This window comes from Enterococcus silesiacus, from assembly GCF_001886225.1.
Classification (GTDB): Bacteria; Bacillota; Bacilli; order Lactobacillales; family Enterococcaceae; genus Enterococcus_L; species Enterococcus_L silesiacus.
The window spans coordinates 1-57,671 of record NZ_JXLC01000006.1; the positions used below are offsets into that span (position 1 = coordinate 1).

General features: G+C 36.7%; 54 protein-coding genes and 1 other annotated feature (1 of these 55 running past the window's edge). Of the genes, 38 read left to right on the forward strand and 16 right to left on the reverse strand.

Annotated features, from left to right (window positions below):
• Positions 1-674: 674 nt before the first annotated feature.
• On the reverse strand, positions 675-3,311 hold the full coding sequence (locus RV15_RS05490; RefSeq protein WP_071877054.1) for a YfhO family protein: 2,637 nt from the start codon (positions 3,309-3,311) through the stop codon (positions 675-677).
• 220 nt (positions 3,312-3,531) lie between these two features.
• Between RV15_RS05490 and RV15_RS05495 the strand changes: the two genes are divergently transcribed.
• Positions 3,532-4,542, forward strand: a complete 1,011-nt coding sequence (locus tag RV15_RS05495; RefSeq protein WP_071877055.1) for a linear amide C-N hydrolase — start codon at positions 3,532-3,534, stop codon at positions 4,540-4,542.
• Positions 4,543-4,601: 59 nt separating this feature from the next.
• Here RV15_RS05495 and hisJ read toward each other — a convergent pair whose 3' ends face one another.
• The gene (hisJ, locus tag RV15_RS05500) at positions 4,602-5,429 is read right to left on the reverse strand and encodes a histidinol-phosphatase HisJ (protein ID WP_071877056.1); all 828 of its coding nucleotides are present in this window, start codon (positions 5,427-5,429) and stop codon (positions 4,602-4,604) included.
• A 289-nt stretch (positions 5,430-5,718) separates the two neighbouring features.
• On the opposite strand from hisJ, the gene RV15_RS05505 reads away from it, so the two are divergent.
• Entirely contained in the window at positions 5,719-6,399 is a 681-nt protein-coding gene (locus RV15_RS05505) for a helix-turn-helix transcriptional regulator (protein WP_071877057.1), read from the forward strand.
• A gap of 68 nt (positions 6,400-6,467) precedes the next feature.
• Here the strand turns inward: RV15_RS05505 and RV15_RS05510 are convergent, their stop codons facing one another.
• The 6 genes from RV15_RS05510 to RV15_RS05535 form a co-directional block, all read right to left on the reverse strand.
• Positions 6,468-7,715, reverse strand: a complete 1,248-nt coding sequence (locus tag RV15_RS05510; protein WP_071877058.1) for a glutamate-5-semialdehyde dehydrogenase — start codon at positions 7,713-7,715, stop codon at positions 6,468-6,470.
• Positions 7,708-8,532, reverse strand: coding sequence for a glutamate 5-kinase (gene proB / locus RV15_RS05515; protein WP_071877059.1), 825 nt, complete (start codon positions 8,530-8,532; stop codon positions 7,708-7,710). The genes RV15_RS05510 and proB overlap by 8 nt, the downstream gene beginning before the upstream one ends.
• A gap of 142 nt (positions 8,533-8,674) precedes the next feature.
• Positions 8,675-9,919 (reverse strand): DUF1015 domain-containing protein, encoded by a 1,245-nt coding sequence (locus tag RV15_RS05520; RefSeq protein ID WP_071877060.1) that lies wholly within the window; start codon positions 9,917-9,919, stop codon positions 8,675-8,677.
• Positions 9,919-11,106: a phosphoglycerate dehydrogenase gene (locus RV15_RS05525; protein WP_071877061.1), complete on the reverse strand. Its 1,188-nt coding sequence runs from the start codon at positions 11,104-11,106 to the stop codon at positions 9,919-9,921. The genes RV15_RS05520 and RV15_RS05525 overlap by 1 nt, the downstream gene beginning before the upstream one ends.
• Entirely contained in the window at positions 11,107-12,198 is a 1,092-nt protein-coding gene (gene serC, locus RV15_RS05530) for a 3-phosphoserine/phosphohydroxythreonine transaminase (RefSeq protein WP_071877062.1), read from the reverse strand. It lies immediately after the preceding gene.
• Positions 12,199-12,458: 260 nt separating this feature from the next.
• Positions 12,459-13,154: a MurR/RpiR family transcriptional regulator gene (locus tag RV15_RS05535; protein WP_071877063.1), complete on the reverse strand. Its 696-nt coding sequence runs from the start codon at positions 13,152-13,154 to the stop codon at positions 12,459-12,461.
• 42 nt (positions 13,155-13,196) lie between these two features.
• On the opposite strand from RV15_RS05535, the gene RV15_RS05540 reads away from it, so the two are divergent.
• The 16 genes from RV15_RS05540 (at position 13,197) to RV15_RS05615 (ending at position 27,809) form a co-directional block, all read left to right on the forward strand.
• A complete protein-coding gene (locus RV15_RS05540; protein ID WP_071877064.1) occupies positions 13,197-13,814 on the forward strand; it encodes an AAA family ATPase in 618 nt (205 codons plus the stop codon).
• Between the two features lie 13 nt (positions 13,815-13,827).
• Complete coding sequence (locus tag RV15_RS05545) at positions 13,828-15,144, forward strand: PTS sugar transporter subunit IIC (protein WP_071877065.1); 1,317 nt, start codon at positions 13,828-13,830, stop codon at positions 15,142-15,144.
• A gap of 139 nt (positions 15,145-15,283) precedes the next feature.
• The gene (locus RV15_RS05550; RefSeq protein WP_071877066.1) at positions 15,284-16,651 is read left to right on the forward strand and encodes a hypothetical protein; all 1,368 of its coding nucleotides are present in this window, start codon (positions 15,284-15,286) and stop codon (positions 16,649-16,651) included.
• Positions 16,652-16,762: 111 nt separating this feature from the next.
• Positions 16,763-17,242, forward strand: coding sequence for a dCTP deaminase/dUTPase family protein (locus RV15_RS05555; protein WP_071877067.1), 480 nt, complete (start codon positions 16,763-16,765; stop codon positions 17,240-17,242).
• A 103-nt stretch (positions 17,243-17,345) separates the two neighbouring features.
• Positions 17,346-18,716: a DNA repair protein RadA gene (gene radA / locus RV15_RS05560; RefSeq protein WP_071877068.1), complete on the forward strand. Its 1,371-nt coding sequence runs from the start codon at positions 17,346-17,348 to the stop codon at positions 18,714-18,716.
• 86 nt (positions 18,717-18,802) lie between these two features.
• Positions 18,803-19,945 (forward strand): PIN/TRAM domain-containing protein, encoded by a 1,143-nt coding sequence (locus tag RV15_RS05565; RefSeq protein WP_071877069.1) that lies wholly within the window; start codon positions 18,803-18,805, stop codon positions 19,943-19,945.
• Positions 19,932-20,657: a 2-C-methyl-D-erythritol 4-phosphate cytidylyltransferase gene (ispD, locus tag RV15_RS05570; RefSeq protein ID WP_071877070.1), complete on the forward strand. Its 726-nt coding sequence runs from the start codon at positions 19,932-19,934 to the stop codon at positions 20,655-20,657. Before RV15_RS05565 ends, ispD begins: the two co-directional genes overlap by 14 nt.
• A gap of 8 nt (positions 20,658-20,665) precedes the next feature.
• Positions 20,666-21,157 (forward strand): 2-C-methyl-D-erythritol 2,4-cyclodiphosphate synthase, encoded by a 492-nt coding sequence (gene ispF, locus RV15_RS05575; RefSeq protein WP_071877071.1) that lies wholly within the window; start codon positions 20,666-20,668, stop codon positions 21,155-21,157.
• Positions 21,154-22,611 (forward strand): glutamate--tRNA ligase, encoded by a 1,458-nt coding sequence (gltX, locus tag RV15_RS05580; RefSeq protein ID WP_071877072.1) that lies wholly within the window; start codon positions 21,154-21,156, stop codon positions 22,609-22,611. Before ispF ends, gltX begins: the two co-directional genes overlap by 4 nt.
• Before the next feature lies 1 nt (position 22,612).
• Positions 22,613-22,813 (forward strand) — a binding site (T-box leader).
• Between the two features lie 118 nt (positions 22,814-22,931).
• Positions 22,932-23,480 carry a serine O-acetyltransferase EpsC gene (epsC, locus tag RV15_RS05585; RefSeq protein ID WP_071877073.1) on the forward strand — a complete coding sequence of 183 codons (549 nt, stop codon included), beginning with the start codon at positions 22,932-22,934 and terminating at the stop codon, positions 23,478-23,480.
• The gene (gene cysS / locus RV15_RS05590) at positions 23,464-24,876 is read left to right on the forward strand and encodes a cysteine--tRNA ligase (RefSeq protein WP_071877074.1); all 1,413 of its coding nucleotides are present in this window, start codon (positions 23,464-23,466) and stop codon (positions 24,874-24,876) included. Before epsC ends, cysS begins: the two co-directional genes overlap by 17 nt.
• Positions 24,873-25,271 carry a Mini-ribonuclease 3 gene (locus tag RV15_RS05595; RefSeq protein ID WP_071877075.1) on the forward strand — a complete coding sequence of 133 codons (399 nt, stop codon included), beginning with the start codon at positions 24,873-24,875 and terminating at the stop codon, positions 25,269-25,271. Before cysS ends, RV15_RS05595 begins: the two co-directional genes overlap by 4 nt.
• On the forward strand, positions 25,261-26,100 hold the full coding sequence (gene rlmB / locus RV15_RS05600) for a 23S rRNA (guanosine(2251)-2'-O)-methyltransferase RlmB (RefSeq protein WP_071877076.1): 840 nt from the start codon (positions 25,261-25,263) through the stop codon (positions 26,098-26,100). Before RV15_RS05595 ends, rlmB begins: the two co-directional genes overlap by 11 nt.
• Positions 26,101-26,251: 151 nt before the next feature.
• Positions 26,252-26,782 (forward strand): NYN domain-containing protein, encoded by a 531-nt coding sequence (locus RV15_RS05605; RefSeq protein ID WP_071877077.1) that lies wholly within the window; start codon positions 26,252-26,254, stop codon positions 26,780-26,782.
• An 87-nt stretch (positions 26,783-26,869) separates the two neighbouring features.
• Complete coding sequence (locus RV15_RS05610) at positions 26,870-27,430, forward strand: sigma-70 family RNA polymerase sigma factor (protein WP_071877078.1); 561 nt, start codon at positions 26,870-26,872, stop codon at positions 27,428-27,430.
• A gap of 133 nt (positions 27,431-27,563) precedes the next feature.
• Entirely contained in the window at positions 27,564-27,809 is a 246-nt protein-coding gene (locus tag RV15_RS05615; protein ID WP_010761984.1) for a Veg family protein, read from the forward strand.
• A gap of 65 nt (positions 27,810-27,874) precedes the next feature.
• Here the strand turns inward: RV15_RS05615 and RV15_RS05620 are convergent, their stop codons facing one another.
• The gene (locus RV15_RS05620) at positions 27,875-28,567 is read right to left on the reverse strand and encodes an ArsR/SmtB family transcription factor (protein WP_071877079.1); all 693 of its coding nucleotides are present in this window, start codon (positions 28,565-28,567) and stop codon (positions 27,875-27,877) included.
• Positions 28,568-28,664: 97 nt separating this feature from the next.
• Between RV15_RS05620 and RV15_RS05625 the strand changes: the two genes are divergently transcribed.
• The gene (locus RV15_RS05625; RefSeq protein WP_071877080.1) at positions 28,665-29,264 is read left to right on the forward strand and encodes a flavin reductase; all 600 of its coding nucleotides are present in this window, start codon (positions 28,665-28,667) and stop codon (positions 29,262-29,264) included.
• A 122-nt stretch (positions 29,265-29,386) separates the two neighbouring features.
• Here the strand turns inward: RV15_RS05625 and rarD are convergent, their stop codons facing one another.
• Positions 29,387-30,256: an EamA family transporter RarD gene (gene rarD, locus RV15_RS05630; protein WP_071877081.1), complete on the reverse strand. Its 870-nt coding sequence runs from the start codon at positions 30,254-30,256 to the stop codon at positions 29,387-29,389.
• 178 nt (positions 30,257-30,434) lie between these two features.
• Between rarD and RV15_RS05635 the strand changes: the two genes are divergently transcribed.
• The 8 genes from RV15_RS05635 to RV15_RS05670 all read left to right on the forward strand — a co-directional run bounded on the left by RV15_RS05635 (position 30,435) and on the right by RV15_RS05670 (position 39,670).
• Positions 30,435-31,016, forward strand: a complete 582-nt coding sequence (locus tag RV15_RS05635; protein WP_071877082.1) for an ATP-dependent Clp protease proteolytic subunit — start codon at positions 30,435-30,437, stop codon at positions 31,014-31,016.
• A 194-nt stretch (positions 31,017-31,210) separates the two neighbouring features.
• Positions 31,211-32,062: a 4-(cytidine 5'-diphospho)-2-C-methyl-D-erythritol kinase gene (gene ispE / locus RV15_RS05640; protein WP_071877083.1), complete on the forward strand. Its 852-nt coding sequence runs from the start codon at positions 31,211-31,213 to the stop codon at positions 32,060-32,062.
• A 319-nt stretch (positions 32,063-32,381) separates the two neighbouring features.
• On the forward strand, positions 32,382-33,344 hold the full coding sequence (locus RV15_RS05645) for a metal ABC transporter substrate-binding protein (RefSeq protein ID WP_071877084.1): 963 nt from the start codon (positions 32,382-32,384) through the stop codon (positions 33,342-33,344).
• Positions 33,345-33,420: 76 nt separating this feature from the next.
• Positions 33,421-34,110, forward strand: coding sequence for a metal ABC transporter ATP-binding protein (locus RV15_RS05650; RefSeq protein WP_071877085.1), 690 nt, complete (start codon positions 33,421-33,423; stop codon positions 34,108-34,110).
• A 248-nt stretch (positions 34,111-34,358) separates the two neighbouring features.
• A complete protein-coding gene (locus RV15_RS05655) occupies positions 34,359-35,981 on the forward strand; it encodes a PTS transporter subunit EIIC (RefSeq protein ID WP_071877086.1) in 1,623 nt (540 codons plus the stop codon).
• Positions 35,981-37,312, forward strand: coding sequence for a 6-phospho-alpha-glucosidase (locus RV15_RS05660; protein WP_071877087.1), 1,332 nt, complete (start codon positions 35,981-35,983; stop codon positions 37,310-37,312). The genes RV15_RS05655 and RV15_RS05660 overlap by 1 nt, the downstream gene beginning before the upstream one ends.
• Before the next feature lie 64 nt (positions 37,313-37,376).
• Positions 37,377-38,282: a phosphogluconate dehydrogenase (NAD(+)-dependent, decarboxylating) gene (gene gnd / locus RV15_RS05665; RefSeq protein WP_071877088.1), complete on the forward strand. Its 906-nt coding sequence runs from the start codon at positions 37,377-37,379 to the stop codon at positions 38,280-38,282.
• The gene (locus tag RV15_RS05670; protein WP_071877089.1) at positions 38,282-39,670 is read left to right on the forward strand and encodes a gluconokinase; all 1,389 of its coding nucleotides are present in this window, start codon (positions 38,282-38,284) and stop codon (positions 39,668-39,670) included. The genes gnd and RV15_RS05670 overlap by 1 nt, the downstream gene beginning before the upstream one ends.
• Positions 39,671-39,762: 92 nt before the next feature.
• Here RV15_RS05670 and RV15_RS05675 read toward each other — a convergent pair whose 3' ends face one another.
• Positions 39,763-40,485 carry a MurR/RpiR family transcriptional regulator gene (locus RV15_RS05675; protein ID WP_071877090.1) on the reverse strand — a complete coding sequence of 241 codons (723 nt, stop codon included), beginning with the start codon at positions 40,483-40,485 and terminating at the stop codon, positions 39,763-39,765.
• Between the two features lie 525 nt (positions 40,486-41,010).
• Between RV15_RS05675 and RV15_RS05680 the strand changes: the two genes are divergently transcribed.
• The 6 genes from RV15_RS05680 to RV15_RS05705 all read left to right on the forward strand — a co-directional run bounded on the left by RV15_RS05680 (position 41,011) and on the right by RV15_RS05705 (position 48,708).
• Complete coding sequence (locus tag RV15_RS05680) at positions 41,011-42,288, forward strand: peptidoglycan bridge formation glycyltransferase FemA/FemB family protein (RefSeq protein ID WP_071877091.1); 1,278 nt, start codon at positions 41,011-41,013, stop codon at positions 42,286-42,288.
• Positions 42,289-42,653: 365 nt separating this feature from the next.
• Positions 42,654-43,496 carry a metal ABC transporter permease gene (locus tag RV15_RS05685; RefSeq protein ID WP_071877196.1) on the forward strand — a complete coding sequence of 281 codons (843 nt, stop codon included), beginning with the start codon at positions 42,654-42,656 and terminating at the stop codon, positions 43,494-43,496.
• Positions 43,497-43,756: 260 nt separating this feature from the next.
• Positions 43,757-44,584, forward strand: a complete 828-nt coding sequence (gene purR, locus RV15_RS05690; RefSeq protein WP_071877092.1) for a pur operon repressor — start codon at positions 43,757-43,759, stop codon at positions 44,582-44,584.
• A 163-nt stretch (positions 44,585-44,747) separates the two neighbouring features.
• The gene (locus RV15_RS05695) at positions 44,748-44,996 is read left to right on the forward strand and encodes a prevent-host-death protein (RefSeq protein ID WP_071877093.1); all 249 of its coding nucleotides are present in this window, start codon (positions 44,748-44,750) and stop codon (positions 44,994-44,996) included.
• 178 nt (positions 44,997-45,174) lie between these two features.
• Positions 45,175-47,355, forward strand: coding sequence for a tetratricopeptide repeat protein (locus RV15_RS05700; RefSeq protein ID WP_071877094.1), 2,181 nt, complete (start codon positions 45,175-45,177; stop codon positions 47,353-47,355).
• A 207-nt stretch (positions 47,356-47,562) separates the two neighbouring features.
• A complete protein-coding gene (locus tag RV15_RS05705) occupies positions 47,563-48,708 on the forward strand; it encodes an ArgE/DapE family deacylase (RefSeq protein WP_071877095.1) in 1,146 nt (381 codons plus the stop codon).
• A gap of 135 nt (positions 48,709-48,843) precedes the next feature.
• On the opposite strand, the gene RV15_RS05710 is transcribed toward RV15_RS05705, so the two are convergent.
• Positions 48,844-49,032, reverse strand: coding sequence for a hypothetical protein (locus tag RV15_RS05710; RefSeq protein ID WP_425429263.1), 189 nt, complete (start codon positions 49,030-49,032; stop codon positions 48,844-48,846).
• A 230-nt stretch (positions 49,033-49,262) separates the two neighbouring features.
• Here RV15_RS05710 and RV15_RS05715 point away from each other — a divergent pair, with 230 nt between their 5' ends.
• Positions 49,263-49,436 carry a helix-turn-helix transcriptional regulator gene (locus tag RV15_RS05715; protein WP_071877096.1) on the forward strand — a complete coding sequence of 58 codons (174 nt, stop codon included), beginning with the start codon at positions 49,263-49,265 and terminating at the stop codon, positions 49,434-49,436.
• A gap of 1,218 nt (positions 49,437-50,654) precedes the next feature.
• Entirely contained in the window at positions 50,655-50,786 is a 132-nt protein-coding gene (locus RV15_RS05720; RefSeq protein ID WP_071877097.1) for a putative holin-like toxin, read from the forward strand.
• A 259-nt stretch (positions 50,787-51,045) separates the two neighbouring features.
• On the opposite strand, the gene RV15_RS05725 is transcribed toward RV15_RS05720, so the two are convergent.
• Entirely contained in the window at positions 51,046-51,693 is a 648-nt protein-coding gene (locus RV15_RS05725; protein ID WP_071877098.1) for a FusB/FusC family EF-G-binding protein, read from the reverse strand.
• A gap of 380 nt (positions 51,694-52,073) precedes the next feature.
• On the opposite strand from RV15_RS05725, the gene glmU reads away from it, so the two are divergent.
• Complete coding sequence (gene glmU, locus RV15_RS05730; protein ID WP_071877099.1) at positions 52,074-53,456, forward strand: bifunctional UDP-N-acetylglucosamine diphosphorylase/glucosamine-1-phosphate N-acetyltransferase GlmU; 1,383 nt, start codon at positions 52,074-52,076, stop codon at positions 53,454-53,456.
• A 69-nt stretch (positions 53,457-53,525) separates the two neighbouring features.
• Here glmU and RV15_RS05735 read toward each other — a convergent pair whose 3' ends face one another.
• Complete coding sequence (locus RV15_RS05735; RefSeq protein WP_083429116.1) at positions 53,526-53,957, reverse strand: DUF1433 domain-containing protein; 432 nt, start codon at positions 53,955-53,957, stop codon at positions 53,526-53,528.
• A 174-nt stretch (positions 53,958-54,131) separates the two neighbouring features.
• Positions 54,132-54,515, reverse strand: a complete 384-nt coding sequence (locus RV15_RS05740; protein WP_167364080.1) for a DUF1433 domain-containing protein — start codon at positions 54,513-54,515, stop codon at positions 54,132-54,134.
• A 124-nt stretch (positions 54,516-54,639) separates the two neighbouring features.
• Here RV15_RS05740 and RV15_RS05745 point away from each other — a divergent pair, with 124 nt between their 5' ends.
• Positions 54,640-55,776 (forward strand): Tle-like phospholipase domain-containing protein, encoded by a 1,137-nt coding sequence (locus RV15_RS05745; protein WP_071877101.1) that lies wholly within the window; start codon positions 54,640-54,642, stop codon positions 55,774-55,776.
• Between the two features lie 16 nt (positions 55,777-55,792).
• On the forward strand, positions 55,793-56,206 hold the full coding sequence (locus RV15_RS05750; RefSeq protein ID WP_071877102.1) for a hypothetical protein: 414 nt from the start codon (positions 55,793-55,795) through the stop codon (positions 56,204-56,206).
• Between the two features lie 87 nt (positions 56,207-56,293).
• Here RV15_RS05750 and RV15_RS05755 read toward each other — a convergent pair whose 3' ends face one another.
• Positions 56,294-57,671: the end of a 5'-nucleotidase C-terminal domain-containing protein gene (locus tag RV15_RS05755; protein WP_071877103.1), read on the reverse strand. It continues 2,321 nt past the right edge of the window; only the last 1,378 of its 3,699 coding nucleotides appear in the window; its start codon lies beyond the right edge, outside the window; its stop codon occupies positions 56,294-56,296.

The window sequence follows — 57,671 nt, forward strand, 5'->3', positions numbered from 1 at the left end:
ATTTCTCACCAACATCAGAAAGTATAGAGCCCAAAAAAGAAGCTGAGTGTCAATCAACTTCTTTTTTTAGTATCCTCACTATATAAATTCAATCATCATAACATAAAAAAGTGTAGCTAGCAGAAATAAGATATATGCACCTGTAACCATGCGGCTTAAATGTACATTCTTCCATTTATTAGTGTAAGATTTTTGAAAAGTAATGAGTAGCATCAATAGCGTAATGATAGTCACACAAATGCTTCTGAAATTGAAAAATATATTCCAATAAGGAGATAGCGTTGTAATGCGCATTCTAGGTAAAAAGTAATAAACGATTATGGCTAAATTCGTTCCAAAAGTAGAAATATGTTTTGTTTCCTTCATATTTATTCACTCCATTCGTACTAATCGCTACTGTTTTTCTTCGTTCTATTTTAATAATACTGGCTATTCTTTTTCTGGTCAACAGTATATTTTGTTGTTGAAAACGTTCAATACCTTGAGAGTTACTATAGACGATTTTAACGGTAAGAAATCATCAAATCATCGGTTTTAGAGGGATTTTTGCAGGCAAGTAGTAGTCAGCTTCTCATAAAAAAATTTATAAGAATACAGGGTATGAAATCAAAAGTAAAAGCACTTTTGTTTCATACCCTAAGTACCAATAAACGGTGGAATCAGAAGCCACTTCTTTAACGTTTTTTACGGTTGCGTTTTTTCGGCTGTACTAACACCAGTCTAGGTTTATTTATCACTTTGACATAGACTACAAATCCACTAATACAAACAATAAACAACATTACACCAAGCACAAATCCTTCTGGCAGATAAACAAATTCAATTGTATGTTCACCTTGTGTTACTGGAATACTAACAAAGGCCTTTTTAAACGATTTAATCGGGACTTTTTTGCCATCGACATAAGCTTTCCAACCTTTGTCATAAGGAATTGTGGTCAGAAGCACTTGGTCTTTATCTGCCTTCACTGTGCCTGTGGCCTTGCGTCCTTTAGCTGTTAAATCAGCCCCTTTATTCTGGATTGCTTGAACGGATTTTTCAAAGGCTGTTGTATTTAACCCGACAACTTTTGGCTCCATAAAGCTGACGGCAGTTGTGCCATAAAAGCTGACGGTAAAGGTAACGCTAGTGGGCTGATCATAATAACCGATATTGTAATATTGCCCTGTGATATTGATTTGTGATTTTTGGCTAGTCCCATTTACTGACATTGTGGCAGTTGAACTTTCCAATTGTCCAAAATCTGTTGGGAACAGGCTAAGATAAGCTTGGGTATTTGCAGGTACATCGACTGTCCAGGTAATATCCTTTGCCACATTGTTTTGAACTTCTCGATAGGTTACAGAACCAGCATTTTGTTCGATTTTGACATTATTTTTGTTGATGATAGTTGGCTGATAAAACTTAAAGTAATTTTGTTTTTGATCAGCTAGCGCATTGAATAACTCGCTTTGGCTACTCAAATTATCATTGGCAGGCTGTTTGACTTTGTAGATGTCGTTATCTGCTAAAAAGCCTAACGGCAGCGCACTGCTGTTTTCATATAGTGAAAATTTCCCCGCTTTGTCAGTCGGGAAAAAGCCGAATTTCAGCGGATCACTTTCAGAAATATTGTATTTGATCCCAACGAGAGAATCCATCAGCAAGGTATTGTTTGGATAACGAATGTTCAAACCAGTTCCTCTAGCACGAAAGCCCAAGTCATTTAAATAAGAAGATGAATGACGATTCCTGATAGAAGAAAACATACTGACACCACTATAGCCATAATTGATACTATCATTGGAAGAAACTGGATTTAAATTTTCTAACCGATAAAAGGTGTCATTGTCTTTTTTAGTCTTATCGACGAGCTTTTTGATCGATGGATAAGGTTCAGAGTAAAGACTGCGAGAAGCGTAGTTCCAATCGTCTAAAATGCCTTTTAACATTGTATTTGTATTGATGAATGCTTCAGTCGAAACTAGTAATACCAATAGTATGATCAAATAATGCATGGGTATTTTTTTCAATTGATAAAAGACAATTCCAGCCAGATACAGCAGTAAGAATAAAACTGTGATAACAAAGGCTGAAATCGGAATATAGTCATAACTTGTCGCGTTCTTTGTTCCTTCAGCCAAAGCAAAGACTGCAATCAGCATGATCGTGGAACCTGCTAGCAAGCCTAAATCATCTGTTTTGAATTTCTCGAACCCATAACCCGCCAACAGAACAACTAGGAAAGAAAATAAAAAGCTGTAGCGGAACAAGAACATATTTGGCGCATGCATTCCATGCCAAAATAAATTCAGTGGTGTGATATAAAAACTAGCAATCAAAATCAGAAATAGACTACCAAATAGGAGTTTATTTTTCTTCGGAACTTCTCTTGTGACAAAGTAAAAGATACAGAAAATCAAGGGTAACAGTCCCACGTAAATAAAAGGGATCGAACCATATTTCGTTGTATCGTAGACACCAATCATATTTTTCATCACGATATCCCAAAAAGCGGTTGCTTCAGTCTTAAATCGAGTGACTTGGGATAAGGTTTCCCCATTTGCTCGTAAATCAAGGACCGCTGGCAATACTAAGATCATCGAAGCACCACCTGCTAAAAGAGAGGTGATCCCGTAAGGTATGATCCGTTTTTTATAAACTTTCCAATTCGTCAACATGCGGGCGATAAAATATAGGAAAGAGAAGACACCGATCATAAAGCCCATGTAAAAATTTGAGATAAATAATAGCAGATAACTGACAAATAACAGTGTCGGTTTTCGTTCATCCATCAGACGATGAATCCCTAGAATAACCAGAGGTAGATAGGTAAACGCATCTAACCACATGATGATTTCTGAATGTGCGGTCGCAAATGACATCAAAGCATAAGGGACACTCAACATCACGTGTCCCCATTTTGGCATCTTGTAGGTGTTTCTAGCAAACACCCAAAAAGCCAAACCAGCTGAACCGATTTTCAATAAAGTAATCAGATACAGCGCATCAGGAATATTCTGGTTTTTAAAAAAGATAACGAGTGGGGTAAATAGACCGCCAAGATAATACGAAATCAATGAAAGATAATTTAACCCAAGGGACGCGTTCCAAGTATAAAAAATACTTTGTTTACCGTGCAGCACGTTATTGAAGCTAGCATGGAAATTGGAAAATTGTGAAAAGGAATCACTTGCCATCACACTACGGCTACTGCCGGGGTAAATACCTAAACTTAAATAAACAATGACCATCACAAAAAATGGAATGAAAAAACTAGCGGTCATATAAGGCCAGTTTTCTTTAATAAATGCCTGTATTTTTTTCTTCATAATCAACCTCACAACGTAATAAATAGAATATATATAGTTTAGCATATCCTTTGAAAAATTGATTGTTAGAAAGAAAAAATTAAAGAAAAGCGAAAGTTTTATTGAGGGATAAATTGGAAAAATAGTGTAACTAAATGTTTTGCTATTTTAGTATATAAATTATTAAAATCCGAGTATAATAAAATAATACTACTATCAATATAGAAAGTCAGGGATATTCATGTGTACAGGCATTCATTTGAACTCAATTGAAGGAAATCATTATCTGGGGAGAACCCAGGAATACAATGTCAATTTTGATTATATTGGCGTGCAGAGTCCTAGAAAGATCGAGATTACGGAAAGTCCTGAAAAATGGCAGACTATTTATTCAGTATTAGGAGTAGGAATCAAAGAAAATCAACAGAGTGCCGCTCAAGGCGTAGTTGATGGTGTCAATGAACATGGACTTGGAGGAATCACGCAATATTTTGCGGAGTTTAATCAATATTCATCAATTGAAGAAATAAAAAAAGCTGGGAAATTACCGCTGTTAGCAGAGCAATTTGTCTTTTGGGTATTAGCCAATTGTACGGATACAAAAGACATTGAAAAGAAAATTCTAGATGTAGCGATTGCAGATCTTTCGACAACCGGTAAGGCACCTGGGTTGCCCCAACATTTTATGTTCACAGATGCTGCTGGCCGCACAATCGTTGTTGAGCCATCAAAAAAACTAGGATTTGCGGTATATGAAAATCCAGTTGGTGTAATGACTAACAGTCCTAAGTTTGATTGGCATCTGACAAATTTAGAAAACTACACAGAATTATCTGATGTCAATGCAAAAGATGCGCTATTCCAAGAAAAAAATGTTCTTTCTGCTGGAAAAGGCTCAGGCTTACATGGTATTCCTGGGGATTATACTGCAACTGCACGCTTTGTTCGAGCAGCTTATTTGTTGAAATTTAGTGATCCAGTTCGCTCGAAAGATATAATTAATAAAGCCTTTCATATTTTATCCACATCAGATATCGTAAAAGGCGTAATCAAATTAGATGCACCTCAAGAGATGGATCGACAATATACGCAGTATATGTCTGTTTACGATTTAGATAAAAAACAATTGTACATTAAGATGTATGAAAATTTCACGATTCAAACAATCAATTTTGATGAAAAGATAGCAAATGCTGATCAAATCAAAATGTATGAGCTGGTAAAAACGCCGCAGTATGAGGCTTTAAATTAAAAGCAATGTAAAAAATACCAAGATTCGTTGAGAACATTACTCACGAATCTTGGTATTTTTTACAGCCATTGTTCGATTTTATTATAACTTTGACCAACATCGTTCAATGAATGAGTATCTGATCCATAAACAAGAGGAATGCCAAATTCAACTGCTTTTTTAGTTATCCACACCTGTGGATAACTCTGTTGATAACCTTGTTTATAAAATCCAGCTGTGTTTAAATCTAAGCTGTATTTTTCTTGTTGCACACTTGTTAAAAGGGTGTGGACAAGTGCATGGTTTTCAGAAGAATATTTTGTTGCATCATCAAAGAATTGCTCAAATTTTTGGCACAAAGATATATGGCCTAAACGTGTGGGTTTCCATGGGCCTAAATCTGCTTCTAAAGAGGCTAAAACCTTTTGGTAGTAACATTTTTGAGCTTTTTCAACGCTACCTAAATAGTCAACGACACCAGTCTTATATTCTTCAAAAGAATAGTCGATTCCACGCAATCCGCCATCTCCCTCAAGAAAGTGTACGGATAAAATCCCATCGTCCGTTTGTGGTCCGTATTCAACTAAAAAATCACGAGTCCAGCTTTCAAATTCCGAAAAATAATCTAATTCAAAGCCAATGTGAATAATAATGTCAGAAGCATACTTTTTTCGTAGCTCATTCATCCTTCTGAAATAGTTATCCACATCGTTCAAAGCCATCGAGGCAGTTGTCCACACTTCAGAATCTCCTGCAGCAAATTTTTCTATACCTGTGGGTAACGGTGCATGCTCTGTGATGCTATATTCTTTAAAGCCGAGACGGATTGCACGCTGGATCAGTAGTTCAGTATCTTCGACTTTTCCATGTGGACAAAATTCTGTGTGGGTGTGACCATCACGTTTCATGAGAAAACCTCCTTTTGTTGTGTATAAGTTTTGTATTTGTTTATAAACAGTGTAGCAAAAGGAATTTTTCTTGTATATTTTTATTTTCGTACACCGACGGACAACTCTTTTTTTAAGGTAAAACATCGATGTTTGAGTTGAACGTTTTTGGTATAATAAATCAATAGGCAAACATTGATTTATAGGTATTCTACAAACTATAGAGCCTTTTATATTCCCCACTCTACAGATCCGAGGTAGCTTAGGAACTGCTCTCATTTTATAGTGAAATTAGAAAGGAGCTTAATGAATGGAGCTAAGAACTCAATTGAAAAAATATCGAATGAAGAACGAATGGACTCAAAAAGAATTAGCAGAAAAAGTCAATGTTTCAGATAAAACAATTTCTAGCTGGGAAACAGGACGCACATATCCTGATGTTGCAATGCTGATTACGCTTAGTGAATTATTTGGCATTACTTTAGATGAATTTATGAGAGGGGATGCTAAAATGATAAAAAGGATTGATACTGACTTAAAATTAAAAAAAGTCTATAGATATGCGTTAATTGTGACTATCACTATTTTTTTGGGAGGAGTCATTTTTTTGAACACATATCAATATAAAAATCAGTGGGTAGATAGATTTAATCCTTTTATGGAAATGAAAATAGGTTATGCTACATTGCCGACCAAAGTTACTTATAATGGCGGAAAAGAGTATGAAAAGAGTAGCAAGGAACTGCAAATTCCAGATCCTTATCAAGATATTTGGGTGACTGACGATCCTTTTGGGGAAGGGACGAGATTGGATTTTAAGGGAGGACAATCTCCAGAGGGAAAAAATTATGCTTTGGTACAACATAAAGGAATATACGTACGGCGCATGTCGTTTGTTTCTTGGGATTCAATTCCAGGAATGTACAGAGACATCATGCAAAGAGAATATGAAGAGGTTCCGAATATGGAGGATGAGCCGATTCACCATTAATAGCATAAAATAAATGACCAATCAAATGACCTAGCTAGTCAGTTGATTGGTCATTTACGTATTATCACTTATTTCCGATACTGTCCATCACCATAAACAATATATTTTGTAGAAGTCAGTTCCGCTAAGCCCATCGGACCTCTTGCATGTAACTTCTGTGTACTGATGCCAATCTCAGCACCAAAGCCAAACGCAAATCCATCCGTAAATCGTGTGGAAGCATTAGCATAAACTGCTGCTGCATCAACTTGCTGTAAAAATTGTTGTGTAGCAAAGTAATTATCACTAATGATACTTTCAGAATGTTTCGTATTGTAGCGATTGATATGCTGAATCGCTTCTTCTAAAGAGTCTACAACTTTAATGGCTAAAATGAAGTCATTGAATTCCGTTTCCCAATCTTCTTCAGTGGCTGGGATCGATTGTTCAAAAATAGCTAGCGCCCGTTCATCAGCTCGTAATTCTACATTGTATTCATTCAACGCTTTTTCGATTACAGGTAGAAAATCCGCCGCCACCTCTTGATGGATCAATAATGTTTCTGCTGAGTTACAAACAGAAGGACGTTGGCATTTTGCATTGACGATGATATTGGTTGCCATCTCTAATTGGGCGTCCTTATCGATATAAACATGACAATTGCCAGTTCCTGTTTCGATGACTGGAACAGTTGCTGTTGTTAAGACTGTTTTGATCAAATTAGCACCACCACGAGGAATCAACACATCTAAATAATCATTTAATTTCATCAATTTTTGTGCCGTTTCCCGAGAAGTATCATCGACAAACTGAATCGCAAAAGGAGAAGCGCCTTTTTGTTTTAACGCTTGTTGTAAAACAGTTACTAAGACTTGATTTGAGTGAAATGCTTCTTTTCCGCCACGTAAAATTACGGCATTTCCGGTTTTAAAACAAAGGCTGGCTGCATCTGTTGTCACATTTGGACGAGATTCATAGATGATGCCGATGACACCTAATGGCACACGTTGTTTACCGATCATCAAGCCATCTTCATTTTTCCACATTTTATCGACTTCACCGATTGGATCAGGCAAGGTTGCAACTTGGCGAATGCCATCAGCCATGTCTTTGATCCGTTCGTCTGTTAAACGTAAGCGATCTAGCATTGTTTCGGTAATACCGTTTTCTTTAGCTGTCGCTAAATCTTTTTGATTTTCTAGTAAGATTTTAGCAGTATTTTTTTCTAGTTCTGCTGCCATATGTACTAATAAGTCGTTTTTAGTTTTTGTATCCATTAAACCTAGTTGATAGGCTGTTTCTTTGGCTTGTTTGCCTAGTTGTGTTAAATCAGTCATGAAGTGTGCCTCCTTTTTTTAATTGAATAAATAGTGTCCCGATCTTTTCGCCAGCTAAAATATCAAAAATGATTTTTGGTTGCTGCCCATTTGCTAAAATCATCGCACCGTTATGCTCTAACACACGTTCTGCGGCTTTTAATTTACTGTACATGCCACCAGTACCAAAACGACTGCCTTTGCCTCCAGCTAATTGTAAAAGCTCTTCGTTGATTTCATTGATTTCAGAGAAAAGCGTGGCATCTTTATTGGTATTCGGATTATCAGAGAAAAAACCGTCGATATCAGATAACATGATCAGTGCATCTGCTTGGATCAGTTGAGCGACGATCGCAGATAATTGATCATTGTCACCGAATTTCGTTAGATGATCTAATTCATCGATTGCTACAGTATCATTTTCATTGATGACAGGAATGATGCCCATTTGCAATAATTGCTCTATGGTATTTGTTACATTTTTGCGGCTTTCAGGATATTCGATCACGTCTCGTGTCAATAACAGTTGGGCGATTTGCTGGCTGTAAGTCAAAAAGCGCTGGTTGTAAATGTTCATCAACTCCGCTTGCCCAACCGCAGCAACTGCTTGTTGTTCTGGAATGGTTGGGGGGCGTTTATCCATGGTTAACTTATTTAAGCCAACACCGATTGCACCAGATGAGACTAAGATGATCTCTTTGTCTTGGTTACGTAAATCGGATAAGGTAAAGGCTAATTGATCGATGGCACTTAAATTGATATTTCCATTGGGGTAAATCAAGGTACTTGTCCCAACTTTGATGACGATTCGTTTGGCTTCTTTTAATTGTTTTCGCATGGTTGACCTCACTTATTTCCTAACTTTTCCAGAGTATTTTAGATAAGACTATTATCTAGTCTTTTCACTTTATTTGCAAGAAAGCTTGGACAAAAATTTTGCTTTTGTCCAAGCTTAGATTTTATTCTTCTATTTTACAGTTTTATGCGTTATTTGTCTCTAGATCGTGCACAAATAATCCACTTAATAATTTAGGTTCAAACCAAGTTGATTTTGGCGGCATGATTTTACCTGCATCCGCAACGTTCAGTAAATCATCCATCGTTGTCGGATAAATCGCAAAAGCCGCTGACCATTGTCCGCTATCTACTAGTTGTTCTAATTCTTTCATTCCACGAATACCGCCGACGAAATCAATCCGTTTATCTGTACGGACATCTTGAATATCGAAAATAGCTGCGAATACATGATTCTGGAGTAAAGAAACATCTAAACCAGCAACAGGATCATCAGATAGAATTGCCTCTTTAGCAGTTAGTGCGTACCACTGACCTGCCAAATACATACCAAATGTTTTTGGTTGAGCCGGTTTTCCTGCCTCAGTTTTTGCCACAGTGAAACTCTTTTCCAACTGTTCGAAGAAATCAGCTTCGATGGGAACATTCACCACACGATTATAATCTAAAATTTCCAATTCTTCTTTAGGAAAAATCACAGATAAAAAGTAGTTGAATTCTGCTGAATCAGTGGCTTCAGGATGAGCATCCTTTTTCTTTTGCCCCACTTTGACCGCTGATTCCGTCCGATGATGGCCATCTGCAATATATAAAGCCGCAACCTCTTGTGCAAAAGTCGTAACGAGTTGTTCGATCACTTCTGGTTTATCTACAAGCCAAACACGGTGAGTAACTTCATGAAAACTTGTGAAATCATAGACGGGATCATGGGATTTTTTCCAGTCGTCCGTTAACGTTTGGATCTGTTCATTTTTACGGTAGGTCAGAAAAATTGGGCTAGTATTCGCGTCACACGCTTCAATATGGCGAATGCGATCGACTTCTTTTTCTGGTCGGGTAAATTCATGTTTTTTGATCTTACCTTCTGTGTAATCAGTGATTGACGTACAAGTTACAAGACCTGTTTGAGCGCGGCCGTTCATTGTTAATTCGTAAAGGTATAAACGCGGTTGGTCATCTTGGATCAGCCATTGTTTTTGTAAAAATGCTTGTAAATTATTTGCCGCTTTTTCGTAAACTTGATCATCATAAGGCGAAAGTGTTTCAGGTAAATCGATCTCAGATTTGTCGATATGCAGGTAAGAATAAGGATTATTTTCACCTAGTTCGCGGGCTTCATCGGAATTTAAAACGTCATAAGGTAATGTAGCGATTTTTTCGCTGAACTCTGCAGCGGGGCGAATGCTTTTAAAGGGATGGATCGTAACCATTAATAACTCACCGCCTCGGTATTTTTGATGGTCCGAACTCGGATGATGTTTTCGGCTGCTTGGATTTTCTCAGCTGCGGCATTGATTTTTGCTTCGTCTGTTTCAGAAATATCGACAATCGTATAGGCGAAATCATCACGGCTGCGGTTGATCATCGTGTCGATGTTGATATCTAGATTCGCAATACCAGTTGAGATTTGACCTAACATATTAGGAACATTTCTGTGTATAATCGTGAAACGGAATGGTGAATTAAAGGCCATTTCAACTGTCGGAAAATTGACAGAGCGCTTGATATTGCCAGTTTCCAGGAATTTTTTTAGTGTACGAGCCGCCATTTTTGCACAATTGATCTCTGCTTCCTCTGTTGATGCACCTAAGTGAGGAAGAACAAGGATTTTTTCGTTGTGTAAAAGACGTTCATCGGCAAAGTCTGTTACAAAATTACTGATTTCTTCTTGTGCTAAGGCTTCAATCACGGCGTCTGTTTCGACCAATTCACCACGGGCAAAGTTAAGTAAAACTGCATTCTTTTTCATTTGTGCCAGTTGTTCTTTACCAATCAAGTGATGGGTATTTTCAGATAAAGGAACGTGAACGGTAATAAAGTCACAGGTTTTCAAGACTTCGTCCATACTTTGCGCTCGTTTGACACGACGAGAAATACTCCAAGCGGTATCAACAGACACAAATGGATCAAAACCTGTCACTTCCATGCCCAAACGGTAGGCGTCGTTTGCAACCATTGCACCAATTGCGCCCAGACCAATTACACCGAGTTTTTTACCTTCTAATTCAGTACCAGCAAATTGTTTTTTCTGCGCTTCGGCTTGTTCTTCGGTATCCGTACCAGTTAGTGTTTGTACCCAGTTTGAGCCTTTTAAAATAGGACGAACAGATAGTAACAAGCAAGCAATGACTAGCTCTTTTACAGCATTAGCGTTGGCACCAGGTGTGTTAAAAACAACGATACCATCTTCGGTACATTGTTTGACCGGAACATTATTCGTTCCAGCGCCAGCACGAGCGACTGCTAAAACAGAAGCAGGAAAGTCATACTCATGGAGTTTTTCACTGCGTAAGATGATACCGGCAGGTGTCTCAGTTTTATTGATCGTAAAATTTTCTTCGTTAAAACGAGCTAAACCAACTGGGGCGATCGCATTGAATGTTTTAATATCATACATCTATTTTGTTCCTCCATTTTCTGCTTCAAATTTTTTCATCAAATCAACTAAAGCTGCAACACCAGCTTTTGGGAATGCGTTGTACAAACTTGCACGCATCCCTCCTACAGAACGGTGTCCTTTTAAGTTCTCAAAGCCTGCTGCTAAAGCCTCTTGATTGAACTTTTTATCTAGTTCGTCATTTCCAGTAATAAAAGGAATATTGTTGATTGAACGGTCTTTTGGATTGACTGGTGAAGAAAATAGGGCAGATGAGTCGATCTCATCATATAAAATCATTGCTTTTTCTTTGTTTTGTTTTTCCATTTGACTGACGCCGCCTTGTTCTTTGATCCATTCAAAGACAAGTTTTGCCATATAAATGCCGTAAGTTGGCGGTGTGTTGTACATTGAGCCATTTTTTGCATGAATATCATAATCTAGCATCGCGCTAAGAACATCCGCTTGCCCAATCAAATCCTCACGAACGATCACAACCGTGAGTCCTGCTGGCCCGATATTTTTTTGTGCGCCTGCATAAATTAGCCCAAAATCAGCAACGTTATAGTCGATCGATAGAATATTTGAAGACATATCAGCAACGATCGGTACGTCACCTGTGTCAGGTAGATCATAGATCGTTGTCCCTTCTATCGTATTATTGGTTGTAATATGGACATATGCTGCATCTTGAGGGATATCTTCTTTATTAATTTCGGGAATATATGTGAAATTCTTGTCTTCGCTTGAAGCGATCACTTCAACATCGACCGTGCCAAGTTTTTTTGCTTCACTAATTGCTTTTTTCGCCCAAGAGCCAGTGTTGACGTATAGGGCTTTTTTATTTTGTGCTAAGTTCAAAGGAACCATCGTAAATTGCATACTAGCGCCACCTTGCAAAAAGAGCACTTTATAATTATCAGGAATAGTCATTAATTCTCTGAGTAAGGTTTCGGCATTTTTAATGATCGATTCAAAAAGGGAGGACCGGTGACTCAACTCCATCACGGACATGCCGCTGTTTTCGTAATTCACCAATTCGGATTGTGCTTTTTCCAAGACACTTTTAGGTAAAACGGCGGGACCAGCTGAAAAATTGTAAACAGTTTTCATACATCTATCTCTCCTTTGATATGATCATTCATCCACTATTTGTATAGTAAATGTGAAAACCATTATAACAGAAAGCTTAAATTAAAAAAAGATTAAAAGTAAGTTTCGTAATTATTTTCACAGAGTTTTTCATCTTTGAGTGCTTGAAGCAAACATGTTTACAAATCGGTAAACATGTTCATATCTAGCTGAAAGCGCTTCTTATTGGCGTTTTTTTCTACTATAATACGTCATGAAGAGACATCGGCCGAATCGTTCTTCTACTGTAGATTTTGAAGTGTGTAACTCATTAATAATTCAAATTGGATTAGAACCGTACCAAAAAATAGTTGAGGATAAAAATCTTGATGGGAGCTTGGAGAGTAGGTATTTGTACTGATAGAAAGTGTAGAAAGTTTACTGATGGCTGACTGATCATTGCCAACAAAACAGATACTTTCCAACTCATTTGTCTGAGCGATTTCTGCTAGTTCAAACATCCGACCAGTATTACCCGAATTACTGATGAAAATCAGCAACACATCATCCTTATGACTTTCTCGTAAAAATTCTAAATGACTATTAGAAGTGGCTCTAAATCCATAAAGATTCAGGTATTCAGAAAAGTAGTTCGCTAAATTTTGTGAAAATCCAGAACCTAAGATCATGATGTTTTTATCCTGATATTTTTTTAAAAGTGTCAAAAAATTATCGCCGTAAGCTTTGATCACATCATGTTTTTCCAGATGTTCTTGGTTGAGATTGAATTCACTGATGTAAAAGACGAGCTCACTATAGCCTGTGAAATTCATTTTTTTCGCCATATTGATGATCGTTGCGGTTGAAACAAAGCTTTTTTTAGCAATTTCACGGACACCTAAGTTCTTCAATTCCTGACGATGGTCGGTCATATACCGTAAAATTTGGATTTCTGTTTTATTCAATTGGTATTTTTCAGCAAGACTATCGATATTCATTTGGACCACCCTTAAAATCAAATTAGTTAGGAGTATTATAACATGACAGAACAAGAATATATCAATGATCCCTGGGCAAGAGTAAAAACTAGAAATAACCTGAACGGCGACGAGGTAGTCTCTGCTTTACAAAAATCGATTCGCCGTGGTAATGAACGTGCGGCATGTGATTTTGCTTATGAAATGTATATCACATCTCCACAGTTTGAAGAAAAATTATGGCGCAGATTATTGGCGATTTCGGTAGAAGATATCGGGATGGGCAACGATAACGCCGCGATCATGGTCAATAATTTAAATCAAATGCGCAAAGAGTTTCAGTATAATGAATCCGATCGTGCGATGTTCTTTTTCCATGCGATTCGATACTTATGTAACTCTGAAAAAGACCGCTCATCTGATCTACTAAAAAATATCGTGATCAAAAGTTTTGCGATGGGACATGTACCTGAGATTCCGGATATCGCTTTAGATAAACACACAACACGAGGCAAAGAGATGGGTCGCGATTCAAAGCATTTCTTAAATGAAGCGAGCATTGTGATTCCGCAGGCAGAAGTAACCAATAACTATAAAGAAGAATACGCACAAATCATTGACCGCTATGACCCGAATGAAGTCGTTGAGTCGGCTTTTGAATTTAATTCTTGGCAAGTTTAAGGAGGAGCTTCTGATGAATAAATCAGCGAGTGCTAAAGGATCTGTTGTAAATCGATTAAATGATATTTTAAGCCCGTTTGCAAATAAAATTGGCAATCAGCGCCATCTTAAAGCTGTTTCCACTGGCATGATGTTTGGTTTGCCGTTTATTGTGATTGGTTCTTTCTTCTTGATATTTGCTAATCCGCCTATCAATATAGACCAGTATGATCCAGTGAAGGCTGGGGTGTTTATGAAATTTTTGGCTACGTGGAAAGAATTCGCTGTGGCCAATTATGATGTGATTACAGCACCGTATAATTTGACGATGGGGATCATTGGCTTGATCAGTGTCTTTGGGATTGCATATTCATTATCGAATGAATATAAACTGAACGCTTCTATGAATGGTATGGTCAGCATGGTGACGTATTTACTTGTGTGTACGCCTGTTAAGGATGGTACGATTTCTCTCGCTTATTTAGGAACAAATGGGTTGTTTGTGGCAATTATCTTAGGACTCTTGGTTGTAGAAGTCAGTCGTTTTTTTGAAGTGAAAAATATTAAGATTTCGCTGCCTGATACAGTGCCGCCGATGGTTGTGACGTTTATCAATACGTTGATTCCTTTGTTGACGAATATTGTTTTATTTTATGGCTTGAACTTGGTATTTTTAGGTTTGATCGATCAATCGTTCCCTGATGCGGTCATGTCTGTTTTGACTCCTGCTGTCAATATTGCAGGGAGTTTAGGCGGTTTGTTGTTGATCGTGACATTGGGAAATGTTCTTTGGTTATTTGGGATCAATGGCTCCTCAATTATTTTTCCAATCGTCTTTACGCTTGGTGTAGCTCAAACAGGACTGAACGCAGAACAGGCGGCCAATGGTGAAGCGATGACACATTTGATGAACTTACAGATGTTTCGGATTTCTGTTTTAGGCGGTGCGGGGAATACCTTAGGTTTAGTTATTTTAATGATGTTTAGTAAAGTACCACAGTATCGTACGATCGGTAAGTTGTCATTTGTTCCGGGTATTTGTTCTATTAATGAACCAGTTATTTTTGGTTTGCCGATCGTCTTTAATCCGATTTTAGGGATTCCGTTTTTGATCATGCCGATTGTTTCGCTGTTTCTCACTTATTTTGCTCAAAAGATCGGCTTGATTTCACTAGGGTTTATCGTTGATCCATCCTTCACACCGTTTTTTGCTCAAGCGTATTTAGCTACGATGGATTGGCGTAATATTGTTTTCTACATTTTCTTAGTGATTTTGAGTATCTTTGTTTATTATCCGTTCTTTAAAGTTTTTGAGAAAAATCAAACGAAATTAGTGGATGAAGCGTTGTAGAAGTTTGAAATATACTCTAATAAAGCTGTCGATTGCATAGTTTATGTGATCGGCTTTTTTAGTTGGGTGATTGATTTCACTTTTCTTATGAACGTGGTAGACTACCAACATAAGAAACTGTTTTAAAGGAGGCCAGCTAATGTCTAAACTAAAAGAATTAGCCCGCAATTGCTTACAAGTTGCGCCGTTTATTTTATCCAATACGGTTACTTTTATTCCCTATTTTTTATTTTTGAGTTTAAGTGATGGCACAACGCTGGAACGGATTTTACCTTTTGTCCTTTTTTATACGTTTCGGATGACAGGGATATTTTTGTTAAAAAGTTTCAAACTAGCGTTGACGAGCTTTAATGTGTTGATCATTTCGATTTTGCTCGGAGGTGTGGGTTGTTTGGTTGGCGTGTTAGGTCAATTCTATTTTCCTGCCTATCTTTTTTCAGCTATTTTCCTTGGACTTAGTGCATCATGGTTACCTGCAGCTAATACTACTGTCAATTATCATGAGAAACGGCAAGGGTATTCTGCTTTGACGGGTAGAAAATATTTTTTTATTTTACTGATATTCGGGGGCTTGATCGCATCGCTGATGTTGGTAAACGAATGGAGGCTTCCTTTAGTTTTAGGAGAATATACTTTGCTATATATAGCGGCCTACCATACAGTCACTCATTATCCTGACTATGAAATTGATTTCAATGAAGTCAATCAACAAGTGATATCAGTCAAAGAGTTCTTTTTGTTTTTAATATTCTTTGTTCTGTTGTTATTTATCCGTTCAGCTCGATTGTTATTTGATCCGCAACTTCTGGATGTTGGGATTATCGGTTTTTCTATCTTGTTTTTAATAGCAGGCTGGTATTTGAACAGTCAAAGGAAAAGTTGGAAACTCCCTTTATGGTTGAATTTATTAACATTTGCTACTGGCATGTGTATGAATTTTCTACTGCTTTTTGGGACGTTTTATGTTTCGTTACGTTTAGGAATAGATCGTCTGACTACTAATTTATATGTTCCTTATATTTTGGGAATCATTGGGTCAGCGGTTGTTATTAAATTTTTATACGGCTTATTTCCTAAAGTGGATCCTAAAATCGTTCATCTGGGCGGTTTTATCCTGTCACTATTCTTGTTATTATTTCGACCGCTTTTTCCAGTGGGCATCTTTTTGCTCAGCTGTTTCATAAGCGCTACAGGTAATTTCTTGAATCAGCAGTATTATCAAGAAGAGACTTTACCTCAAGACCAACGAATCATTACGAAATATAGCACTCAAACCAAAGGCAGCGTGACCCATCAGTTGTTATTGATGAGTGTTTTATGGTTGTTAGCGAAACAAGCACAGTTACCTGTGAAAACAGTTTTACAGATCACGGCACATCGAACGCATAATCCAGCCGCCCTTCAGTTAGTAGAGTATGTTCATGTAATTAGTATCGTTGGGTTGATGTTATTTTTTTCTTTTATACTTTACAAAGTAGTAAAACATGAACAAAATGAGTCCAAATGATGTGTAAACATTAAAAAAACACGAGAGAATATTAAAGATACTGTAAAAGTAAACTGGGGATCAGCGTAATATGTTAAAATAGAAATAGTTTACAAGTAGAGGAGATTTTTGATGAAACAACGAGGATTTGAAATTATTACGGATTATAAAGACCAAGGTATCGCACTTCCTGAGCGTGCGACTAAAGGGGCTGCAGGTTACGACTTTGAAGCTGCTGAAACGGTCGTTGTTCCAAGCATTTGGCAATTACAAGCACAAGGCATCGCGCCAAAACCAGTTTTGGTAAAAACAGGAATCAAAGCGTACATGGCTGAAAATGAGTATTTAGAATTAGTGAGTCGTTCATCAAATCCTTTGAAACGTTTTTTAATGTTAGCAAACGGCGTTGGTGTGATTGATCGCGATTATTATAATAACGAAGGCAATGAAGGACATATCATGTTTCAATTTTTGAATTTCGGTTATGAAGAGATGGTCATCGAAAAAGGCGAACGAATCGGACAAGGGATTTTTAAACCGTTTCTTTTAGCGGATGTTGATGACGTAGAAACCGAACGTACAGGCGGATTTGGCTCTTCAGGTAAAAACTAGGATAAAACCATTGGAAAACTGCGTATTTTATAGTGGGAAGTCTTAGTCTAAGAGGCCTAAACTATGGTAAAATAAAGAATACATCAAAACGAGGGGATAGCATATGGCAAAAAAAGCAAAAGTTCAATTTGAGTGTCAAACGTGCGGGTATATCTCCCCTAAATATTTAGGACGCTGCCCCAATTGTGGGCAGTGGAACACAATGACAGAAGAAATCATTCAAGATACGACAGATCGTCGTGCTAGAGTTAGTTTAACAGGTAAAAAGACTCAGCCGCAGCGTTTAGCGGAAGTTGTTCCTAAGAAAGAACCACGAGTGAAAACGAAGCTAGTAGAGCTGAATCGTGTATTAGGCGGTGGTGTAGTTCCTGGGTCGCTTGTTTTGATCGGTGGGGATCCTGGGATCGGTAAATCAACACTGCTGTTACAAGTGTCACAGCAACTTGCTGAAATCGGCGGCAAAGTGTTATATGTTTCTGGAGAAGAAAGCGCTGAGCAAATTAAAATGCGTGCCGAGCGTTTAAGTTCGATTGATACGGAATTTTATTTGTACGCTGAAACGGATATGAATGAAATAAGTCGTGCAATCGAAAAGTTGGAACCAGATTATGTAATCATCGATTCCATTCAAACGATGACGCAACCAGACGTAACTAGTGTGGCTGGTAGTGTCAGTCAAGTACGGGAGACAACAGCCGAACTATTGAAAATCGCTAAAACAAATGGAATTGCAATTTTTATTGTAGGGCATGTGACCAAAGAAGGCTCGATTGCAGGGCCTCGTATGCTTGAGCATATGGTGGATACTGTATTGTATTTTGAAGGCGATAAGCATCATACATTCAGAATTTTGAGAGCGGTAAAAAATCGTTTCGGTTCCACCAATGAGATCGGGATTTTTGAAATGCGGGAGCATGGGCTAGAAGAAGTGATGAATCCTTCTCAAGTATTTTTAGAAGAGCGCTTGGCTGATGCTACAGGTTCAGCAATTGTGGTCGCAATGGAAGGAACACGTCCGATTTTAGTTGAAGTACAGGCGTTAATTACACCGACGATGTTTGGTAACGCTAAACGCACGACGACTGGACTAGATTTCAATAGAGTTTCCTTGATCATGGCAGTCTTAGAAAAACGTGCAGGTTTGTTGTTACAAAATCAAGATGCGTACCTAAAAGCCGCAGGTGGTGTGAAAATTAATGAACCAGCCATCGACTTAGCCGTGGCAGTCAGTATTGCTTCTAGTTATAAAGAAAACGGTACAAAGCCGACAGAATGTTTTATTGGTGAAATTGGTTTGACTGGTGAGATTCGCCGTGTGAATAGTATTGAGCAACGAGTGCGTGAAGCGCAAAAGCTGGGATTTACTAAGATTTATTTACCAAAGAACAATTTAGGCGGCTGGACACCGCCAGAAGGTATCGAGATTGTCGGTGTTGCGACGATTGGCGAAACGTTAAGAAAAGTATTCAAGTAGAAAGGGTCTAGAGGCTGTAGCAAATGTGTAATCAGCCTCTCCTCTTTTTCTTTAAATTAAGTATGATTATATTGGAGGATGAATCTATGCAAAAACGTGTCATCACACTGCTGATGATCGTCGCTGGCGCAAGTTTAGGTATCTCATTGTTACCGTTGGCTTGGGACATGGCGAAACAGGCAGATAATACATGGCTGAACAATAACTTTACTAACAGTTTGATTGGTGCACTTATTTTCTTTATTTTATCGTTAGGGTTAGCGAAGTATATTGTTTCAGGCGTGAAAAAAGTAGAAGCAGCATTAAATGAAATGAGTTTAACCTACCTATTATTCGGGAGTATTGGTGCCATTCTTGGCTTGGTCATTGGTGTTATTATTTCGATTCCAATGTATAACTTGAATATCCCGTTTGTTAATAGTGTTTTACCGATTCTAGTTATGATCATTTTTGGCTACCTTGGGTTTCGTATGGGGACGACTCGAATTGATGAGTGGCGTAAAATTTTTACTCCTAAGCAAAAGAAAGCACAAGTTGAAACAGAAGGTGAAGTTCTTGATCGCAGAATAGAAGATCATTTCCATAAATACAAAATTTTGGATACGAGTGTGATCATCGATGGTAGAATCTATGATATTGCTAAGACTGGCTTTTTAGAAGGCGTTATTTTGATTCCTAATTTTGTCTTGTATGAGCTACAATATATTGCAGATTCAGGCGATAGTCTAAAACGTGTTCGTGGACGTCGTGGTTTAGATATTTTAAATGCATTACAAAAAGAAGATGGTATTTCGGTTGAAATGTATGAAGGTGACTTTGAAGATATTTCAGAAGTAGATAGTAAACTAATCAAATTAGCCAAACTGTTAGATGGTGTGGTTGTAACAAATGATTATAACTTAAATAAAGTCTCTGAATTTCAGAATGTTCCAGTATTGAATATCAATGCGTTAGCAAATGCTGTAAAACCTGTTGTGATTCCAGGTGAAACAATGAATGTAATGGTTGTAAAAGCTGGAACAGAACGTCAGCAAGGTGTGGCTTACCTAGATGACGGCACAATGGTTGTAGTCGAAGATGGACAGCATTATATGAGCGAACATATCCAGGTAGTTGTAACAAGCGCGCTACAAACGGCAGCTGGTCGAATGATTTTTGCTAAACCAGCTCACTCAGGTCGTGGGATCGACGACAGTAAAGAAGAACATAGAGCCAATGAGAAAAGCTGAAAATAGAAATAAAGCGCTGGATTATGAGGTCATTTTATTAGCGGCAGGTCAAGGGACGAGAATGGGAGCCAGTCGCAATAAAATTTTATTGCACTTGATCGGTAAACCAGTTATTTCTTATTCATTAAACACCTTTTTTAATGATCCCGCCTGCAAACACATTATTTTGGTCACACAAGAAGATGAACAAGAGTTGCTAGCAACAATGGTCAAGAAAGAAACAAAGAAAAAAAGGTGTCCAGTAACAATTGTATCAGGTGGTAGTGAACGTCAATATAGCGTCTATAACGGGTTAAACGCGTTAATCGATCCAGAAAATATCGTCATGGTTCATGATGGCGCAAGGCCTTTTGTCAACTTAGCCCAATTGAAAGCTCTGCATCGGAAAGTACAAGAAACGAGAGCCGCTATTCTAGGTGTTCCAGTTAAAGATACGATCAAGCGTGTCTTTAATGGAATCGTTCAAGAGACCGTTCCACGTGAAACATTATGGCAGATCCAAACGCCTCAGGCTTTTTATGGTACGGATTTAATTGCAGTTCACAAGCTTGCACAGCAGGAAAACTATTTAGGGACAGACGATGCTTCACTTATTGAAAAATATGGTGATTTACCTGTATCAATGGTGTTGGGAAGCTATGAAAATATCAAATTAACAACGCCTGAAGACATGCTGATTGGCGAAGCAATCGTGAAACGAAAAAGAAGTTAGGTGAAAAAATGATACGAATTGGACAAGGTTTTGATGTTCATCAATTAGTAGCAGGACGTAAATTGATCATCGGAGGTGTAGAGCTTCCTTTTGAAAAGGGACTGCTCGGACACTCGGATGCGGATGTATTGTTACATGCGATTACGGATGCATTGTTAGGTGCTGCGGGACTGGGCGATATTGGCCATTTATTTCCAGATACAGAGTTGGAATTTAAAGATGCGGACTCAATGAAATTATTGTACGAAGCAACTCAAAAAGTTTTGGCTAGTGGCTTTACTATTGGCAATATTGATTGTACAATTTTAGCAGAACAACCAAAAATGAAACCTTATTTAGAACAAATGAAAGAAAACATCGCCAAAGCCTGTCAAATTGAAGCAAATCAAATCAATTTAAAAGCAACCACGATGGAGAAAATGGGTTTTATCGGTCAAGAAGAAGGTATGGGAGCGATTGCGGTCGCTTTACTTGAAAATAGAAAGAGGAATGCACAATGACAAAAGTACGTGTACGCTATGCACCAAGTCCAACTGGACATTTACACATCGGAAATGCAAGAACAGCTTTATTCAATTATTTATTTGCCCGCCACAATGATGGTGAGTTTATTATTCGGATTGAAGATACCGATCAAAAAAGAAATATCGAGAACGGCGAAAAAAGTCAGTTGGAAAATTTAGCTTGGTTAGGTATGGATTGGGATGAATCACCTGAAAAACCAGGTGAATATGGCCCTTACCGTCAGTCAGAACGTGGCGAAATTTATCAACCTTTGATTGATCAACTGTTGGTAAGCAATCGCGCGTATAAATGTTATTGTACTGAAGAAGAATTAGAAACTGAAAGAGAAGCCCAACGTGCTCGTAGCGAAATGCCGCATTATTCAGGAAAATGTGCAGAATTAACACCTTCTGAACAAGCAGAAAAAGAAGCACAAGGACTTGAGCCAGTTATTCGTTTCCGCGTACCAAGAAATACTTCTTATACGTTTGAAGATATGGTCAAAGGCGAAATCGTTTTTGAATCAGATAATATTGGCGGCGACTTCGTTATCCAAAAACGTGATGGCATGCCGACATATAACTTTGCGGTAGCCATTGATGATCACATGATGAAGATCACGCACGTTTTACGTGGTGACGATCATATTGCGAATACGCCCAAACAATTGATGGTTTATGAAGCATTCGGTTGGAAAGCACCACAATTTGGACATATGACATTGATCATCAACTCTGAAACAGGTAAAAAATTAAGTAAACGTGACGAATCGATTTTACAATTCATCGAACAATACCGTGAACTTGGCTATTTACCAGAAGCGATGTTCAACTTCACAGCATTATTAGGCTGGTCACCAGTTGGGGAAGAAGAAATCTTCTCACAAGAAGAATTGATCAAAATCTTTGATCCAGAACGTTTAAGTAAATCACCAGCAGCGTTTGATGGGAAGAAACTTGAATGGGTCAATAACCAATATATGAAACAATTAGACTTAGATGTCTTAACCGATATGTGTCTTCCTTATTTAGTCGCAGAAGGCAAGATCGAAGCGCAACCAAGCGGAGAAAAACTAGAATGGCTGAAAAAAGTAGTTAGCTTGTATCAACCACAAATGAGTTATGCAGCTGAAATCGTCAACGTATCTGAATTGTTCTTTAACGAACATCCAGTCTTAGATGACGCAGCCAAAGAAGTCTTAGCTGGAGAAACTGTACCTACCGTTCTAGCCGCTTTCAAAGTACAATTAGAAGCAATGGATGTTGTTGACGTACCAAGCATTAAAGCCGGGATCAAAGCGGTTCAACAAGAAACAGGCGTTAAAGGTAAAAATCTATTTATGCCAATTCGTGTAGCTGTTTCAGGACAAATGCACGGACCAGAATTAGGCGATACGATCGAACTTTTAGGGAAAGAAAAAGCCTTAGATCATTTAAATAACGTTTTATAATAGAAATATGTAGAGAAGAAGAAGTAAAAAAGCGCGTGTCTTTAGAGAGGCTGTGGATGGTGAAAACAGTTGTCAGCCCTTTTTGAAATGCATCTTTGAATAGTTTCAGCGATACGTAGCTGAAAACGGCCAACAACCGTTATCTGTTTTGAGGCAGGGAGACCTGTAAAAAAAAGTGGAACCACGCACAAGCGTCTTTTAAACGGAGTTATTTCGTTTAAAAGGCGCTTATTTGTTGATTATCAATAGTTCTTCAGAAAAAAGACCTGAACGAGCTTGCTATGTTTTTATGTTTAAGATCAAATGAAAGGAGTAAAGATATGAGTTGGTTAAAAAGAGCTGTTAGGGCAGTCAAAAACAATGATCCTGCAGCGCGTTCAACCTTAGAAGCACTATTGACATATCCAGGTTTGCATGCGTTGTTTTGGCATCGTTTTTCCCATTTTTTATATCAGCACCGCTTATTTTTATTAGCCAAGATCCACGCACAGTTTTGGCGCTTTTTAACAGGAATTGAAATTCATCCTGGTGCGACCATTGCGCCTGGTGTTTTTATTGATCATGGTATGGGCGTTGTGATCGGTCAAACAGCAGAAATCGAAGAAGATGTTGTGTTATTTCATGGCGTGACCTTAGGCGGAACAGGTAAGGATACAGGGAAACGTCATCCAACGGTTAAAAAAGGTGCGATGATCCATGCACATGCTCAAATTTTAGGGCCAGTCACAATTGGTGAAAGAGCCAAAATTGGTGCCGCGGCAGTTGTTTTAACAGATATTCCTGACGATGCAACAGCTGTCGGAATACCAGCTAAGGTCGTCAGAATCAAAGGAGAAAAATTGGAGGTAGCGTATGATTCAAATCTATAATACATTAACGAGAGAAAAAGAAGTATTTCAACCAATAGAGGAAGGAAAAGTCCGGATGTATGTCTGCGGACCGACTGTCTACAATTATATTCATATCGGCAATGCCCGCAGCTCAATGGCCTTTGACACAATCAGACGTTACTTGGAATACCGCGGCTATGAAGTAAATTATGTCTCAAACTTTACTGATGTTGATGATAAAATCATCCGAGCAGCTAAAGAATTAGGCATCACAGCGCCAGAAGTTGCAGATCGTTTTATCCATGCATTTGAAGAAGATACGAATGTCTTGAATGTTAAACCAGCAACGTTACATCCACGTGTGATGGATCATATGCCAGATATTTTGACGTTTATTCAAGCGTTGATCGACAAGGGCTATGCTTATGAATCACAAGGAGATGTTTATTACCGAACGCGTAAATTTAAAGGCTATGGCAAACTCAGTCATCAATCGATCGATGAATTAGAAGTTGGTGCTAGCCAACGGACAGGTGTCGAAAAAGAGTTGAAAGAAGATCCACTAGATTTTGCCTTATGGAAAGGGGCCAAAGAAGGTGAGATTTCTTGGGATTCACCGTGGGGAGCAGGGCGTCCAGGCTGGCACATCGAGTGTTCTGTTATGGCAACCAAACATTTAGGTGATACAATTGATATCCATGGTGGCGGACAAGACCTTGAGTTTCCTCATCATGAAAATGAAATCGCCCAAAGTGAAGCGAAAACAGGTCAAACATTTGCTAATTATTGGATGCATAATGGTTTTGTAACGATTGGTGAAGACGATGAAAAAATGAGCAAATCGTTAGGAAACTTTGTCACAGTCCATGAACTAGTGAAGGAAGTTGACCCACAAGTTTTGCGTTTCTTTATGGCCACCACACAATACCGGCGCCCGATTCGTTATAGCGAAACAACGATGAAAGAAGCGGGTGTCAATTTACAAAAATTAAAAAATGCGTTTGAGAATTTGTCTTTTAGAAAATCTAATGCAGTAGTAGCACTTGATGAAGATACTCAAAAGTTGCATGAATTAGTAGAGTTAGAAACGCGTTTCACCACTGAAATGGATGATGATTTTAACGCAGCAAATGGCATCACTGTCGTTTACGAAATGGCTAAATGGCTAAATCAGTATAGTGAGCAAGAAGCTGTATCAGCATTGGTAATTGAAAAAGCGCTAGAACAGTTCACACAATGGTTAAGTATTTTTGGTATCTTCTTTTTATCAGAAGAACTGCTAGATGATGATATTGATCAATTGATCGAAGAACGCAATCAAGCACGTGCCAATCGCGACTTTGCCCGCAGTGATGAGATTCGTGATTTATTAAAAGACAAAGGAATAACCTTGGAAGACACAGCCCAAGGAACAAGATGGAGAAGAAGTGAATGAGAGATTATACACAATTAAACGGTTTAGCTTTGGCTTATGTTGGAGACGCAATCTATGAGATTTACATCCGCGACTACTTAGTTGAACTAGGGCAAACCAAACCGAATATTTTACACCGTATGGCGACGCATTATGTTTCAGCAAAGGCACAGGCTTTTTTGATTCAAGCAATGCTTGATGAGCAGCTGTTGACAGAAAATGAAGAGCTGATGTACAAACGTGGACGTAATGCTAAAAGTCACACCTCAGCTAAAAATGCTGATATTACAACCTATCGAATCGCGACCGGATTTGAATCATTGATGGGGTATTTACATTTAACGAAGCAAACCGAACGTTTAGAAGAATTGATCGATTGGTGCATAAAAAAAGTGGGTGAAGAAAATGAGAAATGATAAAAAGCGTTCTTTTAAAGGAAATAAATCACCAAAAAATCAACCGTTCAAAAAAGAAAACGTAAAAAAAGAACGAGAAGTTTCTCAAGAAACAATTGAAGAGAATTTTGTTTTCGGCAATCATGCGACGGTTGAAGCAATTCAGCAGGGGCGCGGCAACAAATTATTTTTACAAGAAGACAGCAAGAGTGAAAAAGTCGAACAACTAAAATTACTGGCAAAAGAAAACGCAGTGCCTGTCAAATGGGTGCCAAAACAAAAATTAGATACTATGACAAACCACGGTGTGCATCAGGGCGTTGTTTTAGCGATTACAGCGTATGAATATTTAACATTAGATGAATTACTTGATCGGACAAAAGAAAAGACTGAGACGCCATTTTTCTTGATTTTAGACAGCTTGGAAGATCCCCACAATTTTGGTTCTATATTGAGAACGGCAGATGCAACAGGTGTTGATGGGATCATTATTCCTAAACATCGCGCGGTGGGAATTACGCCAGTTGTTGCAAAAGCTTCAACTGGAGCTGTGGAATACATCCCTGTCGCTCGTGTAACGAACTTAACGCAAAGCATTGCTACACTGAAAGAAAATAGTTTTTGGATTTTTGGCACAGATATGAATGGGACTGATTACCGTCAGTGGAATACCCAAGGCGCAATTGCTTTAATAATCGGTAATGAGGGTCGTGGGATGAGTCAAGGACTGCATAAAGAAGTTGACGAATTATTGACGATTCCAATGAGCGGGCATGTTCAAAGCTTGAATGCTGGTGTTGCGGCTGGTTTGTTGATGTATGAAGCTTATCGTGGACGAAATCCCCTTTAATCATTCTGGTAAACGGCGGGAAAAAGCAGACAGTATTTTTTACAAAGCGCTGAGCTTAATACCGATTATGTTTGAAGCAGACTAGGTGAAACGCTTGAAACTACGCAATGCTTTTTCTCGACTTTTGATATAAAGAAGGTGACAAATCAAAATGAAAAAACAGTTACTGATCGTGGATGGTTATAATATGATCGGCTCTTGGCCTGAATTGGTTCAGCTCAAGAATCAGAATAAGCTTGAAGATGCTAGAGAAGTTTTACTGCAGCGTTTATCAAATTATGCAAAATATGAGAATTTAGAAGTCATTGTTGTTTTTGATGCACAGCTAGTTCCAGGAATTCAGCAAACGTATAAAAAGTACCAGTTAACTGTCGTTTTCACGAAGGAAGAAGAAACAGCTGATAGCTACATTGAGCGTATCGCAGGAGAAAAGAATGATCGGTTGACTCAAGTAACTGTAGCAACGAGCGATCTGGCAGAACAATGGCTAGTTTTTTCAAAGGGTGCGTTACGAGCGTCGGCCAATGAGTTGTATAAAAATGTTCAAAAAACAGAACGTACGATTGCAGTTCATGCAACAGATATTCATTTTCAAGATTTTCGGCGAAATTCTCCATGGAATATTGATCAATTGTCGAAGTTGTCCGAAAAACTGGACGAATTGTCCAAAAATAAAGATTAATATCCTATTTTAATCAACTTTTTAATAATAAAATGTTACTCTTTTTTTAAGCATTTTGGTAGAATGCTTGAAAGGAGAAGGTTGGTAATGAATAAGTACGAAGACATTCTAAAAGGGGACACAGTAAAGTTTGATCGTTTGTATCATAAGTATCATCCAGTAGTGTATAAGTTTCAAAAAAAGTATTATCTGAAAGATTTTGATCGAGAAGATTGGTTGCAAGAGGGGCGAATCATCTTTCATCGTTCGCTAGAAAAATACGAAGAGGCTCATGATGTTTCAATTGGGAAGTTTTTTAAGTCAAACTTTGAAAACCATATTCGCAGTCTGGTTAGAAAACAATGCGCACTCAAACGAACGATCGACACACAGTCAGTCTCTTTAGATCAAAAAATGGAGAAACAGGGAGAATCATTTTTCGATTACATAAGGGTAGAAGAAACAGATGTATTAGAGCAAATGATCATTCGGGAGAAGTTAGAACAGCTGCCAGTCATGTTGTCACCGTTTGAACGTACCACATTTCAAGAATACATGAATGGTAAAGAATTAGAAGAGATTGCTAAAGACACAGATAGCCGCGAAATCACTGTTAGAAGTGCATATGATCGGGCCAAAAGGAAGCTAAAAGCGATTATTTATGATTAAATGAGAAGTTTTACATTTTTCACATCAAATAATTATCCATTTATAAATTATAATTAGTTGCATTTCATTTTATGCTATGGTAAACTTGTTATTTTTATTGATATGTGGTATAATGTCATCTGAGGTGAATGCAATGCCAACAACTTTAGCTTCCATTAAAAAAGATCTAGAATGTCGTATCGGCAGCAAAATCACATTAGTTGCTCAGACCGGCAGAAAGCGTCAAACAGAACGTAATGGTATTTTGACAGAAACGTATCCATCTGTCTTCGTTGTAGATTTAGATCCAGATGAAAACTCATTTGAACGAGTTTCTTATAGTTATTCAGATGTGTTGACACGCACAGTAGAGATTGAATTTGTCAGTGAAGCAGTCTAGAATTTATTAATTTTAAAGAGTAGAGCTAAAGCGTTTTCGCTTTGGCTCTACTCTTTTTGGTATAACTAAATTTTATTTTCTAAGGCAAAGAATGATTGAAACCATTTTAATCCAGCTCTACTTAGAACAATACTACGATTTTGCGGGTGTTTAATTAGCCATTCACGGGCAATGCATTCATTAAAAAAAGTGGTGCCCAGATGTCCAGCTAAATGGAACCTTCGTTCCGTCCAATCAAGACAGGGTTTAGCGAATATACCTGGTTTCTTTTTTAAATCATGAGTATTAATGCTCAACTCAGTAAAAAATGTTTCTCCCGCACTAGTCAGAGATAACTGATCATTCTCTAAAATCAGAAACTGTAGTTGGCGTAACTGATCAAAAAACTGCACACCCAATTCACCAGCTAGATGGCAGTAACAACTTCGGCCAGCTTTTAACTGTTTATATTCTGTACTTTTATTATATGATGTAATAGGTTTTATCGGACTAAGGTGCATTAACTGTTCCATTAATTCAGCAATCTCATCATTGGATAGACAGTAATAAACAGATCTCCCTTGTTTATGGGATGTGAGCCAGCCCTGTCCAGCCATTTTTTTCAAATGATAAGAGGCTGTGTGATCTTTAATGTGAACTAACTTAGCAAGTTCGTGAACAGTATGGTAGCGTTTATCCATTAGAATTGTTATGATTTGAATACGCGATTCATCACTTAATATTTTCGTTATTTGACTAATATCAGGAAACCCCTGCATCTATATTCCCTACCTTTCAATTCCACTGAATACCTCAATCTGCATCGAGATATCCTTATTATATACTATTTACATCTTACAAGAAGAGGTGCTAAGTATGTACAAACAACTCAATAAAAATTCTTTCTATTATGGCTTTCCAGTAGTTTTAATGACGACTAGAAATAAAGATACTGGTTCAGACGATTTAACGCCAATCAGCTCAACATGGACACTTGATCGGTCCGTAGTTTTAGGTCTAGGCTTGGATAATCAAGGATTCCACAACTTAAAAGTCGGTAGTGATTTAACGTTAAATATTGCCGATCAAAGCATATGGGAGCAAATCGAAAAGATTGATAAAAAGACTGGAAATCCAACGGTTCCTGAATATAAAAAGCAATTAGGATATGATTATTGCGAGAATAAGTTTCGATTGGCAAAATTTTCCAAATTAGCTGGTATTTCAGTATCTACTGCACGTATAGCAGAATGTCTGATTCAAATAGAAGCTTGTGTGACCGATATTATGGTACGAAAAAATTATGCCATAATTGAAACAACAGTGCAGGCAATTCATGTTTCGGAAGAAATCTTAGCCGATGAGACCCATATCGATGTGGAAAAATGGCATCCGTTGATTTACAAATTTAGGGAGTATGCGACCACAGATAAACATTTAGGTAAGAATTTTAGGTTCCAAGAATTTCTTAAATAGTAACGCTGTAAAATAATTGATAGGACTCTTTGCTAAATCTAAGCCCTTATTTATTCACTTAATTTCATCGAGGTTGGGACAGAGATGTCTAATTCTTAAGAAGCAGTGTCTGTTCCAACCGGTTATTCAACCTTTTTTACTGACCGTAGATAAATCCCAATGCCAATCCAGATAAGAACAAAGCCTAACAGTTGAGTAGTTGAAAAATGCTCTCCAAAAACAAATATTGCTAGAAATAGCATGATCGAAGGCCCAATGTATTGAATAAAGCCAAGTGTGATATAATCGCTATTTTTGTTCGCAATCGAGAAAAGAAATAGCGGAATCACAGTCAGGATCCCAGATATTAGTAATAACAATTGTTCAGAAACAGGATAAGTAAAATAACTGGTCTCTGCGTAAAAGTACAAGTAATAACAGGCAAAAGGGCTAAGTAGCAAAGTTTCCCAAAATAAACTAGTTAGAGATGAAATAGTCGTTTTTTTCTTTGTTAGTCCGTAAAAGCCAAACGTTCCAGCAATTAATAGTGCATTGAATGGAATATGGCCGGTGTATATAGATAATAGGATGACACCTGCTAGACCAAATCCAGCAGCTACCAAAATAAAATTGCTCGCTTTTTCCTTTAATAGATAGATCCCTAAGATAACACTCAGGATAGGATTGATATAGTAGCCTAAACTTGCATCAAGGGTATTGCCAGAATTTACAGTAGTAATGAACAATAACCAATTGACCGAAATTAAAATAACTCCTAGTAGGAGATAAGCAAGTTTGCTTTTACTTTTAAATAAAATTTTGGTTTCTTGAACGATTGCTTTGGTTTTTCCAAATAAAAGGATTGATCCAAGAAGGACAATACATGAGAAGATGATTCGATAGGCAAGTAAGTCCCTCGAATCAACATTTTTTACCACTTTCCAATACAAGGGAAGCACCCCCCAGATAATATAAGCTAGTATACCGCTTAGAACACCTTTATTTCTTTTCATATTTTCCTCCTTCGTGCGTATTTATTTATCATGGGGTTAACTATAATCGAAAAATGCATCTATATTCATCGATATATGATTTTTGTTGAGAAATGCTAGCTGAAGCTCTGAAATCGTAATTTGTGTATGAAGTAAAGTTATGTTAGACTTTCGCTAGATACACAAAGGAGGATATGTAATGAGTGAACAAGAAAAGGTCAAAGAAGAACAAAAACAACCAGATTTATTGGCTGAAAAAATGATGGGGACTAGAACGATCATTATTTCCAGTGAAATCAATGAGCAAATGGCAAAAGAAGTCTGTACGCAGTTACTATTACTAGAATCAATCAATGATGAACCAATTAATTTGTTTATCAGCAGTAACGGAGGGCATGTTGATTCTGGTTATCTGATCTTTGACATGATTAATTTTATCAAACCAAAAGTGAACATTATTGGTTCAGGTTGGGTAGTTAGTGCAGGGGCGCTTATCTACTTATCCAGTGAAAAAGAGCGTCGTTATTGTTTGCCAAATACCCGCTTTATGATTCACGAACCCTCAGGTGGAACACAAGGCCAATCCAGCGATATGGAAATCACGGCCAAAGAAATCATTCGCACAAGAGAGAAAATCAACCAGCTTATAGCGAAAGAGACTGGTAAAGATATTGAGCAAGTCAAAAATGATACAGCAAGAGATTACTGGTTAAATGCTGAAGAAGCGCTTGAATACGGCATTGTCAATAAAATCATCACACATAGAAGTGAGATTGTCTAAGCATTAAAAAAGAAGTTCAAGAACAATTAAAGAGCCGTATATCCTTCAACAATGAAGTGATTTACGGCTTTATTTGTGTTGTCTTTGAAAATCGTTTCAATTCTTTATCTAATATATACTTCTCTAACAACATATGGTAGAATTTAAAAGATTGTGAAGATGGTTAGGTAATGGATTAGAATAGGTGAAAAAGAATGGAAATCATAGAAAAAGCGCCCGCAAAAATCAACTTGGGGTTGGATGCTCTCTATAAAAGACAAGATGGTTATCATGAACTAGAGATGATCATGGCTAGTGTAGATTTAGCCGATCGGCTGACCTTTGAACTGTTGCCGAAAAACGAAATAGTGATCGAAACAAATAGCTCCTTTTTACCAGTGGATAGAAGAAATCATGTGTATCAAGCCGCAGAACTGTTGAAGAACACGTTTCATCTTACTCAGGGAGTTAAAATTTACATAGAAAAAAGAATCCCCGTAGCAGCAGGTTTAGCTGGAGGCAGCAGTGACTGTGCCGCAGCCTTACGAGGATTGAACCGCTTATGGAATTTGGGTTTGTCAGTGGAAGAGCTAGCGGAATTGGGGAGTGTAATTGGCTCGGATGTTCCTTACTGTATTCATGGTGGGACGGCTTTTGTCACAGGACGTGGGGAAAAAATCGAGTTTTTACCAGCGATGCCTCAATGTTGGGTCGTTTTAGTAAAACCCAAAATGAGTGTTTCTACTAGTTCGATTTTTAGCAGTTTATCGTTTAACAGCGTTCAACATCCTGATATTATTGGATTGAAGCGAGCAGTTGAAACGGATGATTATCAGTTGATGACTGAAAAAATCGGCAATGCTTTAGAAGGCGTGACGATCAAACGTCACCCAGTGATTCAGCAAATCAAAGATCGGATGTTGAAATATGGAGCAGATGCAGCGTTAATGAGCGGCAGTGGTCCAACGGTCTTTGCATTATGTGAGAAGAAGACCCGAGCACAACGAATTTATAACGGGCTAAAAGGCTTTTGTGATGAAGTGTATATTGTGCGGACGTTAAAATGAAAACTTAGAATATATACGTAAAAAAACCATTCGATTGAGTGGTTTTTTGTGCATTATAAACAAGTCAAAAAGAGACATGTATTTGTTTTTGAGGGTACATGTTTCCCATCGTTATCTTTTTTCTGATGGCGTGAAAGGTATTCTTCTGACTGTTCTTGAACATTTTCTCTAAGATCGAGGCGAAAGCTTTCAGCTATAGTAATAATCTTTTTTTCTGTTTTCTCTTGACGTTCGCTTTCCCTTCTGGTAAATTAGTTCTTGCTACTAAATCGTAAATATTACGATTTGAATAAGACAAATCGAAATGGGGCTAAAAGAGATGAGAAAAAACAACTGGAAATATATTGTAGGATTCCTTTTAATGGCAGCTATGTTGACACTAACTGCTTGTGGGCAGACAAAAGAGCAAGACAATTCTGGGAAAAGTGATACAATAAAAGTCGTGACAACTTTTTACCCAATGTACGATTTTGCTAAAAACGTGGTCGGTGACGCTGGAGATGTTCAATTATTGATCCCAGCTGGAACAGAACCTCATGACTATGAGCCAAGTGCCAAAGATATTGCCAAGATCACAGATGCAGATGTGTTTGTGTACAACAGTCATGAATTAGAGACGTGGGTCAAAGATGTTTTAGAAAATGTTGATGAGAAAAAAGTTGCTGTCGTAGAAGCAGCAGGTTCGATCGATTTAATGGCTGGTGCTGCTCATGATCATGACGAAGAAGAAGCAGATCACGAGGAACATGACCATGATCACGAATTAGATCCTCATGTTTGGCTAGATCCAGTTTTAGCCCAAAAAGAAGTTGAAGCGATTCGCGATGCACTAGTCAAAAAATACCCAGATAAAAAAGAAACATTTGAGAAAAATGCGACAGCGTATAGTGAAAAATTAAAAGAGTTAGATTCAGAATATAAAGAAGCATTTACGAATGCTAAAAACAAAACGTTTGTCACACAACATGCTGCGTTTGGCTATTTAGCAAAACAATACGGGTTGACACAAGAATCGATTGCTGGAATTTCACCAGACCAAGAACCATCACCAAGTCGTTTAGCCGAGTTGAAAAAATATATTAAAGAACATAATGTGTCAGTGATTTATTTTGAAACATCTGCTTCATCAAAAGTTGCTGAAACCTTAGCAAGTGAAACAGGGGTAGAACTTGCGGTGCTTAATCCGTTAGAAAGTATTACCCAAAAAGAACAAGATCAAGGTGAAGATTACATTTCAGCGATGAAAGCCAACCTTGAAGCATTGAAGAAAAGCGTTAAGTAAGTAGAATCGGGACAAAAGATAGCCAGTTTTTTCTCCCGATTTAAGTAGTTTATCAGGTTAAAGAAGGAGTAGAGTCATGCATTATCTAGAAGTCAAAGACCTTACATTTTATTATGATGATGAGCCAGTCTTGGAGGACGTTTCCTATTATGTCGATCCTGGTGAATTTGTGATTCTAACAGGAGAAAACGGTGCAGCCAAATCGACATTGATCAAGAGTACTTTAGGGTTATTAAAACCAACTAAAGGAAAAATCACGATCGCAAAAGAAAATACAACAGGTGAAAAACTGAGTATTGGTTATATTCCTCAGCAAGTGGCGTCATTTAATGCAGGGTTTCCAAGTACCGTGATCGAGTTAGTGCGCTCAGGCCGTTTTCCACGTAATCGCTGGTTTAAACCATTGACAAAAAGAGACCATCAGCATGTGGAAAAAGCCTTGAAAGCAGTTGGCATGTGGGACATGCGTCATAAACGGATCGGTGAACTTTCTGGTGGACAGAAACAACGCATCAGTTTAGCGCGTATTTTTGCGACAGACCCTGATTTATTTATTTTAGATGAACCAACAACAGGGATGGATGAAACGTCTAGAAACGAATTTTATCGCCTTTTAAAACATAATGCTCATGATCATGGTAAAGCGATTTTGATGATTACTCACGATCATGAAGATATCAAATCTTATGCAGATCGACAAATCCGTTTGGTTCGTAAAGAGGACTCCGAGTGGAGATGCTTTCATATGAGTTCAGATATCGCATAAAATGTGCCAGTATACTGTTTAAATGAATTATGCAGAGGTATTTAATTTCTATTGTGCTGAAAAAATAGCGTCCTAAAACTTGTGGAAATTTCCACAAGTTTTTTTGTTTTACATAATTAAAAAACGACTATGCTTCATGAAATATGTTTCAACTTTTGAAATACGTTTATAAGTAAGCGCATACTATATATCTTTTGAAAGAGGTTTCATATAATAGGGTTACAAAATTAAAAAAAGGAGATTACACAATGAAAGCAAAAATCATGGATTCAATGCAGAAATTTTCAAAAGCAATGTTTGTACCGGTATTGATCTTGCCAATCGCTGGGATTTTAATTGCAATTGGAAATGTTTTTACCAATCCACGGTTAATTGAGCGGTTACCATTTTTGGATAATCCAGTCACTATGGGTTTTGGTAGTATTTTATCCGCATCATTATTACCAATTTTAACGAATTTAGGCATTATTTTTTGTGTGGGGATTGCTTTAGGTCTTGCAAATAAAAAAAAGGCTGAAGCAGCATTTACTTCTTTATTAGGGTATTTAGTTTTTCTTTATGCAATGAATAAGTTTATGGAACTGCGTGGGATGTTGGTTGATCCAGCTGAACTTCAAGGTTCTGGTCAAACGTTGGTTTTAGGGATTCAAGTGTTGGATATGGGGGTATTTTTAGGGATTATTTTAGGGTTGGTTGTGGCTTTAGTCCATAATCGATTTATTGATACAGTGTTTAATAATGCGTTTCAAGTTTACGGCGGTGCTCGTTTTGTTTTTATTATCTTAATTCCATTATTAGTAGCGTTAGCAATTGTCTTTTCATTTGTTTGGCCGATCGTTCAAACTGGCATCGATAATTTAGGCGGTGTGATCAAGGAAACAGGGAACTTTGGGATTTTTATTTATGGTACCTTGGAGCGTTTGCTCATTCCAACAGGCTTGCATCATTTAGTTTATACACCATTTTTATACACGTCTCTTGGTGGAGTGGCAGATATTGGTGGTCAGGTGTTTGAAGGGGCACGGAATATTTATTTTGCGGAAATCGCGGATCCAGCAATCAAAGTATTATCGTCAAGTGTTATCTGGGATGCACGTGGTATTTCTAAGATGTTTGGATTGGTGGGCGCTTGTTTGGCCATGTATCAGACAGCAAAACCAGAAAATAAATTTAAAGTAAAAGCCATTTTGATTCCGGCCGTAGTGACCTCATTTATTGCAGGTGTGACTGAACCAATTGAATTTTCATTTATGTTTGTGGCACCGATGCTCTTTGTTATTCATTCTGCTTTAAGTGGGTTGAGTATGGTCGCTTTAAATATGTTGGGTTCAAGAGCGATTGGTCCGAATGGTTTTATTGATTTTGTTTTATACAACTTACCTTTAGGAATTGAAAAGACTAGATGGCCTGTCTACATTGCCGTCGGTATTTGCTTCTTTTTCATCTATTATTTCACGTTTAAGCTGCTGATCACTAAGCTCAACTTGAAAACGGTTGGCAGAGAAGATTCAGGACAGGAAACTAAATTATTTACTAAAAAAGAATATAAGCAAAAGCAACAAGCGCAACCTGTCCCAAGCAATTCAGATGGCTTAAATGGACAAATAATATCAGATTCAGACCAGTTGTCAGCTGTGATCGTTAAGGGGTTAGGTGGAGACGAGAATATTAAATCGATTGACAATTGTTATACTCGTTTACGTTTAAAAGTTGTAAATCCAGCGTTAGTTGATGAAGAGCTGTTGAAGGTAGAAACAGAGGCGAAAGGGGTCATTAAGAATGGGGAAAGTGTTCATGTAGTTTATGGCTTAACCGTTCCGCAAATTCGTGAAAATCTAGAAAAATATTTAGGTAGAGAGGAAGAAGAATAATGAAAAAATTTTCAGTAGTAATAGCCGGTGGAGGAAGTACGTTTACACCTGGAATCGTCATGATGCTTTTGGATAATCAAGATCGTTTTCCACTAAGGACATTAAAACTATACGATAATGATGAAGAACGTCAAAAAACCTTGGGGGATGCGTTAGCGATTTTACTCAGAGAACAAGCACCTGAAATTGATTTCTCTTATACGACAGATCCTGAAGCAGCCTTTTCTGATGTGGATTTTTGTATGGCGCATATTCGTGTTGGAAAGTATGCAATGCGTGAAAAAGACGAAAAAGTGCCTTTACGCCATGGCGTTTTTGGACAAGAAACATGTGGTCCTGGTGGAATTGCCTATGGAATGCGTAGCATTACTGGGATGTTGGAAATTATTGATTACATGGAAAAATATTCTCCAGAGTGCTGGATGTTGAATTATTCTAACCCGGCAGCAATTGTTGCAGAAGCTTGCCGCGTATTACGTCCGGATTCTAAAATTTTAAATATTTGTGATATGCCTGTAGGGACGTTACGTCGGATGTCTCAAATCGTTGGAAAAACACCAGCAGAACTAGAAGTTCGTTATTTTGGTTTAAATCATTTTGGCTGGTGGACAAGCGTGAAAGATCAATCAGGACATGAATATATTGATCAAATTCGTGATTATGTCGCAGAAAATGGCTATTTAACACAAGTAGAAGTGGATACTCAGCATACAGATCCAAGCTGGCAGGAAACGCATAGAAAAGCAAAAGATTTATTAGCAGTAGCGCCAGACTATTTACCGAATACGTATCTAAAGTATTATTTATACCCAGATTATGTGCTAGATCACATGATGGAGCATCCAGAATATACTCGTTCAAATGAAGTAATGGAAAATCGGGAGAAACATGTTTTTGATCATGCAAAAAAAATTACTGCTCAAGGTTCAGCGGAAGGAATTGCTTTTGAAATTGATGCACATGCGTCATTTATTGTAGATTTAGCAAGAGCAATTGCTTTTAACACACATGAACGGATGGTAATGATTGTAGAAAATAATGGCGCAATCGCTAACTTTCCTGATGATGCAATGGTAGAAGTTCCTTGTATTGTAGGAAATGATGGGCCAGAAGCATTGACTCAAGGGATTATTCCGCAATTCCAGCAAGCGTTGATGTTCCAACAAGTAACAGTAGAAAAGTTGGTTGTTGAAGCCTATGCTGAAAATAGCTATCAAAAGATGTGGCAAGCGTTAACATTATCCAAAACTGTTCCAAGCGCTCAAGTAGCGAAAGAATTATTGGATGATTTAATTAGTGAAAATGGTGATTATTGGCCAGAATTACACTAAATTTTAAAGCGAAGGGTACTTCTGGTTTTCCTGAGGTACCCTTTTAAAATGAGGAGGATTTCGTATGGATGTAGCATTAATTGGTTTAGGTAAAATGGGGTTAGGTATTGCTGAAAATTTGAGCCAAAAAGAAGGGTATCAGCTTTCTGGTATGGATCTAAACCAGCAAGTGAAATCAGAATTTGAGAAGCAGTATGGGGCATTTTATTCAAATATAGATGCATTATTTTCAGAAAAAAAGAGTCGCGGAATTGTTTGGATTATGTTGCCTGCGGGTGAAACGACGAATCACATGATCAAGGCATGCTGTGAGAAATTGGTACTAGGCGATATTATCATAGACGCAGGGAATTCAAAGTACCTAGACAGCAAACAGAATTTTGAGTATTGTCAGACAAAAGGGATTCACTTTTTAGATGTGGGTACTTCAGGAGGAATGGAAGGCGCTCGAACTGGGGCTTGTATGATGGTTGGCGGAGCAGAGATGATCTTTAAAGAGCTTGAGGATTTATTTGCTGATTTATGTGTAGAGAATGGTTACCTCTATTGTGGCCCAGCTGGTAGTGGTCATTACTTAAAAATGGTGCATAATGGCATCGAATACGGCATTATGCAGTCGATTGGTGAAGGATTTAACGTATTACATCACAGCCCTTATGACTACCAATTAGGAGAAGTAGCCAAAGTGTTTAATCATGGTTCAGTTATTCGTTCTTGGTTGATGGAATTGACTGAAAATCTATTTAAGGAAACGACCGATTTTTCAATGATTGCAGGGATCGTGCCATCTTCTGGTGAAGGAAAATGGACGGTCGAAGAAGCCTTACGCTTAAATTTAGCAATCCCAGTCATTACGCAATCGTTAATGACACGCTATTCATCAAGTGACAATGAGAAAATAAATGAAAAAGTGATCGCTTTATTGAGAAATCAGTTTGGTGGTCATGCATTTGTGAAGGAAGAGTCATGATGAACGATGGCTTGTTAGCTATTGATATCGGTACAACCGCAATTAAAATAGGGATTATTAAACAACATAAATTGCTGTATCAAAAGGCTTATGGGATTAAAACATACAATGACAGCGATGGCTCAAACTACCAGCTCTCAGGTGAAATTATCAATGTAATTTATCTAGCTATCAAAGAAATATCGCCAAGGTTTCTGCAACAGGTACGAAAAATCAGTTTTAGCGTTGCCATGCATAGCTTGATGCCAGTAACTCATCCGTTAACGCTTCATGAGAAAATATTTATTTGGTCTGATTCACAAGCGGAAGCAACGATCGAAATAGTTAAAGAAAGTCCGCTAGCTCAGAAGTTCTATTTGAAAACGGGAACACCGAATCATTTTATGTCACCGTTTGCGAAACTACTTCATTTTCAACGACAAAGCCTGTACCCAAGTACGACGAAGTGGTATGGGCTGAAAGAGCTAGTTATGCAGGTTTTTACAGGAAACTACTTGATTGATTATGCAACGGCATCAGCAACAGGCTTATTAAATTTGAGTGAATTGAACTGGGATAAAGAAATTTTAAATTACTTGGACATTCATGAAAATCAATTGGGCGAATTGGCTGATACAACAGCTTCTCTACCGATCTTAAAAGACGTTGCAGAAAATCTCAAACTATCGGAAGAGACTGAGGTAGTTATTGGCGCAAGTGATGGTTGTTTAGCGGCTTATGCGGGCTATATGGCGACTGGGATACCAAATAGTTTAACGATTGGTACTAGTGCTGCCGTTCGGAAAATAACTAGTGAAAAGCGTTTTGATGCAAATAAGCAAAATTTTTGTTACTACCTAAATGAGAATTACTATGTAATTGGTGCACCCTCAAATAATGGTGGATGCGTGTTAGAGTGGGCAAGTAACATTCTGACGGATGATCCAAAGACTTTTTATGAAACCTTAACAGCTAAAATCCAAGCTTCGCCTATCGGCGCTAATGGCTTACGTTTTTTTCCTTATATCAACGGGGAACGAGCCCCTTTTTGGTCAACAAATAAGCGGGCGCATTTTAAAAATTTTTCAATTACTCATACTCAGGCAGATCTTTCTCGAGCAGTTGTCGAAGGGGTATTGATGAATCTAAAAATATTAAAAGAAATGCTCGGAGACGTAAGCGAGTTCTCATTGAGTGGTGGCTTTTTTAAAACGGAAATGTTATGCGAAATGACAGCTAATATACTTGATGCCAAGTGTTGGTTATCAGCCTTCAATGAACCGATTTTTGGCTTATACTATTTAATTTATGGCTCAAATCAGGTACAGGAAGTGCCCGTTAAAGAAATTATTAGTGATGAAAAACAACAAGTAGAGTATAACCGTTTATTTAACGATTACTTTGCTTAGGGAAGTTTAAGAGACTAATTTGCCGATAAAAATGGTTTTTTCATTTTTATCGGCATTATTTTGGGTGCCAATAATCTAAAAAACAAATCAGCTTAATCCCGGACGAACTCTTCTACGATGTACTCCATCAGCAATAATAGTTTTCCAAAAAAACTATTATAATGGGTATTTTGACTATCAAGTGGTCGTTCATCTTCTACTTCAAAAACAAGTGATGCCAGAGCATTTGCCCGATGCTGTCCATTGCCGGTAAACAAAATAATCGGAATATTGTTTTCTTTTGAATGAGTCATCTTCTCAATAACTTTTTGGGTCTCGCCTGATTTAGAAATAGTTATTAACATACTGATGTTGTCGATGTTATTGTTAATGATTCCGGCAGAATCTGAAGCGCTAACAAATAAGGTTTTGATTCCATTGACTAATAATTTTTTGTAGAGATATTCTGCTATGATACTAGAAAAACCAGTTGCGTAGATAGTAATAAATTTGTCTTTGTTTTTTACGTAAATAGTTTTCATTTCTTTGATTGAGGCTTCAATTCTTTGCGTATCAATATGATAATCAATCGTAGCTTTTGAGGTCATCTGGGTATTAGGCTGGCTATTTTTTAAGTAATAAAAAAGCTCAGTGTATCCTGAAAAGTCCAATTTTTGGGCCAAACGTACAATGGTTGCAGGTGAAGTATAGGTTTCGGTGGCAATTTTTCGCAACGATACACCATCAAGTAGTTCTATATTTGTAATCAAATAGGAAAGGATCTGCTTTTCATTTTCAGAAAGCTGTTTTCCTTTAGTAATAATATCTAGCTCCACAAAAATACCTCCAAATGTTCAGATAGTATCATCATACAACTTTTTTTGTTTTTTGTTAATAAAGGTTATTTTATTTTTGAATCAGTATTTTGTAGTAAATGTATTAGCGCTTGGTCGCCTGCTAATTTATCAAGGTACTAAGTTTTCTAGAATAAGCAACGTCTTCTTCTCGTGAACCAAAAGAGGTTCCCTGTGCTGTCGATGCATTATCAATAGTTGAATTATTTGCATCTGTATCCGCCTTACCTGTTTCAAAGGTTGAGACGGGTGGTTGTTGAGAGCTTCCATTATCTTCTAGAAGGTAATTTTCTAAGTTGTTGTTATCATTTTGGGCTATTTGTTTCCATATTTTCTTTATTGTCTGTATCTTTTATATTTAGTCTATAATAAGGTTAAATACATGACTAAAAGATATGATTATATTATTAAATGAAAAATAGGTAAAAATAATTAAATAATTGAAACTATCTATCGTTTTTTGCACACTCTTAAGATGAAGTAAAGACATGTCTTGGGGGAATTTTTATGCATTTTAGTGATGAGATAAGTAGAAAAGAATTTGTGGAGTATACGGAAAAAACAAAAAAAGGAAATTATTTACAAACAATAGAAATGGCTGATTTAAAGAAAACTAGAGGACAATCAGTATTTTTTGTAGGATTAAAAGATCAGTGTGGCAAAGTTGTTTATGCAGCTGTAGCAACAAGACTGAAACTAAGAGTTGGTTTTGAGTATAATATTTCTGGATTTGAGATGCCTAGTGAAGAGAATAATTTTAAAGTATTCATATCAGGTATGAAAAAATTTGTAAAAAAAAATAATGGAATATATATGATAATCCAACCAAATATTAGACATGGAATGTTTGACAACGTAGGAAATCAGATTGGAGAAATTGATAATAAAGCAGTTCAATTTTTTTCAGAAGAAGGATTCGACTATGAACCTGCGAAGAGAGGATTTAATGATAACGGAAATCCTTTTTGGATTTATGCAAAAGATATTAAAGGATTTTCTTATAAAGAACTAGCAAAAACTTACAATAAGGAAGCTGTTTATAGTCTGAAAAAAACGAATCAGTTTGGCATCAAAGTAAGAAACTTAGATTATAGTGAATTATCCATGTTCAAAAAAATTACAGAAGAAACTAGCGAAAGAAGAAATTTTCATGATAAATCTCTTTTATATTATGAACAAGTATATAAAATTTATGGAGACCAAGCAAAATTTTTAATTGCTGAACTAAATATACAAAATTACTTGGATGGTTTACTTCAAAAAAAGGATAAATTATCGAAAAAAATCAAAGACCTGAATTCATATTTGGATGAACACGATAATAAATTGAAGAAAGGTTATAAGAAAAAAGCGAATCAAAAAAAGGAATTGTTATCGCAAAAAGTAACATACGAAAAAAGAATCGCTGAAGCGTTACTTATCCAGCAAAAAAACGTTAATAATACAATTATTTTGGCATGTGCGCTATTTTTAATATGCCCTCATGAAGTTGTATACTTGTTTTCTGGAACAGTTGAGCAGTATAAAAATATGTATGCTCCTTTTTTGATACAAGATGAAATGCTTAAATATACAGCGGAAAATAACATTCCTTTATATAATTTTTATGGGATAGAAGGAAACTTCGATGGCAGTGATGGTGTTCTTAAGTTTAAAGAAGCTTTTAACGGATACGCAGTCGAACTTATAGGAGAGTTTAAATTCTACACAAGCAGTTTGAAGACAAAAATGTATTTAGCAATGAAAAAATTCGTAAGACTGATACGAAAGGATAGCTTAAAGTAGCGTGTTTCTACTGAATTGAGATTTTGAGAAAGCACAATATTGATATGAATTTATATGATGGAATCTTTCTAAAGCAAGGTTGGATGTGAACAAAATTTAGAGCAATACACCAAAGTTTCGAATTACCTTTATAGTCAAATGAAGATGTAGAAGTGGTAAAAAGGGTAGATCAGATTATTTAGAATAATTCTCTTGACTAGTTGTTTTTATAATGCTAAAGTATATCTTGCTACTTAATCGTAACTCTTACGATTTGAGTTATTAAAACGTAATGGTGCAGGAAAAGAGACCTTAGTGTTCTCACGACTGTTCCCACAAAATATAATAGGCTTCTAAAGCTTTATGTAACAAGGAGGAAAATGATTTTGGAGATGCTTTCATATGAGTTCATGAGAAAAGCCTTCTTAGCTGCAACCTTTATTTCGGTTATTGCACCAATGTTAGGTGTGTTTCTTGTGATCAGAAGACAATCTTTAATGGCGGATACTCTTTCTCATGTATCACTCGCTGGAGTTGCTTTAGGATTCTTCTTAAATTGGAATCCAGATATCATGACACTGGTTGTCGTGATCATTGCCGCTATTATTTTAGAATATCTACGAATGATCTATAGTACGTATTCGGAAATTTCGATTGCGATTTTAATGTCCGGTGGCTTAGCTTTAGCTTTGGTGCTGATGAACCTCAGCGGAGGAAATTCAGCGGCCAGTATCCAGTCGTATCTATTTGGCTCGATCGTGACGATCACATGGCAGCAGGTCGTTATTTTGGCGGTTCTATTTGTAGTATTAGTGATTTTGTTTGTCTTATTCAAACGTCCGATGTATGTGTTGACCTTTGATGAAGATACAGCCCATGTGGACGGATTACCCATTCACTGGATGTCGATGCTGTTCAACGTGATCACAGGTGTAGCAATCGCTGTAATGATCCCAATTGCGGGCGCGTTATTGATATCAGCGATCATGGTTTTACCGGCTGCAATCGGGATGCGCATTGGTAAAGGATTTAATACGGTCATTATTATTAGTGTTATCATGGGATTGATTGGCATGCTAACAGGATTGACGGGGTCTTATTATTTAGAAACACCGCCAAGTGCCAGCATCACATTGATTTTTATCGCATTATTTATTCTTGTCAGTATCGTCCGAAAATTAGTTGTAACGATGCAACGAAATAAGAAAATGAGTCAAAGAGAAACGTAAATAAGGTAGCTGGAGATAAGGGAAAAACGAAAGTTTTTTTCCTTATCTTCTTTTTTGTTTCTTAAATTGCGAACTATTTTTCGTTTTTTTCAAAAAATGCTCGATTTTTTTTGCAAAACACCCTATAATAGGGAACGATAGATTATGAGGAAGTATCATTTATTTTACTTGTTGAAAAATAATGAATAACGAACCTATAAAAAATAAGGGATAATCATTATTCAAACGAATAATAAACCTTAAAGGAAAGAGGAGAAGAAGTGACAGATTCTAAAATTCGGAGAAGCGAACGATTGATTGATATGACACAGTACTTGTTGGATCATCCCCATACATTGGTTTCTTTGACCCATTTTGCACAGCGCTATAAATCAGCTAAATCATCGATCAGTGAAGATTTAGCGATCATTAAAAAAACATTTAAGCAACGAGGTACAGGAATTCTTGAAACAATTCCAGGAGCAGCCGGTGGTGTGCGTTTTATCCCGGAAATTCCCTTTGAGGAATCAAAAGAATTGGTATTGGCTTTGTGTGAACGTTTATCAGAACAAGATCGTCTGTTGCCAGGAGGATATGTCTATCTTTCTGATTTATTGGGACAGCCAGAATTATTGCGCCAAGTTGGGAGAATCATTGCTTCTAAATATTTAGGTGAAAAAATCGATGCTGTTATGACAGTGGCGACAAAAGGGGTACCGATCGCTCAAGCGGTTTCGTATTACTTGAATGTGCCGTTTGTCATCGTGCGTCGTGATTCAAAAATCACTGAAGGCTCAACTGTTAGTGTGAATTACGTTTCTGGTTCATCTGAACGAATCGAAAAAATGGAATTATCAAAACGCAGCTTAAAACGTGGTTCAAGAGTGCTAGTCGTGGATGACTTCATGAAAGGCGGCGGAACCGTTAACGGAATGAAGAGCCTGATCGAAGAATTTGAGGCAGAGCTTGTTGGGATCACAGTGTTTGCGGAATCTAAATTTAAAGGACAACGTGCGATCGAAGATTATACGTCATTGCTTTATGTAGAAGATGTGGATACACGGACGAAAACGATCAATGTAGTTCCTGGGAATTATTTTGACGAATAGAATTGGAACCAGCTATCAGAAATGATGAGCTGGTTTTTTTATTGAGAAAGTGGCAAATGATATCCTTTTTAATCAGCTGAAAATACATAAAATCGTTATATTTATGAGAGAAAGCTTGAAAAAAATGGATGTACGTTAATATGTACGCATGGAGGTGTTAAACATGGAAGTAATTACCCCTACGAATTTTATAAAAGATATGTTTAATGTTTTAAAAGATATTGCGGCTTCCAACAAAGAATTGGAAGTAACCCTTAATTCCCAAATCGGTACTAATGACGGTGTTGTTATGATCTCTAAAAGAGAATGGCAGGCAATACAAGAAGAATTATATTTACAAAGAACTGGAACATTAGATTATGTATTCAACCTAATGGAGAATGAGTCGGAAGATGATTTCGAGGACACCTAATTTATGAGTGATGAATGGGGGTATTCAAGTACAAGATTGATAAAAAAGTATGCTTGTTAAGACAGATGCTGTCAGGTCATACTATGAAACTGATTTATCAAATTGTTTTATTTATGGTACAATAAATAAAACAATTTGTTTGTTGTACCATAAATATAGAATAGGGGATTCAAATAGTATGGATTTGAATAATATAGAAAATAAAGAAGAACGTAATAAAGAATTGAGTGAGTCAACCTCAGATGACGTATTACGTTACTATAATTTAGGAAATGCATTAGAAAAACAAAAAAAATATCAAGAAGCAGGAGAGGCTTATCGAAAGGCAATAGAATTAAATCCTACTCATGCCACTACTTATTATAATTTGGGGTGTGTATTAGAAGAACAAGGAAAATATGAAGAAGCAGTAGAAGCCTATCAAAAGGCAATAGAATTAAATCCTGATTATGCATCTGCCTATTATAAATTAGGAAATATATTAGACAAACAAGGAAAATATGAAGAAGCAGTAGAGGCGTATAAAAAAGCAATAGAATCAAATCCTGACCATGCCTCTACCTATTATAAATTAGGAAATAGGTTATACAAACAAGGAAAATATGAAGAAGTAGTACAAGCCTATAAAAAAGCAATAGAATTAAATCCTAATTATACCTCTGCCTATAATAACTTAGGAATAGCCTTAGACAAACAAGGAAAATATGAAGAAGCAGTAGAAGTCTACCAAAAAGTAATGGAATTAAATCCTAATAATGCCACTATCTATTATAATTTAGGGAATACATTATACAAACAAAAAAAATATGATCAGGCAATAAAGGTCTATCAAAAAGCAATAGAATTGAATCCTAATTATGCCTCTGCCTATAATAATTTAGGAAATGCGTTAGATAAACAAGAAAAATATGAAGGAGCAGTAGAAGCTTATCAAAAAGCAATAGATTTAAAGAAAAGTAATACGATGTATTATAATAATTTAGGGAATACATTATACAGGAAAAAAGAATATGATAAAGCTATAGAGGTCTTTAAAGAAGTAATAGAATTAAATCCAGCCAATGCTTCTGCTTATAATAAAGTCGGTCTTATATTGACCAAACAAGAAAAACATAACCAAGCTATTAAATATTATCAAAAGGCAATAAAATTAGATCCTAAAAACATTAAGTATAATAATAATTTAGCTTCAGCCTTCGAAATTACCAAAAACTATTCTGGTGCGTTGACCGATCTCTTACAAAAAATAGGAATTGAACAAGTCTCATATGATACCATGATAAAAATTATAGAAAATAATAAGGAATATGAGCTTGATTATGAAGAAATTATTAATTCAATGACGAACTATAATAATAATTTTTTACAGAAACTAATTAAAGAAACAACTAGTTCAATGACCGATACCCAGTCAATTTTTAAAGCTATTATCAAAATAATCATTAACATAAACTATTTTAAAAGTTCATTACTATTAAAAGATGATGTTGTCTTGTATCAGTATACTTCTATCAATACATTATCTAGTCTACTAAAATTACAAGAGGATACTAAAGACACCAATATCAATATACGATTATATAATACTGAATATATGAATGATCCAGAAGAAGGGAAGTTTCTATCAAATCTATTAAGAATGAAACTAGAGGAAAAAAATGAGCACTGTGAAGAAACTATTTCCAAATTAATTCATAATATATGCGATGTTAGAAATGATGTCAGTCATGCATTTATATCCTCTTTAACAAAAAATAAAGATGATATTCCTATGTGGAAAATGTACGGTGATGATAACAAAGGTATTTCATTAGGCTTTAAGCAACTACCAATTTCTGAAGACGAAAGTTTGTACGGACAAGAAGAGAATAATAATATTGAAGATGATGAGTATTTTGATGATAAAAACTACCAATTTATTGAAACGTCTCCTTTAACGTATAAAATTCAATATTTAAAAAATGATGATGATTTAGCGACTAAAGAAGATCTTCAAATAAAACTGTTAGTTGATAATATTTTTTACGTAATTAGCAAAATTCATGGTCAAGAAACAATTTCCACTACATTCAACACGTTTTTATCTATCGAATTAGACAAAATAAAGTTCTTAGTTAAGAATAAAAAATATAATTATGAGAATGAATATCGACTTTTACAAATGACGAAAGATTTTACACATGCCAAACATGATCCAAATAATCCTAAGTTATTTTTAGAAGTAAATACGATAAGTTTAGAAAAAGTGATATTCGGAGTGAATTTTGAAAATTATTATAATTGGGTTCCATTTATTTTGAAAAAAGCACCCGAATTGAATTTTTCAGATGTAAAAAAATCTGAAATTCCTTTAAGATAAAAATATTAACTGTGAAAAGACAATCTATGCTTAAGAATAGATTTGCTATTAATAGTGGCAACTAATAAATAAATCTGTTTTAAAAGAAACCGATTTTATTTAACGAATTTTCCATTTAGGTGTATAGTTAACCTGTAAGCATATTTATCCAGTTTTTTTCACACACGATGAGAAACTGAATGAATCATATGAAAGAAGGCAAACATAATGGAAAAACAAGAAAAAATCCAAATCTTAAAAGACATCGTCGCAATCAAGTCAGTTAATGGCAATGAAAAAGAAGTCGCTGAGTATTTAAGCAAGCTATTCAAAAAACATGGCATCGACTCAAGCTTTTTAGAATATGACAAAGACCGTGACAACTTAATTGTTGAGATCGGCAATAAAAATAATGAAAAAGTCTTAGCGTTTTCAGGACATATGGATGTGGTTTCAGCAGGGAATGAAGCTGACTGGACCTCAGATCCGTTCAAACCTGAAATTCGTGATGGCAAGATGTATGGTCGTGGCACATGTGATATGAAGAGTGGCTTAGCTGCTATGGCAATTGCTATGATCGAGTTAAAAGAAGAAAAAGCAGACTTCAATGGACGTTTACGTTTAATCGCCACAGTAGGTGAAGAAGTCGGTGAATTAGGAGCAGAACAATTAACCAAAGAAGGCTACGTCGATGATGTGACTTCAATGGTGATTGGTGAACCTTCCGGCTACGCTGGTATCGTTTATGCCCACAAAGGATCAATCAATTTTAAAGTAGCCAGTCAAGGTAAAAATGCCCACAGCTCAATGCCTCAACTAGGTGTAAATGCGATCGATCATCTAAATGATTTCTATTCAAGAGCGAACCAATTATTCCGTAGTGAAGTTCATACAGATGAAGTCTTAGGCGATTTTATCTATAATGTAACGATGATTTCCGGTGGGGAACAAATCAACAGTATCCCAAGTGAAGCCAGTCTTCAAGGAAATATCAGAACGATTCCTGGTTATGATAATGACGTTGTTATTAAAAAAATGAATGAACTGATCGATGAGCTGAACCAAAAAGATACGTATCATTTAACCTTGAGTATCGAAGCCAATAAAATTTCAGTGAAAAGCGAAAAAGATTCTGATATCGCAAAAATCGCCCAACAAGTAGCGAAAAAACAAGTCGATGTTGATATCCCAATGGTTGGGGTGTCTGGCACAACCGATGCCGCTGAATTTACCAAAGGCAAAAAAGTCTTTCCTGTAATTATTTTTGGTCCAGGTAATGAAACGCCTCACCAAGTGGACGAATATGTAGATGTAAATAACTATCTTGAAATGGTCGATATTTACAAAGAGATGGCGACGACTTATTTGGATTAAAGTTTATTTGGAGATATAAAGATAAAAATGTTAAAAAGTGCCTTGCTCTGTGTATTTCACAGAAGAGGCACTTTTTATTTAATAAAATCAATCATCTATTAGTGATAATTCAGAAAAAGGGAAACTGCGATCATATTATTTAAAAAAATTCTTCACCTTATCCAACATACCGCCAATATCTGCTTTGGAAATGAGGTCTTTTACCTTATCGTATTGATCGCCAAGTTCATCTTTGTGATCTTCAATATATTGAGTAGCTTTCTCAATATTACCTTCTCCAACCAGTTCTTTTACTTTTTTTACAATATCCTCTACATTCATCATTATCTACACCCTTCTTCTATAAATTAAGCAACCTAGCCAAAAAGGCGGTTCATTGCCCTTGTGTAGTGTTAGAGTAGCACGGAATAGTGTCTTTTTCCAAATATATGTATTGGATCTGCTGGTACTTCAAATATCAGAAAAACGAATTGTAACTATTCAAAATCACTATTGTTTTTTCTAAAATAAAAGCCCTATAATAAGTGTATAGTATAACAAGTAGGGAGAAGACAATGGTTACAGAAGTAAAAAAGAAGCGAGAACAATTGAATTTAACGCAACAGGAATTAGCGGATATGTTGTATGTAACGAGACAAAGTATTTCAAATTGGGAAAATGAAAAGAGTCATCCGAATAGTGATATTTTGAAGCAGTTAAATAATCTTCAGATGAGCGATAAAAAATAAGAATGATTGTTGAAAAAGAGAAAAAACAAACAGCTGTTTATCTTGTGGTAGTAAAAAAATGGTTGGGTGTTTCTGAAGTGATAAACAGCTATTTGAAATTCTCAGGTTCTGCAGCCCTGTGAATTTTTTTGACTTAATGACCCAGCTTCCGCCAGACGGATCGTTAAGCATACGGATGTAGCAGAAGCCAATCGTTACATCGCACCATTCAATCGGGTAAACTAAAAAATACTTATTGATTCGTTTCTGATTCGTGTCCCTTTGTACGCATATTGACTTGGCTGCCTGTTTAGATCAAATGATGAACGTATGGTAGTGATCGATTCTAGTAACATCCGCTCGCAAGCACCAATTGGTAGAATGCCAATACGAAAATATCGTATTGAAAAAGGAGAGAGGTGCTTGCTATTTATAAAAAGAGCGAAAAAAATACGGCATTAGCTACCAACTAATACCGTGCAAAAGTGCAACAAATAACCACCAACTACTTCAAATTCCCAAGACCTGTAAAAAAACACTAGTATTTCTTACAAAAATTGAGTAAAATGAAAGAGTCGATATGAAAATATTGACTAGGGCAACTTATATTATTAGTTTGTGCTGATAATATGAGGCTCTGTATTCGGGTGACCGCCCTTATGCAGAGTGCCTTTTTATTTTGTTTTTCGCTCTAATTACCTGATTTTAAACACAAAAAAATGATATTAGTCAGCTACTAATACCATGAAGCGTTCGTTAAATAACCATTCACTGTCGTTATTGAGTAAGCAGAAAAGAATGGAAATCAGTTCTTGCTTTTAGTACAATAAAGGTAGTCAATAAGCAATTATTGGCGAGGCAACTTGTATTATTAGTTTGTGCTGATAATACAGGGCTCTGTTTAGAAGATGACCGTCTTCTGACAGGGCGCCTTTTTTTATTTTATGTTGTAAATTTATTCTAACTTAAAGAGGTTGGAATAGTCAATAAAATAGAGTAAAAGAATTCAAATAGTCAAAAAAAGGTGGAAAAAAGGACAAGATTGACAAAAGAAGTGGAATTTTTTGAGTTTTTCTTGTGTTGGAGATTGAATGTAGATACCTATTAAAAACGTACAAAAAAATGTATAATTTACAATAAAAAAGAAGAGAAACTCTTTAAGTGTGATATACTAATTGGTGTAGAAAAGCTATGACGGTGGCTACTTCCGAAGGGTGGTGGTGCTTATGAAAGTAAGTACTGAAATCAACGAAAGGAGAAAGCCTTTTGTCCGCATTAGATACAATTCAATTGATTATAAGTTTTGGTATGTTTACCATTGCTTTGATTAAGTTGATTGTAGATATGCTTAAAAACGACAAAAAAAAGTAACCGCTCATATCTTTGGCGAGATAACGGTTACTAATTTATAATTAAAACTTGCTACCGTCTTAAACGGTTCTACACAAGAGGGATATGCTAAGACATATCTCTCTTTTCATTATTATTGTACATGAAAAGAATATAAAAGTACATTAAAACAGTGAAAAATCATCTATTATAAACGCTAAAGTAACGAAAGCAACAGATAACTGAGTGCTTGCTTCAATCTTCAATAAAAATAGATTTGTCTTTCTGCTCTGCTCTTATCTTATTTCATAAATTTCACATTTTGAACGAATGCTTCTAACTCTTCTCTACGCTCAATATTATGGTTACATTTCTCACTGTCATAGCAAATATAATTCCCACGCTTGGTGTACATACCATCACCAGATTCTTTCACCTTAGACAGAAACATCGCAACTTCTGACGTTTCATGACAAATCGGGCAAATGCCTTTTTGAGTCGTAGGAGCAATCGTTCCGGAAACGCCGACTAGCTGTCCATCGATTGAAGCGATAATAAATTTTTGTTGTTTTCCACTATCATTCCAACTGTAAAAGGTATAATCTCTCAAATCCATTGTTTCCCACTCGGGAATTTTCAATTTCTTGGTCTTTTTAAAGAGCTTTGTCAGCTGTTGTTTTGAAGGCGGATCAAACGGAATAACCGTTTCTTTTAATTCTTCCAAATAGTGTTCCAGTCTAGGCTTAGAAGTCGCAGCTTCTAAAAATCCTTCTAATAAAGGCTGTAACTGTTCTTTATCTGCACCAAACTGTTCATTGATTTTCTCAAGAACGATTGCTTGCAGTGTTTTGATTGTATTTTTATCATTTACAGATAAATGAGCTTGTAGCAAAATATTGGCTTGTTTTCTAATAAAATTAAATTGATATGGCTGTATTTGTTTTGTCATAATGGATTTCCTCTCTATCATTCAAGTGATAAAATTAAAAGCGAAGTGGGCTCGTTCAGTCTCGACAGAAAAATAGGAAAAATTGTATGAGACGCTTTTTGTCACATACAATTTTTATCTTTTTTCCGAGGGACTAGCCCGCGTAGCTAGATTGTGCATGGCATAACGATCGTTGACAGAAAGAGTTGATTCTCTTCGCTCTGTGTGCTAACATAATTTTCCTTTATTATAACGCAAACACTCAAAATTATAAATTGGTATAGCAAAAAAGCAATTGGTTCAGTTGAAAAACCGGAAAGAGTAAGCTAAACTAAAACATGGTGCTATTTTAAATTAAAAATAAACGATTGAAAATAAAACAAATCTTAGGAGTGAAGCAATTGGAAAACAGATATGTCATCATCCTGGCTGCTGGTAAAGGAACACGCATGAAATCGAAACTTTATAAAGTGTTACACCCTGTCGCTGGCAAACCGATGGTAGAACACATCATGGATCAAGTGGAAAAAACGAATCCAAGTGAAGTTGTGACGATCGTAGGTCATGGTGCAGAAGCAATCAAGAGCCATTTAGGTGAACGTAGCCAATATGCTTTACAAGCAGAACAATTAGGGACAGGACATGCGGTGTTACAAGCAGAATCGCACTTAGCTGGCAAACAAGGTACAACACTTGTCATTACAGGTGACACGCCGCTATTAACTGCTGAAACATTAGCGAACCTGTTTGATTATCATCAAGGAAAAAACGCGAGTGCGACGATTTTGACCGCTCATGCGGAAGATCCAACTGGATACGGTCGTATCATTCGTGATCATGTAGGGATCGTTGAAAAAATTGTGGAGCAAAAAGATGCGTCTGAACAAGAAGCTCGTGTGCAGGAAATCAATACTGGAACGTTTTGTTTTGATAATGAAGCCTTGTTTAATGCGTTGTCTAAAATCAATACCAACAATGCTCAAGGTGAATATTACTTAACAGATATCATTGAGATTCTTAAAAAAGAAGGCAAAACAGTGGCTGCCTACCAAATGGCTGATTTTGAAGAAGCGATGGGGATCAATGATCGTGTGGCTTTAGCAGAGGCGAATAAAATCATGCACCGCCGTTTGAATACAATGCATATGAGAAATGGTGTTTCATTCGTTGATTCTGATTCAACGTATATTGACGAAGGTGTCGTGATCGGTTCAGATACAGTGATTGAAGCCGGTGTCCATTTAAAAGGCAAGACAGTGATTGGCGATGACTGTTTTATCGGCGCAAATTCGGAAATCGTTGATAGCGTGATCGAGGATAACGTAAAAATCACACAATCAGTTGTCGAAGAAAGCATTATTCGCAAAAATGCAGATGTAGGGCCATTTGCCCATATCCGTCCAAAAGCTGAAATCGGTGAACGTGTCCATGTTGGAAACTTTGTGGAAATCAAGAATGCGACCGTGGCAGAAGATACCAAAGTGGGACATTTGACGTATGTTGGTGATGCAGACTTAGGTAAAAATATTAACGTTGGTTGTGGTGTAGTTTTCGTTAATTATGATGGAAAAGATAAACATCGCACAACAGTTGGTGATCACGCGTTTATTGGCTCATCAACAAGTTTGATCGCACCTGTGAACGTTGCAGCGAATTCTGTTATTGCGGCAGGCTCTACGATTACAGAGGATGTGGCAGAGTTTGATCTAGCGATTGCTCGGGCTAGACAAGTGAATAAAGAAGGTTATGGGAAGAACATGCCTTATATGAATAACGAGAAGTAAGCGAAAAAAGATGATTGCCAAATCCTTGGTAGTCATCTTTTTTTTATTTATGATAGTGAGTTGTAAAATTCATTCAGTGTACGCTGAATCGGAGAACCCAGAACTAGAGTTTTCTTCGCTATTTTTTCGCCGTTCCTTACGTTGGATCTTTTCTATTTCAGAAACAGTATAGGTTTTTCTATCCTTAAATTTATCATTTTTTCTTGAAAACTTACCATCCATGACATTGTTTCTTTCAAATTCTTTTTGATAAGGCATTATTGATGCTGAAAAATCATTTTCTTTATCATTATTAAAATAACCATAAAAGACTAGTGTTCCCATAGGATTTTTTTTAGTTTTAGTAAAAGTAAGAGAATCGATATTATAATTGTAATTAAAAAATAACTCGATTCGTTCTTTTTGTTTGTTCGTATAATTGTTATAGCTGTAGCGATTCAATCCTGCTATCCCTACTACCATTATTCCTATCGCAATCAAAAATTTATATCTAGTTTTCATAGTCAATGTGTCCTTTTTGTATCAGAATTATTCATAAGCATAACAAAAAGAGAGCCATTATCATGAGCAAAATTGATAAAGGCTATTTCATTATAGCTTCAGCAGATTATCCAGTTTGAACTGAAGTTGAAACTGGATAATCTGCTGTTCTAAAAAAAAATGAGTTGTTAAAATTCATTCAGTGTACTTTGATAAACCAGTTGAATCGGAGAACCAAGAACTAGAGTCAGTTAATTGATTTTCTCGGCGTTCCTTACGTTGGATCTTTTCTATTTCAGAAACAGAATATGTTTTTCCATTATCAAATTTCGCATTTTCGTTATCAAATACGCCATTAATGGCAATGTTCCCTTCAAACTCTTTTTGATAAGGCATTATTGATGCAGTAAAATTATTATCTTTATGATTATTAAAGTAACCATAAAAGACTAATGTTCCCATAGGATTTTTTTTAGTTTTAGTAAAGGTAAGAGAATCGATATTATAATTGTAATTAAAAAACAATTCGATGCGCACCTTTTGTTTTTCCATATAGTCTTTATAGCTGTAGTAATTCAATCCCATCACCCCAATTATTATTATTCCTATCCCAATTAAAAATTTATACCTAGTTTTCATAGTCAATGTGTCCTTTTTATGTCATAATTAAATACAAGTATAACATAAAGGATAACTATTATTAATGCCTAAGACTGATAAAGATTTTTTAGTTATAGCTTCAGAAACTTATCAAAACTACCCCATAGGTACAAAAATTAAGGGATCAGATAATAGACAATATGAAGTGGTAGAGGTTTTAAATAATCCTGATAAAAATGGAGCAGAAGGGATCGCTGTTGCGCCTATCGTTAACGGCAAACCCGATCTTTCCAATATCACGATTTCTTATAAAGGAACCAATCTGGCTGATATGGATGGTGACCTAAGTGCTGATGTCCAACAAGTCACCATGGGTCAAAAAGATAAATACCAAAATGTGCATGTTCCTGGGACGACTATACGTGTTCCGGTTGAAGTCAATAGTCAATTCGATACAGCATTAGCTTTTGCTGAACAAGTAAAAAATGATCCGCGCTTCAAAAATGCAACATTTGATTACACAGGACATAGTTTAGGTGCTGGTTTAGCTTCCTATGTTGCTGCTGAATTTGGAGAGTACGCTACAGTCTTTTCTGCTCCAAATATTTATCGATTACTGAGTGAAAAAGCAAAAAAATGGGTTGATGCTGGACATGCCACAGATAAAATTACAAATTACACTCATATGAATGATAGCGTTGGAAATTTTGATCAATTTGGCATGCCTTTAGTTGGAAAGAGAGTTCTCACGAAAAGTAATAAAGAGTTAGAAACGTTTATCATGAGTTTATTAACATTGGGCGGACACCCTACTGATACTTTCATGAACATGTTTAATGGTGATGGAAGTATCATGCGTTTATTTGCTCCAGCATTGCTTCGGGCAACCGCTGCACAATATGATGCTATGAAAAGTACGGCATTAGGTATAAAAAAAACAATTGAACAATATGAGTGGGATGAAGGAGAAGAAGTGATGGCTTTACAAAAACATATCCGCAGTGAAGCTAGTGGTGGAGCTTATTCTGAATTAGAAGATCATGAAATTCAAGATATTTTGAAGTCGGTCGCACCATACTCTAAAGGGGAGCAATACTATGCTCATAATCCAGAGGTAGTCAAAGAGTTAAAGGACAAGATGGTAACGATTGGAGATAATCTAGGCGAATTTGCCCATAGTTTACGCATGGCAGCTGTTAAAGCAGAAGCTGCAGATGAACAAATCGCAACGTCGTTTTAATGAAAGGGAGAAAAAAATGAATTTATTAGGGATGGATTTGACTGTTGGTGGAGAATCATATAGTGACGTTATTTCAAGTTTACAGCAAAAAATTACGTTTGAATCAAACTTAAAGGAACCAAATTCAGCTACAGTTACGCTATATAAAATTCAACTAGAACAATACCAAAAATTAGAGAAAAAAAGGGTACAAAAAATAGCACTACAAGCGAAATGTGTCAGTGTATTTAATCCTTTAAAAGAAGAAGCTGCTCAAATGCAAAATATAATAAAGACAGAGCAATTTGATCTAGGAAGTAGTGTTGAAACCTTTGTTCAAAATGCTCCAGATATGGTAAAAGGACAAGCTGGCAATGCGTTTTCTCATGAGGTATCAGTGATGAGAAATAGTGTCATTGAAGCAAGTGGTATGTGCGAAGCTGTTACATAGTAAAGTAGTCAAAAATAATTAAGATTTGAAAATTTACTTCATAAAAACAGAAAGATGGTCACCAATATTTGGCAACCATCTTTTTAGCTATCCAATGTTCCGTTTCCGATTATATTCATAAAAACCATAACCAGAAAGACCAATGATAAGTAAACCTAAACCACTATAAGCGACAATTGTTTCACCCATTTTCGGATAATCTGCTGTTTTTCCAACAGGTTTGGCTACTTTTATCTCATCTGGTTTCGTTGGATTTTTTGGATCTGGATTTGGTACAGGTTCGGGTTTGTTTTTCTTATTAAATTCAGCTTCTGAAATGGAGATGATTCGTTCGCCTGGAAAGGCTTCTTTGTATTGTGCGAGATCGATATTTATTGCGGCATTGTATAGACGAAGGTTTGTTCCTTGTTTTAGATGATCGATCAAGACGGTATCTAAAGAAGGGCCTTCTTCACGTTCGCCGCCTAGCATATCGTAACCATCGCCGCCAGCTGCTAAGAAGTCATTCGTAGCCATATAATATGTTGCTTTTTCATCAATTGGGGCAAATTTTCCAGTCGTGTGGTCTTGGACTTCAATTTGCAATACTCGTTCTCCAACAATGGTTTTATCTGTTCCATTGCCTTCGTCTGCTGGCAGTAAAGAACCTTTTTTAGTTGAATCATAATGTACACGAATCGTGCTAGAGACATGAAGGAAACCGCCATTTGCCCCAAGTTTTGGTTGATTGTAGTCATCTAATATGACTTTGCCAGTTTCGTCTTTTTGAGCCATTGAACGAAGGGATAGCTCAAACATATCTTTGACTTCGGCACCTGTAACGCTGATTTGAGAGATGCTGTTGCCAAATGGCATTACAGCAATGATATCACCTAACGTCACTTTGCCAGGTTCAATATTTGCTCGGATACCGCCACCATTTGTGACCGCGAAATCGGTTTTGTTTTTGAAGCCATGCTGTCCGTAAGTTAACATTGCATCGCCAATCAGATTGCCCAAATTCGTTTCTCTGGTTCGAATATTGTCGCGCTCACCGTTAAATTGATAAGGATTATTTTCAATCACAACTTCTGAGCCCCAGGCTTCAAAGTTCTTTTTAGCTTGATCAACTAACGCTTTAACAGCAGGATTTTCTTCTAGATCTGCTAATGTGTCTGCGGGTGTTAATGAAGCCGTTTTGATGTTGAGATCTGTCAAATCAACATCAACTAAACCGACGTTGTTTAGATAATTTCCAGTTTGTGTGTACATCACGTTGCCAAATTTTTTCCCGCCATCCACGGCTGTATGTGAATGACCATCCAAAACAGTAATATTCAAATCGGAAAATTCTTTACTTAGTGTTTCAGCCAACGTATCGCCACGCCATTCATGAGGGGTGGTTTCATCGATTCCTAAATGTCCCGTAACAACATAGGCAGTAACTGCTTCTCCTGAATTTTTGATTTTATTGATCGCCTTTTTC

Coding starts and splice junctions, on each gene's coding strand:
- RV15_RS05695 (WP_071877093.1), top strand. CDS start 44,748: ATGGAAGTAATTACCCCTACGAATTTTATAAAAGATATGTTTAATGTT.
- RV15_RS05645 (WP_071877084.1), top strand. CDS start 32,382: ATGAGAAAAAACAACTGGAAATATATTGTAGGATTCCTTTTAATGGCA.
- RV15_RS05725 (WP_071877098.1), bottom strand. CDS start 51,693: ATGACAAAACAAATACAGCCATATCAATTTAATTTTATTAGAAAACAA.
- ispD (WP_071877070.1), top strand. CDS start 19,932: ATGAGAAAAGCTGAAAATAGAAATAAAGCGCTGGATTATGAGGTCATT.
- RV15_RS05520 (WP_071877060.1), bottom strand. CDS start 9,919: ATGGTTACGATCCATCCCTTTAAAAGCATTCGCCCCGCTGCAGAGTTC.
- RV15_RS05660 (WP_071877087.1), top strand. CDS start 35,981: ATGAAAAAATTTTCAGTAGTAATAGCCGGTGGAGGAAGTACGTTTACA.
- rarD (WP_071877081.1), bottom strand. CDS start 30,256: ATGAAAAGAAATAAAGGTGTTCTAAGCGGTATACTAGCTTATATTATC.
- RV15_RS05710 (WP_425429263.1), bottom strand. CDS start 49,032: ATGATGAATGTAGAGGATATTGTAAAAAAAGTAAAAGAACTGGTTGGA.
- RV15_RS05605 (WP_071877077.1), top strand. CDS start 26,252: ATGAAAAAACAGTTACTGATCGTGGATGGTTATAATATGATCGGCTCT.
- gnd (WP_071877088.1), top strand. CDS start 37,377: ATGGATGTAGCATTAATTGGTTTAGGTAAAATGGGGTTAGGTATTGCT.
- RV15_RS05715 (WP_071877096.1), top strand. CDS start 49,263: ATGGTTACAGAAGTAAAAAAGAAGCGAGAACAATTGAATTTAACGCAA.
- RV15_RS05545 (WP_071877065.1), top strand. CDS start 13,828: ATGAATAAATCAGCGAGTGCTAAAGGATCTGTTGTAAATCGATTAAAT.
- RV15_RS05655 (WP_071877086.1), top strand. CDS start 34,359: ATGAAAGCAAAAATCATGGATTCAATGCAGAAATTTTCAAAAGCAATG.
- hisJ (WP_071877056.1), bottom strand. CDS start 5,429: ATGAAACGTGATGGTCACACCCACACAGAATTTTGTCCACATGGAAAA.
- RV15_RS05750 (WP_071877102.1), top strand. CDS start 55,793: ATGAATTTATTAGGGATGGATTTGACTGTTGGTGGAGAATCATATAGT.
- RV15_RS05735 (WP_083429116.1), bottom strand. CDS start 53,957: ATGAAAACTAGATATAAATTTTTGATTGCGATAGGAATAATGGTAGTA.
- radA (WP_071877068.1), top strand. CDS start 17,346: ATGGCAAAAAAAGCAAAAGTTCAATTTGAGTGTCAAACGTGCGGGTAT.
- RV15_RS05525 (WP_071877061.1), bottom strand. CDS start 11,106: ATGTATGATATTAAAACATTCAATGCGATCGCCCCAGTTGGTTTAGCT.
- RV15_RS05490 (WP_071877054.1), bottom strand. CDS start 3,311: ATGAAGAAAAAAATACAGGCATTTATTAAAGAAAACTGGCCTTATATG.
- cysS (WP_071877074.1), top strand. CDS start 23,464: ATGATTCAAATCTATAATACATTAACGAGAGAAAAAGAAGTATTTCAA.
- RV15_RS05620 (WP_071877079.1), bottom strand. CDS start 28,567: ATGCAGGGGTTTCCTGATATTAGTCAAATAACGAAAATATTAAGTGAT.
- RV15_RS05745 (WP_071877101.1), top strand. CDS start 54,640: ATGCCTAAGACTGATAAAGATTTTTTAGTTATAGCTTCAGAAACTTAT.
- RV15_RS05550 (WP_071877066.1), top strand. CDS start 15,284: ATGTCTAAACTAAAAGAATTAGCCCGCAATTGCTTACAAGTTGCGCCG.
- epsC (WP_071877073.1), top strand. CDS start 22,932: ATGAGTTGGTTAAAAAGAGCTGTTAGGGCAGTCAAAAACAATGATCCT.
- RV15_RS05625 (WP_071877080.1), top strand. CDS start 28,665: ATGTACAAACAACTCAATAAAAATTCTTTCTATTATGGCTTTCCAGTA.
- RV15_RS05505 (WP_071877057.1), top strand. CDS start 5,719: ATGGAGCTAAGAACTCAATTGAAAAAATATCGAATGAAGAACGAATGG.
- proB (WP_071877059.1), bottom strand. CDS start 8,532: ATGCGAAAACAATTAAAAGAAGCCAAACGAATCGTCATCAAAGTTGGG.
- RV15_RS05635 (WP_071877082.1), top strand. CDS start 30,435: ATGAGTGAACAAGAAAAGGTCAAAGAAGAACAAAAACAACCAGATTTA.
- RV15_RS05555 (WP_071877067.1), top strand. CDS start 16,763: ATGAAACAACGAGGATTTGAAATTATTACGGATTATAAAGACCAAGGT.
- RV15_RS05495 (WP_071877055.1), top strand. CDS start 3,532: ATGTGTACAGGCATTCATTTGAACTCAATTGAAGGAAATCATTATCTG.
- rlmB (WP_071877076.1), top strand. CDS start 25,261: ATGAGAAATGATAAAAAGCGTTCTTTTAAAGGAAATAAATCACCAAAA.
- RV15_RS05565 (WP_071877069.1), top strand. CDS start 18,803: ATGCAAAAACGTGTCATCACACTGCTGATGATCGTCGCTGGCGCAAGT.
- ispE (WP_071877083.1), top strand. CDS start 31,211: ATGGAAATCATAGAAAAAGCGCCCGCAAAAATCAACTTGGGGTTGGAT.
- gltX (WP_071877072.1), top strand. CDS start 21,154: ATGACAAAAGTACGTGTACGCTATGCACCAAGTCCAACTGGACATTTA.
- RV15_RS05610 (WP_071877078.1), top strand. CDS start 26,870: ATGAATAAGTACGAAGACATTCTAAAAGGGGACACAGTAAAGTTTGAT.
- RV15_RS05670 (WP_071877089.1), top strand. CDS start 38,282: ATGAACGATGGCTTGTTAGCTATTGATATCGGTACAACCGCAATTAAA.
- RV15_RS05540 (WP_071877064.1), top strand. CDS start 13,197: ATGACAGAACAAGAATATATCAATGATCCCTGGGCAAGAGTAAAAACT.
- RV15_RS05615 (WP_010761984.1), top strand. CDS start 27,564: ATGCCAACAACTTTAGCTTCCATTAAAAAAGATCTAGAATGTCGTATC.
- RV15_RS05705 (WP_071877095.1), top strand. CDS start 47,563: ATGGAAAAACAAGAAAAAATCCAAATCTTAAAAGACATCGTCGCAATC.
- serC (WP_071877062.1), bottom strand. CDS start 12,198: ATGAAAACTGTTTACAATTTTTCAGCTGGTCCCGCCGTTTTACCTAAA.
- RV15_RS05535 (WP_071877063.1), bottom strand. CDS start 13,154: ATGAATATCGATAGTCTTGCTGAAAAATACCAATTGAATAAAACAGAA.
- RV15_RS05680 (WP_071877091.1), top strand. CDS start 41,011: ATGCATTTTAGTGATGAGATAAGTAGAAAAGAATTTGTGGAGTATACG.
- ispF (WP_071877071.1), top strand. CDS start 20,666: ATGATACGAATTGGACAAGGTTTTGATGTTCATCAATTAGTAGCAGGA.
- RV15_RS05650 (WP_071877085.1), top strand. CDS start 33,421: ATGCATTATCTAGAAGTCAAAGACCTTACATTTTATTATGATGATGAG.
- RV15_RS05700 (WP_071877094.1), top strand. CDS start 45,175: ATGGATTTGAATAATATAGAAAATAAAGAAGAACGTAATAAAGAATTG.
- RV15_RS05595 (WP_071877075.1), top strand. CDS start 24,873: ATGAGAGATTATACACAATTAAACGGTTTAGCTTTGGCTTATGTTGGA.
- RV15_RS05510 (WP_071877058.1), bottom strand. CDS start 7,715: ATGACTGATTTAACACAACTAGGCAAACAAGCCAAAGAAACAGCCTAT.